This window comes from Acinetobacter sp. BWR-L5, from assembly GCF_039655985.1.
Lineage (GTDB): Bacteria > Pseudomonadota > Gammaproteobacteria > Pseudomonadales > Moraxellaceae > Acinetobacter > Acinetobacter johnsonii.
The window spans coordinates 57,672-115,342 of record NZ_JAGFEV010000009.1 but is presented as its reverse complement, the minus strand read 5'-3'; the positions used below and the strand labels follow the sequence as shown (position 1 = coordinate 115,342).

The 57,671-nt window shown below is 40.3% G+C and carries 50 protein-coding genes, 1 tRNA gene and 1 riboswitch (2 of these 52 cut by a window edge); of the genes, 24 read left to right on the top strand and 27 right to left on the bottom strand.

Annotated elements, in window-relative coordinates:
* On the bottom strand, nt 1-489 hold the 5' end (the start) of the coding sequence (locus JZ787_RS15290) for an AraC family transcriptional regulator ligand-binding domain-containing protein (protein ID WP_346312753.1). Its footprint begins 534 nt before the window's first position; only the first 489 of its 1,023 coding nucleotides appear in the window; it begins with the start codon at nt 487-489; the stop codon falls past the left edge of the window.
* Nucleotides 490-624: 135 nt separating this feature from the next.
* On the opposite strand from JZ787_RS15290, the gene JZ787_RS15285 reads away from it, so the two are divergent.
* Nucleotides 625-1,500, top strand: coding sequence for a metal-dependent hydrolase (locus JZ787_RS15285; protein ID WP_346312752.1), 876 nt, complete (start codon nt 625-627; stop codon nt 1,498-1,500).
* 113 nt (nt 1,501-1,613) lie between these two features.
* The gene (locus JZ787_RS15280; protein WP_346312751.1) at nt 1,614-3,446 is read left to right on the top strand and encodes a DUF3413 domain-containing protein; all 1,833 of its coding nucleotides are present in this window, start codon (nt 1,614-1,616) and stop codon (nt 3,444-3,446) included.
* A gap of 50 nt (nt 3,447-3,496) precedes the next feature.
* Here JZ787_RS15280 and JZ787_RS15275 read toward each other — a convergent pair whose 3' ends face one another.
* From JZ787_RS15275 to JZ787_RS15260, 4 genes are all read right to left on the bottom strand, one after another.
* Entirely contained in the window at nt 3,497-4,489 is a 993-nt protein-coding gene (locus JZ787_RS15275; RefSeq protein WP_159153230.1) for a DUF2804 domain-containing protein, read from the bottom strand.
* 156 nt (nt 4,490-4,645) lie between these two features.
* Nucleotides 4,646-5,164: a DUF1543 domain-containing protein gene (locus tag JZ787_RS15270; RefSeq protein ID WP_346312750.1), complete on the bottom strand. Its 519-nt coding sequence runs from the start codon at nt 5,162-5,164 to the stop codon at nt 4,646-4,648.
* A gap of 513 nt (nt 5,165-5,677) precedes the next feature.
* The gene (gene trpB / locus JZ787_RS15265; RefSeq protein ID WP_346312749.1) at nt 5,678-6,907 is read right to left on the bottom strand and encodes a tryptophan synthase subunit beta; all 1,230 of its coding nucleotides are present in this window, start codon (nt 6,905-6,907) and stop codon (nt 5,678-5,680) included.
* Nucleotides 6,891-7,532: a phosphoribosylanthranilate isomerase gene (locus tag JZ787_RS15260; protein WP_346312748.1), complete on the bottom strand. Its 642-nt coding sequence runs from the start codon at nt 7,530-7,532 to the stop codon at nt 6,891-6,893. Before JZ787_RS15260 ends, trpB begins: the two co-directional genes overlap by 17 nt.
* Nucleotides 7,533-7,675: 143 nt before the next feature.
* A riboswitch (cobalamin riboswitch) is annotated at nt 7,676-7,883 on the top strand.
* A 34-nt stretch (nt 7,884-7,917) separates the two neighbouring features.
* Between JZ787_RS15260 and JZ787_RS15255 the strand changes: the two genes are divergently transcribed.
* The 7 genes from JZ787_RS15255 (at nt 7,918) to JZ787_RS15225 (ending at nt 15,297) form a co-directional block, all read left to right on the top strand.
* Nucleotides 7,918-9,783, top strand: coding sequence for a TonB-dependent receptor (locus JZ787_RS15255; RefSeq protein ID WP_151836105.1), 1,866 nt, complete (start codon nt 7,918-7,920; stop codon nt 9,781-9,783).
* 100 nt (nt 9,784-9,883) lie between these two features.
* Nucleotides 9,884-10,462 (top strand): cob(I)yrinic acid a,c-diamide adenosyltransferase, encoded by a 579-nt coding sequence (locus tag JZ787_RS15250; protein WP_346312747.1) that lies wholly within the window; start codon nt 9,884-9,886, stop codon nt 10,460-10,462.
* 298 nt (nt 10,463-10,760) lie between these two features.
* On the top strand, nt 10,761-11,483 hold the full coding sequence (locus JZ787_RS15245) for a glycerophosphodiester phosphodiesterase (RefSeq protein WP_346312746.1): 723 nt from the start codon (nt 10,761-10,763) through the stop codon (nt 11,481-11,483).
* A 278-nt stretch (nt 11,484-11,761) separates the two neighbouring features.
* Complete coding sequence (locus tag JZ787_RS15240; protein ID WP_058951655.1) at nt 11,762-12,928, top strand: acyl-CoA desaturase; 1,167 nt, start codon at nt 11,762-11,764, stop codon at nt 12,926-12,928.
* Between the two features lie 74 nt (nt 12,929-13,002).
* Nucleotides 13,003-13,332 (top strand): DHCW motif cupin fold protein, encoded by a 330-nt coding sequence (locus tag JZ787_RS15235; RefSeq protein ID WP_346312745.1) that lies wholly within the window; start codon nt 13,003-13,005, stop codon nt 13,330-13,332.
* A gap of 78 nt (nt 13,333-13,410) precedes the next feature.
* Nucleotides 13,411-14,856, top strand: a complete 1,446-nt coding sequence (locus JZ787_RS15230; protein ID WP_346312763.1) for a protein adenylyltransferase SelO family protein — start codon at nt 13,411-13,413, stop codon at nt 14,854-14,856.
* A gap of 69 nt (nt 14,857-14,925) precedes the next feature.
* Complete coding sequence (locus tag JZ787_RS15225) at nt 14,926-15,297, top strand: MmcQ/YjbR family DNA-binding protein (RefSeq protein ID WP_346312744.1); 372 nt, start codon at nt 14,926-14,928, stop codon at nt 15,295-15,297.
* 985 nt (nt 15,298-16,282) lie between these two features.
* Here the strand turns inward: JZ787_RS15225 and JZ787_RS15220 are convergent.
* The 3 genes from JZ787_RS15220 to baeS all read right to left on the bottom strand — a co-directional run bounded on the left by JZ787_RS15220 (nt 16,283) and on the right by baeS (nt 20,227).
* Entirely contained in the window at nt 16,283-17,638 is a 1,356-nt protein-coding gene (locus JZ787_RS15220; protein WP_148825511.1) for an amino acid permease, read from the bottom strand.
* 212 nt (nt 17,639-17,850) lie between these two features.
* Nucleotides 17,851-18,537 carry a response regulator gene (locus JZ787_RS15215; protein WP_004983596.1) on the bottom strand — a complete coding sequence of 229 codons (687 nt, stop codon included), beginning with the start codon at nt 18,535-18,537 and terminating at the stop codon, nt 17,851-17,853.
* Nucleotides 18,538-18,556: 19 nt separating this feature from the next.
* Nucleotides 18,557-20,227: a sensor histidine kinase efflux regulator BaeS gene (gene baeS, locus JZ787_RS15210; protein ID WP_078388470.1), complete on the bottom strand. Its 1,671-nt coding sequence runs from the start codon at nt 20,225-20,227 to the stop codon at nt 18,557-18,559.
* A gap of 119 nt (nt 20,228-20,346) precedes the next feature.
* Here baeS and JZ787_RS15205 point away from each other — a divergent pair, with 119 nt between their 5' ends.
* From JZ787_RS15205 to JZ787_RS15190, 4 genes are all read left to right on the top strand, one after another.
* The gene (locus JZ787_RS15205) at nt 20,347-20,964 is read left to right on the top strand and encodes a hypothetical protein (protein WP_346312743.1); all 618 of its coding nucleotides are present in this window, start codon (nt 20,347-20,349) and stop codon (nt 20,962-20,964) included.
* A gap of 305 nt (nt 20,965-21,269) precedes the next feature.
* The gene (locus JZ787_RS15200; protein WP_078425693.1) at nt 21,270-23,072 is read left to right on the top strand and encodes an acyl-CoA dehydrogenase C-terminal domain-containing protein; all 1,803 of its coding nucleotides are present in this window, start codon (nt 21,270-21,272) and stop codon (nt 23,070-23,072) included.
* A gap of 197 nt (nt 23,073-23,269) precedes the next feature.
* Nucleotides 23,270-25,051: an acyl-CoA dehydrogenase C-terminal domain-containing protein gene (locus JZ787_RS15195; protein ID WP_346312742.1), complete on the top strand. Its 1,782-nt coding sequence runs from the start codon at nt 23,270-23,272 to the stop codon at nt 25,049-25,051.
* A gap of 139 nt (nt 25,052-25,190) precedes the next feature.
* Nucleotides 25,191-25,688: a phosphate-starvation-inducible PsiE family protein gene (locus JZ787_RS15190; protein WP_004983586.1), complete on the top strand. Its 498-nt coding sequence runs from the start codon at nt 25,191-25,193 to the stop codon at nt 25,686-25,688.
* Nucleotides 25,689-25,758: 70 nt separating this feature from the next.
* Here the strand turns inward: JZ787_RS15190 and JZ787_RS15185 are convergent, their stop codons facing one another.
* On the bottom strand, nt 25,759-26,214 hold the full coding sequence (locus tag JZ787_RS15185; protein ID WP_346312741.1) for an RcnB family protein: 456 nt from the start codon (nt 26,212-26,214) through the stop codon (nt 25,759-25,761).
* Between the two features lie 194 nt (nt 26,215-26,408).
* Here JZ787_RS15185 and JZ787_RS15180 point away from each other — a divergent pair, with 194 nt between their 5' ends.
* A complete protein-coding gene (locus JZ787_RS15180; protein ID WP_333640540.1) occupies nt 26,409-26,861 on the top strand; it encodes a hypothetical protein in 453 nt (150 codons plus the stop codon).
* Nucleotides 26,862-26,969: 108 nt separating this feature from the next.
* On the opposite strand, the gene JZ787_RS15175 is transcribed toward JZ787_RS15180, so the two are convergent.
* Together JZ787_RS15175 and znuD are read right to left on the bottom strand one after the other, a co-directional pair.
* Nucleotides 26,970-28,433, bottom strand: a complete 1,464-nt coding sequence (locus JZ787_RS15175; RefSeq protein WP_346312740.1) for a phospholipase D family protein — start codon at nt 28,431-28,433, stop codon at nt 26,970-26,972.
* A 139-nt stretch (nt 28,434-28,572) separates the two neighbouring features.
* The gene (znuD, locus tag JZ787_RS15170; RefSeq protein WP_346312739.1) at nt 28,573-30,648 is read right to left on the bottom strand and encodes a zinc piracy TonB-dependent receptor ZnuD; all 2,076 of its coding nucleotides are present in this window, start codon (nt 30,646-30,648) and stop codon (nt 28,573-28,575) included.
* A 138-nt stretch (nt 30,649-30,786) separates the two neighbouring features.
* Here znuD and JZ787_RS15165 point away from each other — a divergent pair, with 138 nt between their 5' ends.
* From JZ787_RS15165 to JZ787_RS15145, 5 genes are all read left to right on the top strand, one after another.
* Nucleotides 30,787-31,551, top strand: coding sequence for a DUF4184 family protein (locus JZ787_RS15165; RefSeq protein WP_346312738.1), 765 nt, complete (start codon nt 30,787-30,789; stop codon nt 31,549-31,551).
* A gap of 151 nt (nt 31,552-31,702) precedes the next feature.
* Nucleotides 31,703-33,487 (top strand): aspartate--tRNA ligase, encoded by a 1,785-nt coding sequence (gene aspS, locus JZ787_RS15160; RefSeq protein ID WP_004697728.1) that lies wholly within the window; start codon nt 31,703-31,705, stop codon nt 33,485-33,487.
* 319 nt (nt 33,488-33,806) lie between these two features.
* A complete protein-coding gene (locus JZ787_RS15155; RefSeq protein WP_346312737.1) occupies nt 33,807-34,691 on the top strand; it encodes a lysophospholipid acyltransferase family protein in 885 nt (294 codons plus the stop codon).
* A 152-nt stretch (nt 34,692-34,843) separates the two neighbouring features.
* The gene (locus JZ787_RS15150) at nt 34,844-35,062 is read left to right on the top strand and encodes a hypothetical protein (RefSeq protein WP_004983573.1); all 219 of its coding nucleotides are present in this window, start codon (nt 34,844-34,846) and stop codon (nt 35,060-35,062) included.
* A gap of 11 nt (nt 35,063-35,073) precedes the next feature.
* The gene (locus tag JZ787_RS15145; RefSeq protein ID WP_346312736.1) at nt 35,074-35,994 is read left to right on the top strand and encodes a capsular polysaccharide synthesis protein; all 921 of its coding nucleotides are present in this window, start codon (nt 35,074-35,076) and stop codon (nt 35,992-35,994) included.
* Between the two features lie 22 nt (nt 35,995-36,016).
* On the opposite strand, the gene JZ787_RS15140 is transcribed toward JZ787_RS15145, so the two are convergent.
* From JZ787_RS15140 to JZ787_RS15090, 11 genes are all read right to left on the bottom strand, one after another.
* Nucleotides 36,017-36,847 carry a glycosyltransferase gene (locus JZ787_RS15140; protein WP_218289226.1) on the bottom strand — a complete coding sequence of 277 codons (831 nt, stop codon included), beginning with the start codon at nt 36,845-36,847 and terminating at the stop codon, nt 36,017-36,019.
* A complete protein-coding gene (rffA, locus tag JZ787_RS15135; RefSeq protein ID WP_308469529.1) occupies nt 36,844-37,995 on the bottom strand; it encodes a dTDP-4-amino-4,6-dideoxygalactose transaminase in 1,152 nt (383 codons plus the stop codon). Before rffA ends, JZ787_RS15140 begins: the two co-directional genes overlap by 4 nt.
* Nucleotides 37,996-38,024: 29 nt before the next feature.
* Nucleotides 38,025-38,465 carry a MaoC family dehydratase gene (locus JZ787_RS15130; RefSeq protein WP_218289227.1) on the bottom strand — a complete coding sequence of 147 codons (441 nt, stop codon included), beginning with the start codon at nt 38,463-38,465 and terminating at the stop codon, nt 38,025-38,027.
* 17 nt (nt 38,466-38,482) lie between these two features.
* Entirely contained in the window at nt 38,483-39,049 is a 567-nt protein-coding gene (locus JZ787_RS15125; RefSeq protein ID WP_218289228.1) for an acyltransferase, read from the bottom strand.
* A gap of 3 nt (nt 39,050-39,052) precedes the next feature.
* Nucleotides 39,053-40,075, bottom strand: a complete 1,023-nt coding sequence (locus JZ787_RS15120; protein WP_346312735.1) for a TDP-N-acetylfucosamine:lipid II N-acetylfucosaminyltransferase — start codon at nt 40,073-40,075, stop codon at nt 39,053-39,055.
* Between the two features lie 8 nt (nt 40,076-40,083).
* Nucleotides 40,084-40,953: a glucose-1-phosphate thymidylyltransferase RfbA gene (rfbA, locus tag JZ787_RS15115; RefSeq protein ID WP_218289230.1), complete on the bottom strand. Its 870-nt coding sequence runs from the start codon at nt 40,951-40,953 to the stop codon at nt 40,084-40,086.
* Nucleotides 40,950-42,011 carry a dTDP-glucose 4,6-dehydratase gene (rfbB, locus tag JZ787_RS15110; RefSeq protein WP_160362233.1) on the bottom strand — a complete coding sequence of 354 codons (1,062 nt, stop codon included), beginning with the start codon at nt 42,009-42,011 and terminating at the stop codon, nt 40,950-40,952. Before rfbB ends, rfbA begins: the two co-directional genes overlap by 4 nt.
* Nucleotides 42,012-42,100: 89 nt before the next feature.
* A complete protein-coding gene (locus tag JZ787_RS15105; RefSeq protein WP_238893491.1) occupies nt 42,101-42,871 on the bottom strand; it encodes a glycosyltransferase family 25 protein in 771 nt (256 codons plus the stop codon).
* A gap of 11 nt (nt 42,872-42,882) precedes the next feature.
* On the bottom strand, nt 42,883-43,647 hold the full coding sequence (locus JZ787_RS15100) for a glycosyltransferase family 25 protein (RefSeq protein ID WP_346312762.1): 765 nt from the start codon (nt 43,645-43,647) through the stop codon (nt 42,883-42,885).
* Between the two features lie 9 nt (nt 43,648-43,656).
* Nucleotides 43,657-44,628: a stealth family protein gene (locus tag JZ787_RS15095; RefSeq protein WP_346312734.1), complete on the bottom strand. Its 972-nt coding sequence runs from the start codon at nt 44,626-44,628 to the stop codon at nt 43,657-43,659.
* Nucleotides 44,629-44,665: 37 nt separating this feature from the next.
* A complete protein-coding gene (locus tag JZ787_RS15090; RefSeq protein ID WP_148825491.1) occupies nt 44,666-45,439 on the bottom strand; it encodes a glycosyltransferase in 774 nt (257 codons plus the stop codon).
* Between the two features lie 182 nt (nt 45,440-45,621).
* Here JZ787_RS15090 and JZ787_RS15085 point away from each other — a divergent pair, with 182 nt between their 5' ends.
* Together JZ787_RS15085 and JZ787_RS15080 are read left to right on the top strand one after the other, a co-directional pair.
* The gene (locus JZ787_RS15085; protein WP_148825490.1) at nt 45,622-46,791 is read left to right on the top strand and encodes a nucleotide sugar dehydrogenase; all 1,170 of its coding nucleotides are present in this window, start codon (nt 45,622-45,624) and stop codon (nt 46,789-46,791) included.
* A complete protein-coding gene (locus JZ787_RS15080) occupies nt 46,788-47,810 on the top strand; it encodes an NAD-dependent epimerase (protein WP_346312733.1) in 1,023 nt (340 codons plus the stop codon). Before JZ787_RS15085 ends, JZ787_RS15080 begins: the two co-directional genes overlap by 4 nt.
* Before the next feature lie 478 nt (nt 47,811-48,288).
* Here the strand turns inward: JZ787_RS15080 and JZ787_RS15075 are convergent, their stop codons facing one another.
* The 5 genes from JZ787_RS15075 to JZ787_RS15055 form a co-directional block, all read right to left on the bottom strand.
* On the bottom strand, nt 48,289-49,164 hold the full coding sequence (locus JZ787_RS15075) for an ATP-grasp fold amidoligase family protein (protein ID WP_346312761.1): 876 nt from the start codon (nt 49,162-49,164) through the stop codon (nt 48,289-48,291).
* 210 nt (nt 49,165-49,374) lie between these two features.
* Nucleotides 49,375-50,301: a branched-chain amino acid transaminase gene (locus tag JZ787_RS15070; protein ID WP_087528050.1), complete on the bottom strand. Its 927-nt coding sequence runs from the start codon at nt 50,299-50,301 to the stop codon at nt 49,375-49,377.
* A 33-nt stretch (nt 50,302-50,334) separates the two neighbouring features.
* Nucleotides 50,335-53,079 (bottom strand): bifunctional [glutamate--ammonia ligase]-adenylyl-L-tyrosine phosphorylase/[glutamate--ammonia-ligase] adenylyltransferase, encoded by a 2,745-nt coding sequence (gene glnE / locus JZ787_RS15065; RefSeq protein WP_346312732.1) that lies wholly within the window; start codon nt 53,077-53,079, stop codon nt 50,335-50,337.
* Between the two features lie 81 nt (nt 53,080-53,160).
* The gene (locus JZ787_RS15060; RefSeq protein WP_346312731.1) at nt 53,161-54,429 is read right to left on the bottom strand and encodes a HAMP domain-containing sensor histidine kinase; all 1,269 of its coding nucleotides are present in this window, start codon (nt 54,427-54,429) and stop codon (nt 53,161-53,163) included.
* Between the two features lie 359 nt (nt 54,430-54,788).
* Nucleotides 54,789-54,875 (bottom strand) — tRNA-Leu (locus tag JZ787_RS15055).
* A gap of 184 nt (nt 54,876-55,059) precedes the next feature.
* Here JZ787_RS15055 and queA point away from each other — a divergent pair.
* The 3 genes in view from queA to JZ787_RS15040 are tightly spaced (at most 25 nt apart) and all read left to right on the top strand, a layout consistent with a single transcriptional unit that may run on beyond the window.
* Nucleotides 55,060-56,100: a tRNA preQ1(34) S-adenosylmethionine ribosyltransferase-isomerase QueA gene (gene queA, locus JZ787_RS15050; protein WP_346312730.1), complete on the top strand. Its 1,041-nt coding sequence runs from the start codon at nt 55,060-55,062 to the stop codon at nt 56,098-56,100.
* Nucleotides 56,101-56,109: 9 nt separating this feature from the next.
* Entirely contained in the window at nt 56,110-57,138 is a 1,029-nt protein-coding gene (locus JZ787_RS15045; RefSeq protein ID WP_346312729.1) for a hypothetical protein, read from the top strand.
* 25 nt (nt 57,139-57,163) lie between these two features.
* Nucleotides 57,164-57,671: the 5' portion of a LemA family protein gene (locus tag JZ787_RS15040; protein WP_168159464.1), read on the top strand. It continues 62 nt past the right edge of the window; 508 of the gene's 570 nt are visible here — the first part of the coding sequence; the start codon lies at nt 57,164-57,166; its stop codon lies beyond the right edge, outside the window.

Here is a 57,671-nt window from a genome sequence, read left to right as displayed (position 1 = left end):
TAATTGATCGGGGAAAATTTTCTTGGCCAAATGCACAATGGATGCCATGGTCATTTCATTCAGTGAAGCATATTTCTCATTGAGAAAAGGCCAAGTCAGCCAAATTTCATTGCCCCATTGCTGCATCTGCATGGGACTAACTTCTGCCCCATCAATCACCAAACGACTAAAGCGCATCACATAACTCAGTGCTTCAGCCACGCTATTACTGCGTGTGGCCATATAACCTAAAACACCAAAATGCTCAGGTTGAATAAATTTTGCCATCTCCATAATCAACTGAGGGCAATCCAACTGTTCTCGCGTCAGTTGTAAAATCGTTTGAAAGAATGAAAATGGCGATTGGGTATCGATTGGCAGTTGTAATACATGCTCCAGTTCATACTGATATTGCGCTAAAAAACCGAGTTGATGAAAATCAATTCCTTGCTCTATAAGATACATATTCCAGAGCTGAAAATAACCATTGGGGATTTGTAATTCTTGCATGACGGCCCACCCGCTATTTGACATGCGATATTTTCACATTGGCGTAAAATGTATAAAAAATGGCAATATCTGTCAAAACAAACTGCATTTTCTCCGACATACTGCAATCATCCAAGGCAAATGAAGTAAAACAAAATGAATGCCATTATTACAGCCCCTATTGAACCGATTGTGCGAACCCAACTTAATTTTAAGCTCGATGAAGTGCCCCGTTTTTGGTTTGGCGGTGACCCATTTCGGACGCGCATGTTCGATGCACTCAGCCTCACTTTCCCCGATGGAGAACGCTATTTTATTCAAAGCGTGCGTTTGTTTCGGGACCAAATTACAGACCCAAGCTTAGCTGCACGTGTAAGCGATTTTATTAAGCAGGAAGCACAGCATGGCATTGCCCATGACAAAATGAATCAAGTCATGCGAGAACAAGGCATGCCAGTCGATCAGTTTATTCAGCGTTTAAATAAAATTTTTAAATTTGAACTGAGTAAACGCTCACCTCAGTACAACATTGCCATGACGGCTGCGGCAGAGCATTTAACTGCACTGATGGCCGAGACTTTTTATAGCCATAAAGCCACGTTGGCTGAGGCTCATCCTTATGTGCGTGCTTTATTTGCATGGCATGCCATTGAAGAAATGGAACACCGTGATGTGGCGTTTGATGTGATGAAACAAGTCGGACATGTACCCGAAACAACGCGTCTATTTGCATTGGCCTTTACCACGGTGATGATGTTTGGTTTCACTACCTATCGTGCAGATGTCATGCTCAAGCATGATGGCTTTAGCCGTATTCAACGCTTGCAAATGATGCGTAAAGGACTGCCCTGGTTCTTTGGGAAAAAAGGGATACTGTCTCGGATGCGTGGTCAATATCTCGATTGGTTTAAGAAAGACTTTCATCCCAATCAACATCCTGTGATTGCACAGTACGATGTTTGGATGGACACCCTAGCAGAAAGTCATGACCCAATTTTAGCAGGTGAAGCTTTTTGGCAAGCTGGGAAATAATTCAGTAAGCGCAACAAATATACACTTTGGATGAGTTTAGGTATCATACGCCCATCTTAAAACATGGGCATATGAAGTTGAATTTGTATGTCCAATTACATCCGAAGTTAAAAATGTCGTTTAAATTCAAACTCCGCGTTCTTGGTTATCTGATCATGGTCAATGCAGTGATTTCGATGCTCATTGCTTGCAGATATTTCCTGTATTTATCTGAGTTTCCAACAGATTTACTGGGATTCAGTTTCTTATTTACTGGAACATTCTCGCACATGACTGTGCTTGCGTCCCTGATTGGCTTGATCTTGATTCCGAGCTTATTTCTACCCAATACGCTACGTCATATTACGCAAGCAAGTATTGCTAGCTTGGCACTCATTGCACTGATCATAGATACCTTTGTTTATGCACAGTACCGTTTCCACATCAATACTGTCATGTTGGAACTGGTGATGTCAGGTCAGGTTGTGAGTTTCTCACTCTCAACATGGCTGATGGTCATTGCTGCGATTACCTGTATTTTTGCGGCACAATTTTACTTCATTCGATTCTTAGAGAAAAAATTACCCACGTTTTCATGGAGCATTGGTAAAAAGTTTACAGGCTTAGTGTTTGTCACGTTACTTTTAAGTAATGGTATCCATGTTTGGGCAGCGGCACATGTGTATCAGCCTGTGACCATGACACAACGCTATTTACCAATGTTTTATCCGATGACCTCGAATAAAACCATGAAAAAATACGGCTGGATTGATGAAGAAGCCTTAGAAAAACAAAAGGCTATGTCTTTAGAACGTAAAAGTGACCTAAATTATCCGCTGACGCCGATTGTTGGAGAAGCTCCAAAGCAACCTACCAATATTATGTTTATCGTGATTGATTCTTGGCGTGCAGACACATTTAATGCAGACAACTCACCAAACCTGTGGAGTTATGCGCAGAACGGAAAGATTTTTAATCAACACTATTCAACAGGAAATGCCACACGCACAGGTATTTTCGGGATGTTCTATGGTATTCCTGGTACTTACTGGCACGGCATGATTGTGAACCGCCAAAGTCCAGTATTTATTGATCGTTTGCAAGCGCTAGATTATCAACTCGGTTTATTTGCTGCAGCCAAATTAACCAACCCTGAATTCCACGAAACCGCGTTTTCAAAAGTGCCTAATTTACGTATTGGTTCTTCTGGCAAAGTGGCGGGGGGTATAGATGAGGAATTAACGCAAGATTGGTTAAAGTGGTATGAAAAAAGAGATCGAAACAAACCGACCTTTTCATTTTTATTTTACGACTCCCCACACGGATACAGCTTCCCTAAAGACTATCCACACCAGTACAAACCTATGCTGGATGAAGTTAATTATCTCAAGTTAAGTAATGATTCTGATCGTTCATTAATGATGAATCGTTATAAAACCAGTGTGCACTACGTCGACAGCATTGTGAAACAGGTTTTAGATAAACTAAAAGAAACGGGTGATGCAGAAAACACATTGGTCATCATTACTGGCGACCACGGACAAGAGGTGAATGATAATCTTCAAAACTTCTGGGGACATAATGGTAACTTTACCGACCCTCAAGTCAAAGTTCCCTTTGCAATCATTGGTCCGAAGATTCAAGCTGATAAACTATGGAATAACCAAGTTTTAACTAGTCATCAAGATATTATTCCAACCCTCATGAAGAACTATTTGGGTGTGACCACAAAAATTCACGACTATTCAGTGGGTGAAGATTTGTTGGGACCACAAATTCAACGTGATTGGATTTTAACCTCAAGCTATAGTAAATATGGCATTGTTACCCCTAAAAACATCTTAGAAGTAGGGGCTGTTGGGCAGTTCGAAATCTTAGACAAAAAGAATCAGCCAATGTCAGATCAAGAGCCAAACTATGCTCATGTTCAAGCAGCATTGGAGCAAATTAGTCGCTTTAATAAATAAAGGCAAAAGAAAAACCGGCATGATGCCGGTTTTTTTTATCACAGGTCTTTTTACCACTTTGCATAGTGCTGTTCGAGCAGTCCATATTCATTTAGCAATACAATCTCTTGATCACCCTGCTGAATCGTACCGCTAATTTTGGCTTGCCACTGACTAAACTGACTGCCCACGAGACGCAAATTTAGATTTTCAAAACGGCGCCACCCCGTGGTCACTGTTAAATTTAAGCGTTCATCTAGCGAGCGAATGCTCCAACGCCCTTCTTCTTCCATTTGGAACAGAACATCACTCACGGTATAGAGCTTTCCATTCACCCACAGACAGTTTTCATTACCAAAACTTTCATTCACACCAGAGGCTAAATTCAGACCAATACGCTTACCCTGTGCATCCCAAAAACTGCAAGAAAGCCAAAACCAAGCTGTTTCTGGTCGGAGGAAACCACAGGTATCATCTAGCGCAGCCAAGGTCCGCTCATTAAACTGAATGATCTGCCCCGCTTTATTGGTAAAAAAACCCTCACACGCTAAGGTGGTCAGTTTCTGGGTATAAGTCCAACCATTAATCCCTGTTGGACTACACATACTCAATGGATCAGTACCTGCGCAGAAAATACGGGCGCTCAGCTTAATTTCACCATACTTGGTGACTTGAACATAGCGCACACCATTGGCATGCTGAATTTCAATTTGAAACGGTGAATTTGCAAACACACTCTGGTTATACAAAGGCTGTTCATCTAAAACGGTTTTACGCGCCAGAAAATTCACGGCGTTCCATTCAAGCACTTCATTTTTGAGATGATCATAAATATAAACGAAACCATGCCCAGCCCAAGCAATATCAGCAATCGCTAAACCAATGGTGTAGTGTTCATGTTGAATGCTACAAAACTTAAATTTCTTATATTTCAGCTTTTTCCGCCATCCCGTAAGTACTTCACCATATGGGGTTTTATACTGATACTTATTTAAATCAATGGTTTTTGGAAGTTCGCTAAACCGACCATAATGTGGTTGTCCGTTGGACTGAATCAAATCCATTGATGCTTTATCCTTAAGCAAAAGTTAATTAATATCCATAAGCATATTATGCCTATAATTTTAAAGGTGAAAAGTATTTAGTTTGTTTTTTCATCAAATTATTCACTAAACCTGCTTTTTCTTTTTAATACATCACTTAAAAAAATTAGGAATGATTCAAACTGAATTTAACATGAGATATGTATTTTCCCACGTGTTTGCATCAAACTCAGCTTCAACCAAAGCCACATAACGCCCATGTACACAATCAATCGCAATACAGTCATCGACGTCTAAAACACGGTCAGTATGTTGCTTTTGCCACTTTTGATCAAAGTATTGTTTGCCAAGTTGCTTGGCTTCTGCTGCATGCGAGGCAACGACCAGCACATAGCGATGTAACTCACCAAATTCACGTGTGTCATAGCCACCTAAATTTATTAACCACAGTTTTTCATCCTCTGCTTGGGGTTGGGCATCACTAAACTGTATTTGGTATTTTTTCCCTCGACATTCAATACCATTCACTTGCATCCAAGCATCAATATGTAAGCCTTTTTGTTCACCAAACCATGCATTTTTAAGTTGCGGGTAACTCTCTTCTAAACTGTCAGCGACTGCAAATACAACATCATGGACTTCGGTATTGGCGCGGGCATGACGACCACCAAGCATGACCATAAATAGGCTGGGCATTCTATTTCCTTTCTTTTGATACATTTTTTACAGCTAACATGCGACTCACTGAAACGTCATTCGCAATTGTTCGAGCTAGACCATCCTTCGAGAGAAATGTTTTTGCAACGATATTAATCACATGAAAGTATAGGACGAGTTTTGCGAATGACAATGCCTTTGGTTACTTTGGGCTTATCCAAAGTAACATTATGAACTCCTTACATTTGAGGTGTAAGCAGCCAAGACTCCGTCAAAATGCAGCTAACGTGACATGACCAGTAAGATAGATTTGACCAGAGTTTTCATTAGGAGGAAATATCTTACTTTTGTTTCGGCAAAAGTAACAAAACCATCTTGTTGAGCGGACATTACATCCCTGTAAAGCTACTCAACGGGCAACATCCATGTCGCCTTCACTTATTCATGTTTTTGATAAACGTCTATTTCAAAAAAATCGTGCTGAATTACTTCAGCACGATTTTCATATTGTATAACCTTCTCCACAGAGAGAAGCTTCACACCAGAGGAAAATTACATCTCAACCATTTCCACGCCATCAATACGTGCCACAGTCATCAAATCTTTATCACCACGACCTGAAACAGTCGCAATAATAATTTGGTCTTTAGACATCGTTGGCGCAAGTTTAGTCACATAGGCCATGGCATGAGAGCTTTCCAGTGCTGGAATAATCCCTTCAATCTGGGTTAAATCACGGAAACCTTGTAAAGCTTCGTTGTCATTGATCGGCACATATTCAACACGATGCATATCTTTTAAGAAACTATGCTCAGGGCCTACACCTGGATAATCTAAACCTGCTGAAATCGAATGGGTTTCAATGATTTGACCTTGTTCATCCGACATTAAATACGTACGGTTACCGTGTAAAACACCAACATGACCTGCATTTAACGGTGCAGAATGTTTACCTGTTTCAATACCATATCCCGCCGCTTCAACACCATACATTTTCACATCTGGGTCATTTAAGAATGGATAGAACAAGCCCATTGCATTTGAACCACCACCTACACATGCTACCAAGGCATCAGGTAAACGCCCTGCTTGTTCCTGAATTTGTTTGCGAGCTTCACGACCAATAATTGACTGGAAATCACGAACCAATTGAGGATATGGGTGCGGGCCTGCAACTGTACCAATCACATAGTAAGTTGAATCAACATTGGTCACCCAATCACGCATTGCTTCGTTCATGGCATCTTTCAATGTTTTAGAGCCACTTTCCACAGGCACAACGGTCGCACCGAGTAAACGCATACGATAGACATTCATGGCTTGACGTTTCACGTCTTCTGCACCCATGAATACCACACATTCAAGCCCTAAACGCGCTGCAATTGTCGCTGTTGCTACACCATGCTGACCTGCACCTGTTTCAGCAATAATTCGTTTTTTACCCGAAAGTTTAGCCAGTAAAGCCTGACCAATCGTGTTATTCACTTTATGCGAGCCTGTATGATTGAGGTCTTCACGTTTTAAGTAAATTTGCGCACCACCCAATTCTTTCGACCATCGCTCAGCATAATATAAAGGACTAGGACGACCTACATAATAGGCGAGGTCACGGTCGAATTCTGCCAGAAACTGCTCATCATCCTTCATACGGAAATAGAGCTTTTCTAAGTCTTCTAATGCTGCCATTAGAGTTTCTGACACAAAACGTCCGCCATGGATACCAAAATGCCCACGTTCATCTGGGTATTGGGTATAGTCAATCACATTACTTTGCTGATCCACGATGGACTCCTTGCATGAAGTTTTCTATAAGTTGTTGGTCTTTTATACCTTTAGCGGATTCGACGCCTCCGCTGACATCTACAGCATAAGCCCCAGTCGTCTTTATAGCGTCTTCAACATTAGTTGGGGTTAAACCACCAGCTAAAATTAAAGGAATATCGAGCTTGGGGAATTGTGACCAGTCAAAACTGTGTCCTGTTCCCCCTTTCAGTTCAGGATGCCATGCATCTAACAGTACTGCGCTTGCCCCTGCCTGTTGAAAGCGTTGAACTTCTGCAACCACATCCAGTTCAGGTTTCACTTGAATGGCTTTATACCAACGACGTCCTACTTGTGCCGCAATCGCCTGACAGTCTTCTGGTGTTTCATCACCATGAAACTGAATGATATCGAGTGCCACTTGTTTTAACACATCGGCAATGTCATCCGCAGTGGCATTCACAAAAAGCCCAACAGTTTGCACATAGGCAGGCACATGTCGAATCAATTCTTTAGCTTGAGCGGCACTGACATGGCGTGGACTAGGCGGGAAAAATACAAAACCAATTGCATCAGCCCCGGCATTGACCACAGCTTGAATATCTTGGCTACGGGTAATTCCACAAATTTTGGCACGGGTTCGCATAGGTTATGACTCTGGCTCAACCCTATTTATAGCTGATCTATAAATAACAGGGCGAATCATTGTAATGCAATTTTTTCACCTTGCGTAAAGTTCATCCTGAAAAATCTTTACATAGATTGTTTAATTCACATACAAACCTTATACTTCGCCCAAATGCAATAAGTCTAAGCACTATGCTTTAGGGAAGTTGGTGAGAGTCCAACACTGCCCCCGCAACGGTAAAACGAAACGTATATCTTTATAAGTGTTTGCACTTACATCACTGCACTCGTGTGGGAAGATGGATATACCAATATTGTTCGCAATATTTATATTTAAGTCCGGAGACCTGCTTATTGCGCCATTTAACTCAATCATTCACGGGGGGTGAATGTATGGAGCCAGCATGCCAAATTTATTTCAGCCTACAGCTTTAGTGGGCGCAATCGCTATTGCGATGGGTTTCTCCGCAACAGCATCTGCACAAGACAGTGTTAATGCATCTTTAGACACATTGGTTGTAACAGCAACACGTTCTGAAGAAAAGGTTAAAGACGTACCAGCACGTATTACTGTGATTTCAAAAAGTGAAATCGAAAAAAATCCAGCTCTTAACTTATCAGATTTAATTCAACGTGATCCTTCTGTTTTTGTCAAACAAAGTGGTGGAATAGGTCAGATCACGGAAATTTCAATTCGTGGAACTAGACCAAATCACACTCTCATATTAAAAGATGGCGCTCGTCTAAATAGCCAAAACCACCTTGCTGCAATTTATCCATCATTTCTTGATTCATCCGATCTTGAACAGATAGAAATTCTTAAAGGTCCAGCCTCTGTACAATATGGAACAGATGCAATTGGCGGAGTGGTTCAAATGATAACCTCAACTCCAACAAAAAATAGCGGTTTTATTACAGGTATCTATGGGGAAAACAATACCTATAAAGCTATTGCAGGAGCTGACCTGACTCAAGATAGTTTTTATGCACAAATTAGAGGACAGCGCTTAGAAAGTGATGGAACACGAGTTCTAGATAATCAAAGCAAAGATCAAAAAGCTGCTTATGATCAGAAAGGTTATAGTGCGAAAGTAGGTTACGACAATAAAAAGAATATTAAAACTGACCTATCAATCAGTCAAAATGAAGGGCTAAGTCAATTCTACAATTACATGACTAGCAAAAATAATGCAGAGCGTATATTTGAGAACCGCCTGATTAATTCAAGCATTCAATATGGTTTTGCTGAAAATCTTACATTATCTGCACGTTATTCAAACTTCATTGATAGTCAACAAGTGAAAGATAATGATCCAGACCACTTTGATACGGAAAACAATGAAGGTGATCTGAACTTAAACTGGAATGTAAACTCTAAGAATAATTTACTTGCAGGTGTAACTTATCTAAAATCAGACTTTAAAAGTAATGATGTAAAAGATAAAAAGCAAAGTATCGATTCTACAGGTTATTATGTTCAGCATCAGTATCAGACAGATAAGCTGAATACTCAGCTTGGTATTCGTACTGAAGATAATGAACAATTTGGTACACATACCGTTGGTCAGGGCGCTGTTCGTTATCAAATATTATCTGAAACAAGTGTTTATGCCAATATTGGATCAGCATTTAAAGCACCATCCCTAACAGAACTCTACTACTTCTCCGAAGGTCCATACGGAAATACCTATGGTAATCCTGATCTAAAACCAGAAGAAAGTATTTCCTATGAAATAGGTGTAGATCAAAGAATTGGGCAAAACCTAAATGCCTTTTTATCTGCTTACCATACTGAAGTAAAAAATTTAATCAGCTATAAATACTCAAGCCCTAACTCAACGTATATCAACATCGATAAAGCTGAAATTAATGGCGGTGAGCTTGGTCTTAAATGGGAAAAAGATGACTTATTTCTGACCACAGAATATGCCTATGCTGATTCAAAAGATAAAAAGACTGATCTGAGAATCGCATATAAGCCCAAACAGACTCTCACTTTAACGACTGGACTTGAAAATTCGATTTATGGAATCAGTGCCTCACTTATTGCACGTTCTGATATTTATGCAGATACTGCCAATAAAGTTAAAGCTCCTGGTTATGCAACCGTTGATTTAAACATGTACTGGAATATCAATCCTAATATTAAAGTGTTTAGCAACATTGAAAATATGGGCGATGTAGAATATAGAACCGCTGATAACTTTGGCGATGGTTGGTATGTCAACGGGGGACGTCAAGCCTCTGTAGGAGTCACTTTCCGTTATTAATTTAATGTAAATACTCAAAAAACAATTTAAAACAGCGCAGTTTATGGATAATGTTTTGACCGACATTATCCTTTTTTTCATTCTTTAGGCAGGACAAATTATGGGCCACCGTTTAAGTAAAATTTATACTCGTACTGGCGACTCAGGCACCACAGGTTTGGGTGATGGATCACGTGTGACTAAAGATGATCTAAGAATTACCGCACTTGGTGATGTGGATGAACTTAATTCAACAATTGGCGTACTTCGTGCTCAAATTACTGAAAGTCAAATCACGGACAAAGCCACATGGGATAAAAGCTTAAGCCTCATCCAGCACTGGCTTTTCGACTTAGGCGGTGAAGTGTGTATTCCAAATTATCATTTGCTCCAGCCTGTTTGTATTGAGTTTCTTGAACAAGAAATTGACCGTATGAATGAAAACTTACCGATGCTGAAAGAGTTTATTCTCCCTTCAGGTTCTTTAGCATGTAGCTATGCACATCAAGCACGAGCGGTATGTCGCCGAGCTGAACGTAGTTTAATGTCGGTGCACACTCGTGATCAAAATATTCAAAGCACCGCACTACAGTTACTCAACCGCCTATCGGATTGGCTTTTTGTTGCATCGCGTGCTTTACAGCGTGCTGAAGGTGGATCGGAAGTACTTTGGCAAAAAAATATTAATGAAACCATTTAAACCATTCTAAGTATTTAAAACGAAATAGATTTTCAGAGTCTTGCAGTGATCAATTCACTGCAAGACTTTTTGATGTTCTTTTTCTTTTGGGAAAAGCAATCAAAACCATTTTCCAATCGTAAAACTCTTCAAATATCATCACTTATCGTGAATATAAACATTTCATTCAAATTCAGTTCTATCTCAAACCATTACGAATCACATTTACGCATATCTGATATCTCCACCTTAGAATCTATCCCCAATCCGATGTTTTTAGCGCTACAATCACGCAAAAGACGTATAGATTAGGTTCAATATGAGAATCATCGGACATCGTGGTGCACGTGGTGAAGCCCCAGAAAATACACTCGGCGGTTTTCAATATATTCATGATCTAGGCATACGTGCAGTCGAATTTGATGTTCGTCAGCTCAAAGACTATGAGCTGATCATTATGCATGATGACAACATGCTCCGAACCACCGGTATCGACCAAGCGCTCTACCCATTAAACAGCACACAACTCGATACCTATAATCAAGCGCATATTTGGTTAGACTGGGAAAAGCAAAATACGCCAACATTGCGACAAGCCCTCCAGATCATGCAGGACTTCGAACATCTTGAAGTTGAAGTCAAAGCCGTGCAAACACAAGCTGAAGCGGAGCGACTGACACAACATCTCACACATCAACTTAAAGGCTTTGAACACAGTGCGGTCATCACCAGTTTTGATCTTAAAATCCTACAAGCACTCCAAGATCAACACTCAGCATTTAAACGTGGCTTATTAATTGAAGACGATATTCAACATCTTGCGATTGAACAAGCGCTCAAATACGACTGTTGCCAAATCGGCTGGATGAACCAACTCGCAACCGATGACTTGTTAAAAGCCACACAACAAGCAAATTTAGCCATTAGTGTTTGGACAGTGAACGATATAGAACGCGCCAAACATTTACGTGACTGCGGCATCGATGGATTAATTACCGATTTTCCTAAAATGATGCTACAACATTTGACAGATGTGCATTGAACAAGCGCCAAAGATTGACTTGATTTTTACATGAGCAGTGGCACTGAAAATATTGATTTTTCATATTGATCGCTCTGCTACGATAAAGCCTAGAAATGCTTCGATAATTTCGATATCTAAACATTCGTATTCTGTTACTGTTTAGTACAATACATCTGTACAATAATGCTAGTGAACCAAGGTTCGCTCATGCTAATATGCTGTAGTTTAATCCATGCAAAAAGTAATGGATTGACCTTCCATTTATACCTCCCAAGGTTTCAGGAGTGCTGTTGGAGATGAATGCTCCCCTACCCAAAGCCCCATTTAACTGGGTTGCAATTTTTGCATTGGTTTTTCTTCCAATTGTGGCTGTGATTGCAATTCCATTATATGCCTTTCAGCATGATTTCAGCTTAGCCGCTTGGATCAGTATGTTTGTATTACTGGGTGTTAGTAGCTTAGGTATTACCGCTGGCTATCACCGCTTATGGGCACACCGTGCTTATGAAGCAAGCTTACCTTTAAAAATCATTTTGATGATTATGGGTACCTTTGCCGTGCAAAACAGTATTTTATTTTGGAGTTCAGGTCACCGTACCCACCACCGCCATGTCGATGATATCGAGAAAGATCCGTACTCGATTAACAATGGTTTTTGGTATGCGCACATGGGGTGGATGCTTCGTGATTATCCATCAGCAGAACCTGATTTTAAAAATGCACCCGATTTACTGAATGACAAATTGGTGATGTTCCAACACAAATACTATGTTCCTTTAGTGATCATCGTCCACACTGGTATTTTATTACCGATTGGTTGGGCTGTAGGCGACTTATGGGGCGTGTTATTGTTGGGCGGATTAATGCGTTTAATTCTCAGCCACCACGTCACGTTCTTCATTAACTCTTTATGCCACATGTGGGGCAAACGTCCATATACAGACGAAAATACCGCACGTGACAACTTCTGGTTAGCTATTGCCACTTGGGGTGAGGGTTATCATAACTACCACCACATTTTCCAATACGACTATCGTAACGGGGTGAAATGGTGGCAGTATGACCCAACTAAATGGTTGATTTGGTCATGCTCAAAACTTGGTTTAGCTAAAAACTTACGTCGTATTCCGAGCTTTAATATTAAAAAAGCTGAACTTGCGATGAAGTTTAAATACGCTGAACAAGACTTAGAAGTTCATGGTCTGAATGTCAGTGATGACATTAGTTCCGCGAAAGCTCGTATTGCACAAGAGTATGATGCTTTTACCCAAACCTTAAATGACTGGGCAAAATTGAAAGAACAAGAAATTCAAGCCAAGAAAACGGCTGTGGCAGAAAAAATCCATCAAATGGATGAGAAGCTCAAAATTGAATTTCAATTGGTTGAACAGCGCTTAGGTCATCACCGTCAAACCTTGACCACACTGATGCGTAGCATCAAAAAAGCCCCTGTTTCACAATAACTAATATCTGAATTCACCATTCCAAAAAAAGCTCCGCAAGGGGCTTTTTTTAGCAGTTCATAAAGGATAACAACATGGATATTAACAACATTCCTTTCGGTATCACCAACTGGGCCGAGATACCAACCACCCGCCATACAGGTGATCAAGGTTATGCCCTATGGCGTACTCAGCAATTTGATGCGATTCGCGTGCGTATGGTGGAGTATTCTGAGAACTATTTGGCCGACCACTGGTGTTTTAAAGGACATATTCTGTTGTGCTTAGAAGGTGAACTACACACCGAACTAGATGATGGTCGTAGCTTTACCCTCACGACTGGCATGAGTTACCAAGTTGCGGATCAAGCCGAAGCCCATCGCTCGTCCACCTCAAAAGGTGCCAAACTGTTTATAGTTGACTAAAACAGTTGGATATATGTCTTAACACTAAAACTTTGCTATATTGATAGGGTCATGGCTTATCCCTTGTGGTCCTTCACTATGCAGTTCAATTCACGCTATTCTCTCCTTCCGTCAAAACTTTATCACCATCAACAGCCCCTGCCACTAAAAGGCGCAAAAGCAGGTCACTTCAATGCAGCCTTGGCAGAACAGTTGCAATGGTCTGAAGCCGACAAACAGTCTTGGGTAGAGATTTGTAGCGGACAAAAAACCTTTAGTGAATTTGAACCATTGGCAATGGTCTATGCAGGACATCAATTTGGTCAGTGGGCAGGACAGCTCGGTGATGGTCGGGGTTTATTGATCGCACAAATCCTCGATCAACATGGGCAAACCATTGACCTGCATTTAAAGGGTGCAGGTTCTACTCCTTATTCTCGAATGGGAGATGGTCGTGCGGTACTTCGCTCCGTCATTCGTGAGTATTTGGCTGGACATGCGCTGAATAGTTTAGGTGTCGCATCAAGTAATGCTGTTGGCTTTACCTCATCGGCTCAAGGCGTGCAGCGAGAAAAATTGGAACTCGGTGCCATGATGTTACGTACATCAGACTGTCATATTCGCTTGGGACATTTTGAGTGGATCAACCAGTACCAACCTGATTTACTCGACGAATTTACCCAAAAATGCATCGAATGGCATTACCCTGAGTGTTTAGAGGCAGAGCAACCCATTTTGGCATTTGCAAGCCAAGTGATTCAACGGACTGCGATAATGATTGCCAAATGGCAACTGGTCGGTTTCGCACATGGAGTAATGAATACCGATAATTTAAACATTACAGGTTCAACCCTCGATTTTGGCCCTTATGGCTTTATGGAACGCTTCCGTCCGAATTGGATTAACAATCATTCCGACTACCAAGGCCGCTATACCTATCAGCAGCAGCCGAGCATTGGACACTGGAACTTATGGACATGGTTGAATAACCTCATTCCGCTTTGTCCTCAAGACTATGACAAAGAACAATGGAAGCAAGACCTTGCCGATTGCCTAGAGCACTATGAACCCACGTTCTTGGAGCACTACAAACTGGGTTTAAGTCAGAAAATGGGCTTACCTCATTTCCACACGGACAGTTTTGACTGTGCCATGACCTTCTTACGGATTCTACAAACTGAACAGCTCGACTACACACAAAGCTTTACGCGTTTGCAAGAGCAGCAATATGAAATGATTAAAGATGACTGCCTTGACCGTCGTCAATTTGAAAGTTTCCTCGCGCAATATGAACAGATTCGTGCAAATCAAGACACAACAGCACTCGATGCAGCCATGCAACAAGCCAACCCTGTTTATATCCTACGCAATCACATGGCACAAAAAGCGATTGAACTGGCTGAGCGGAATGATTTCTCAGAAGTCGAACGCTTATTTGACCTGCTTAACCACCCATTTGAGCGAAATGTAGCACTAGAGAAAGCGGAAGATTTAGCACCTTTGCCAACGGATGTTCCTGAGGTAATGGTGAGTTGTTCATCTTAAGCGTTTGGCTTAAACTGTGGATAAATTAAACAATATCCACAGGGCTTCGCCCACTGAGTGATGATCACCATGTCCTTACACCTTATTGCTGCAAAAGCTGCACTTGCCCTGCCAGAAGTGACGTGTAGTCAGCCCTTTGGTGAAGGCTGTGATGTCTATAAAGTCATGGATAAAATGTTTTTGCTCAATTCATCTTTAAGTGGGGCAGCTTTAAGTAACTTAAAAGTTACGCCTGACCACGGCGCGATGTTACGTGATATTTATCCGTATATTCATGCAGGTTGGCATATGAATAAAAAGCATTGGATTTCAATTTATGAGCATGAAAACTTAGATTCGGATTTAGTCATTGATCTAGTACATAGCTCTTATGAACTCGTGGTATCCAAGCTGAATAAACGACAAAGACAGCGAATCGCTGCGCTTAAAGCCATCACCTAAATATGTATTGAATGAAAAAGATTTTTAATTACGCCTATTACATGTTCTAAAGCGCAACCCTATCACTGCATCAAACAGGTCATGGATTTGAAGGTATATTGTCTCGGCTAAACAGTTTTTCAACGTTTTCTACGTATTGCCCATTTGGAACCCAAATTTTGAAAAGAAAAGCGAAATGAGGCATTCATAGATGATAAAAAAAGCCCGACATCCTGTCGGGCTTTTTCGTATTGGTTAGCTAGGTATAACTCCTGTTGTACCTCACATCCTAGTGTTGAACTTATCATTTTTGTTTTATGTTTTGGAACTTCCTGTTCTCTATGACTGCATCATATAAAAAATCTTGGGACTGACCTAGACGCAATCGACTTGAATAGTTGTAAGCCAAAACGTACATGGAAAAATAAGCTTAATTAGACTTACCCCCAAAATTATCCGCAGAAATTGTGGATAGTTTTCAGGATAACCGAAGCTAAACCTGACTCCTTAAAATAAATTTTTGCGTGATTTAAAACCAACTTTATAGCCCACTGCTTCAATCTGTCGGAAATACAAGCACTCTTTTCTCAATTTTGCCTATTTAATTATCTACACAGACCAATCTGAAAAGATGGAGTATGCAAGTCGCTCACTCTCCACTCAAGTTAATCAGAAAGTCAGGGTGAACTCGTACAAAGACAGGCTGAGAATCAGTAAAGTCTTAGTCATTTTCATATTCAGTTGCTTATTTAAATGTATTGTCGAAAAGTTTGGACACTATCTTATAGTCCAACCCTAAGTAACATGCTCATGACTAGCAGAATGCTTCGCTGATATGAATATCGGCTCATCGACTTTATCTAAAACAAAACGTAAAAGTAAAAAGACAAACTAAAACATTATTTAAAATGCTTATAACTTCCCCATGAACCAGAACCCGAAATGATCAAAAGCCCAATAAAAAAAGGACTCCATATGAGTCCTTTTCAACATCATCACCTGCGCTTTAGCTCTTCTTCGCCTTCAATGTTTTAAATAAAACAAATAACACGAGGATCCACACAGGAAGCATCAACACGGAAAGCATAAAACCTTGATTCCACATGATATATAAAATCATCAGCATAAATACTAAAACAAAATAATTGCTAAACGGTGCAAATAACGCTGGAAACTTGGTTTGAATACCCTGTTTTTTCATACTCTGTCTAAATTTAAGATGGATCAAACTGATCATCATCCAATTCAACACCGCAGCACTGACCACAATATAAATCAGATAACTGAGCGCTTTTTCAGGCAAGAAGTAATTTAGCAGCACACACCCAAAAATCAGTAAGGCTGAAAATAAAACCGCCGCAATCGGTGTCCCTTGTCGATTAACCTGCTTAAAAACTTGCGGGGCATTGCCCTGTTCGGCCAGACCTAATAGCATGCGACTATTGGCATACATCCCACTATTACAAACAGAAACCGATGCCGTCAGAATAATAAAATTGAGTAAATGCGCTGCCCAATCAATGCCTATTTGCTTAAAAATCAGTACGAATGGGCTTTTATCTAAGCCCCCCAAATCCAATTGATTCCAAGGCACCAGAGACAAAAGAATCGCCAGCGAGCAAATATAGAATAGGAAAACCCGAATCACCGTTTGATTGACGGCTTTTGGAATGTTCTTTTCAGGATCTTCGGTTTCCGCAGCCGCCATACTGATCAACTCAATACCGCCAAAGGCAAACATCATAAAGGCCAGCATATAAAACAAGCCTTCAAAGCCATGTGGGAAAAACCCACCATGTACCCATAAGTTCGTGACAGATGCAGTTGAACCGACATCAGCCGTCAACAACAGATAAATCCCGAAGATGATCATGGCGATAATCGCCACAACTTTAATCATCGACAGCCAAAACTCAGACTCCGCATACAGTTTGACATTGGCAAGATTGGCCAGTGTGATCACCACAAAAAACACCAGCACCGAGACCCACGCAGGAATATGTGGCCACCAGTAATTCACATATTTACCAATCGCGGTCAGCTCAGTCATCACCACTAAGATGTACAGCACCCAGTAGTTCCAGCCCGTTAAAAAGCCTGAAAACCGCCCCCAATATTTAAAGGCAAAGTAGCTGAATGAACCCGTCACTGGCTCATGCACAATCATTTCACCGAGCTGACGCATAATTAAAAATGCAATCAAACCGCCAATCATATAACCCAAAATAATCGAAGGGCCAGCAGATTCAATAATATGTGCTGAACCTAAGAACAGCCCTGTGCCAATTGCACCCCCCATGGCGATCAATTGAATATGGCGGTTCTTTAAACGGCGCTGAAGTTTAGGCGTCTCGCTGCTCAAAACACATGCTCATCTGATAAAAAAATGAATTGTACCGCTTGCACAGACGATCAACCAGTCTTGTCCTTTTAAATTGCAGATTGCTCGGTTTCATTTCACCAGTTGGAGATTTAAGCAAACTGCTGATTTTGATTGCTGCCTTTGCTTTAATTCCATAAAAAAAGCGGATAGCCCAAGGCTGATCCGCTTCTTCTATCGTTCAGTAAACTGCATTAATCTTCAGGATATTCAAAACGGTAGCCTACACCATATACCGCCTGAACCCATTCATGACGGTTGCCTGTTTCAGCTGCATCCGAAATCTTACGACGTAAGTTCTTAATATGGCTATCAATCACACGGTCAGCTACTTCAAAACTGTCTGGGTTGATATGATCTAGTAACTGTGCACGTGAATACACTTGCCCCACATGCTCTAAAAACAACTCCAGTAAACGAAACTCGGTCGGCGTTAGGTTTAAAGGCTTTTGTTGATACCAAATGCGTTGCTGCGCCTTATCCATACGGAACAAAGACTGATCTTCGGGCTCAGCCTTACGCTCTAAACGACGTAACACGGCTTGCACACGTGCCACCAATTCTTTCGGGCTAAAGGGTTTACACACATAGTCATCTGCCCCCATGTTCAAGCCAAGCACGCGGTCAATTTCTTCCGTACGTGCAGTGACCATAATGATCGGCAAATCCGACTGTTCACGGACTTTACGGCAAATGGTCAAGCCATCCATACGCGGCACCATCAAGTCTAAAATCATCAGACTCGGCTTACGCTGCGTAAAGCTATCAAATGCATCCTGACCATCGTGAAACATACTGACTTCAAAGCCCGCTGCTTCAAGATAATCGCGGACCAATTGTGCAAGTTCTACTTCATCTTCAACCAGCATAATATGTTTCATACATACTTCCTTTTGTGTTTCATTTTTTTGGGAACGTTAACTTGCAACGTAAACCACCCAAAGGCGAATGATCAAAACTCAATTCGCCGCCTAAAGCCTGCGCCAGTTTAGCCGATAAAGCCAAACCTAAACCTGTACCACCTGTGCTACGGGTACGCGAATCATCGACTCGGTAGAAACGCTCACCGAGTCGTGCCAGTTGCTCATCACTTAAACCATATGGACTGTCATCAACATACACCGTCCAATCAGTTGCGGACTGTTCCGTATGGACTCGAACCTGACCACCCGCTTCGGTATAACGAATGCTATTGCCCAACAAATTGACCATGATTTGCTTAAAGCGGTCAATATCAAGTTGTAACTCGGCGCCCTCACCTTCGACACTGATGCTTAAATGGGCCTGTTCAAATTTAGGCTTAAAGTTTTCCACTTCTTGCTCAATCACCGCCCACGGGTTCACGGTTGCAAAGTAACAGTTTAATTGCTGTGCTTCCGCTTGTGCCAAATCGGCCAAGTCATGCGTGAGTTTTTTCAAACTGGTGACTTGGCGTAACATCGATTCAAAATGCTCAGGGGTTGGTTTTCGAATACCGTCTTGCATTGCTTCGATCTGCGCTTGTAATACCGCCAACGGCGTTTTCAACTCATGTGAAGTATCTGACACCCATTGACGACGTGAAATTTCATGCTGATCTAAAATCACCGCCAGTTGGTTCAGTTCATTGGATAAATCACCTAGCTCATCGTTTCGATTCACTTTAACTTGATGCTGAAAATTACCCTTGGTTAATTCACGCGTACCATTCAATAAACGTTGAATTGGCGTCTTAAAATAAGTCGCAAGTAACAGTGCAGCAATTAAACTAGCAAAAACGGTTAAACCATAGACCAGCAATAAATAACGTTTTTGGTTACTAAAGAAGTTGATACTCAACGCATCATCTTGATCGAGAACTGGTTTCAGCCCCAAGTAGCCCACCACTTGGTTATTCACTACAATAGGACGGAAAGAAACTTGATCATCCGAAGGTTCACCGACCACGAACTGACGCTGCGTATCGTATAAAGACAAACGCGAGCTAAGACCCAAACGGTCAGGCGTGGAAATAAACTGTTTTTTGCCTGTGTTTTGTTTGCTCTCTTGTTCAATCTCTTCTTTTTTACGATCTGGGCGGAACACATTTTGATTGGCGCTGAGCGGGAACTTTAAACCTTCAAAGGGTTGAAACTCAGAAGGTAAGTTTTCCTCCAAAGCTTGCAGTTCTTGTTCGGTTAAAATCTGCTTTTCATGTTTGACTTCAGTGGTAGAAACATCACTGAGTAAGGTTTTGGTATTTTCTTTAAAATAACGCTGTTGCAGAGCAATATCGTACTGGCGGCGCAACCACCAACGAGAGAGACGGTCATAATCATCTGGCGCGGCATGTCCTTCAATCTGCAAAATTTGCGCTTGAATAGCATTGCCCCAGTCATGATAAGTGCTATAAACGCCAGCCAAGTTATCAATCAGATGATCGAGCTTTTGCATTTCCACGTCCGCCACATATTTGGCAAAATTCTTTTGCATCGTCCAATGCAACACACCTAAACTCACCGTGGTAATCACCAAAGTGGTTAGCAATACAGTGAGGAATAAGCGTAAAGCAATCGGTACGCGGCGAATCTTCAAAAGCAATCTCTCGGTCATTCTTTTGCCTTGTTATTGTATAGAACACTGCACCAAAAAACTCTCCATTGTTTCTACATCTTTATTATTTAATCTTTAATCATCCAAAATCACATGCTCTTGTATGGGGGAGTTGTAGAATGAATAAGATGACAAAATTGGCTTTAGCCACTGCCAGCGTTTTATCTGTAGGTGCGTTGACAGCCTGTCAATCTACCCAAGCACCGAAAGATATGGAGCAGTCGCAACATATGCATGGTCATTATCAAAAAGACCGTCACATGACACCTGAACAACGCGAACAATTTGAAAAAATGCGTACTGAACGCAAGCAAGTCATGCAAGACATTAAAAAAGCCTGCGATGGCAAAGCGGTGGGGTCAGCAGTCCAAGTCAAAGCAGGTGAACAAACGCTAGATGGCACATGTGCGATTTCGTTTAAACCGAACCGTGATGAAATGAAACGTGGTGAACATCGCCCAATGCGTGGCGATCAAGCCGATCGTGGTGAGTTCCGTGGCATGCATATGCAACGCGGCGAACCGCTAACCGATGCGAAACGTGCTGAGTTAACTCAGCAATACGATCAACGTTTAGCTGAACGTCAAGCGCGCCAACAAGCTGCGACCAAAGCCTGCCAAGGTCAAACCGATGGTAAAGTCGTGCAGTTAAAAGTTGGCACACAAACAGTAGATGGCAAATGTATCGTTCACTTCCAGCCTAAAGCCCCTGTTTCAGCACCGAATAAGGCTGCTTAAGCCACTTTAAAAAGCATAAATATATAAAAAAGGCGCAAATTGCGCCTTTTTTATTGGACATAACTTTTTACGCTTTTTGACTATTTATGTCATGCCAAAAGTAGCAAAACTGTTTACACTCAGTGCACTTAGCGATTTTGAATAATATTTATTTGACTTTACAGTCACCAAGAAAAGCACCTGAACCGCTTGTACCAAATTAGAAGATGTTGCACGATTAAGTTATTCCAATCCGTGTCAAAGAAGACACGTTTTTATGTTTATTAGGATTATAAGCTGGTTAAACCAGTATTGAGGAAACCGATATGCCACAATACAAAGCGCCCTTACGTGATATGCAATTCGTACTGCATGAGCTATTGAATGCAGAAGAACACTATTCTAAATTGCCTGCATTTCAGGAAACCGTAAGCCGTGAATTGGTTGACCAATATTTAGAAGCTGCTGCAGATTTCTGTGAAAACGAATTGTCTCCAATCAACCAAAGCGGCGACCGCGAAGGTTGTACTTGGAATGATGGCGTTGTTACAACTCCAACTGGCTTTAAAGAAGCGTATCAAAAATATATCGAACTTGGCTTCCCGTCTCTTTCTGCTGAAGAACAATACGGCGGTCAAGCATTACCTGTTTCTTTGGGTAACGTGATTTCAGAAATGGTCGGTACTGCAAACTGGGCATGGGGCATGTACCCAGGTCTTTCTCATGGTGCAGTTCGTACTTTAGAACATCACGGTTCAGCTGAACAAAAAGATGCTTACTTACCAAACCTTGTTTCAGGTGTTTGGACAGGTACGATGTGCTTAACAGAATCACACGCTGGTTCTGACTTGGGTATTATCCGTACTAAAGCTGAGCCACAAGCTGACGGTAGCTATGCAATCACTGGTGAGAAAATCTTTATCTCAGCGGGTGAACATGACATGGCTGAGAACATTGTTCACATTGTACTTGCTCGTCTTCCTGGCGCACCTAAAGGCACCAAAGGTATTTCTTTATTCATCGTACCGAAGTTTAACTTAAACGCAGACGGTAGTGTGGGTGAGCGTAACGCGGTGCGTTGTGGTTCTATCGAACACAAAATGGGTATCCATGGTAACTCAACTTGCGTAATCAACTTTGACAATGCAAAAGGTTTCTTGATTGGCCCTGAAAACCGTGGCTTAAACTGCATGTTCACTTTCATGAACACCGCACGTATTGGTACTGCTGTTCAAGGTCTTGCTGCATCTGAAGGTGCATTCCAAGGTGCATTAACCTATGCGAAAGACCGCTTGGCAATGCGTTCTTTAACAGGTCCTAAAGCACCAGAAAAAGAAGCCGATCCAATTATTGTTCACCCTGCTGTTCGTAACATGCTGTTAACTCAAAAAGCATTTGCTGAAGGTGGTCGTGCACTTGTTTACTTATTGTCTCTACATGCGGACGTGGTTGAGCAAGGTGCAACGGAAGAAGAGCGTAAATCTTCTGACAACATCTTGTCACTCCTTACCCCAATTGCAAAAGCATTCTTGACTGAAACAGGTTCTGAATCTGCAAAACACGGCGTTCAAGTGTTTGGTGGTCACGGCTTTATTTCAGAGCATGGTATGGAACAAATCGTTCGTGATACACGTATTGCGTGTCTATACGAAGGGACAACTGAAATCCAAGCGCTTGACTTGTTAGGTCGTAAAGTTTTGGGTACTCAAGGTGCAATGTTGAAAGACTTCACTAAGATTATTCACAAATTTGTTGAAGCAAACAAAGACAATGCGGCAATGAAAGAGTTTGTTGAACCTCTTGCTGCTCTAAACAAAGAGTGGGGCGACTTAACCATGCAAATTGGTATGAAAGCAATGCAAAACCCAGATGAAGTGGGTGCTGCTGCGGTCGATTACCTCTACTTCTCTGGTTATGTAACGCTTGCTTACCTATGGGCACGTATGGCACTTGTTGCACAAGAAACATTGGCTGCAGGTACAACTGACGTTGACTTCTATAATGCGAAAGTCACTACAGCTCGTTTCTACTTCAAGAAGATTCTTCCACGTGTTCGCTCACACGTTGATGTGATTGCTGGTGGCGTAGAACCATTACTCGCATTAGATGCAGAGCACTTTGCATTCTAAGTAATTAATAACTAATTCGATATTCGAAATAGTTGTACTCTTGAGTACAGAAATGAAAAAGGACAGTCATAGCTTTGGCGGTCCTTTTTCTTTATAAATAGAGCGTTATTTCGCTTGGGTCATTTAACAACACTCTCCGTTGTTAATTAAGCTGTCCTAAGTCTACAGAGATTCAAACAATAAACAGGTGAACGAACATGCCAATTTATAATGCCCCACTTGCGGATATGAAATTTATCCTCAATGACGTTTTCAATGCAGATCAGTTCTGGCAGTCTAATGAAAATCTAGCTCATGTAGACAGTGCGACGGCTGAAGCGATCCTCGAGGAAATGGCTAAATTTGCGCAGAACGTAACCCTGCCTTTAAACCGTACAGGTGATGAAGAAGGCGCAACTTTTAGCAATGGCGCAGTGACTACGCCTGCTGGTTTTAAAGAAGCGTTTAAGCAATATGCTGAAGGCGGCTGGATTGGCTTAGCGGCTGATGAAGAATGGGGCGGTCAAGGCATGCCAAAAATGCTGACGGTTCTGGCAGATGAAATGCTGTTCGCAACTAACCCATCATTCATGCTCTACCCGCTTCTTTCTGTCGGTGCTGGCATGGCTCTGAACAGCTACGCATCGCAAGAACAAAAAGAAACCTATTTACCTAAAATTTACTCAGGCGAATGGTCTGGGACCATGTGTTTAACTGAGCCTCATGCAGGTACAGATTTAGGCATTATCAAAACTAAAGCTGAACGCAACGAAGACGGTACCTATAACATTACAGGGACTAAAATCTTTATTACTGGCGGTGACCACGACTTAGCTGAAAACATCATTCACTTAGTTTTGGCAAAAACTCCTGATGCACCTGCGGGTTCACGTGGTATTTCATTATTCATCGTGCCTAAATTCCTAGTGAATGCAGATGGTTCTGTAGGCGAGCGTAATGCGGCAGGTCCAGGTTCAATTGAACACAAAATGGGGATCAAAGCGTCTGCGACTTGTGTAATGAACTTTGATGGTGCCAAAGGTTACTTGGTCGGTAAAGAAAATGAAGGCCTTGCGGCAATGTTCGTGATGATGAACTACGAACGTTTGTCAATGGGTATTCAAGGTTTAGGCGCATCTGAATTTGCCTACCAAAATGCGGCACAGTACGCAACAGATCGTCTACAGGGTCGTAGCGCTTCTGGTGTTCAATCGCCTGCTAAACCTGCAGACAGCATTTTAGTTCATGGTGATGTACGTCGTATGTTGCTGAATGCACGTGCGAACAATGAAGCATCTCGTGCATTTGCAGTTTACGTGGGTCAGCAATTGGATATCACTAAGTTCTCAACAGACACTGAAGCGGTGAAAGCAGCCAATGACCGTGTTGCATTGTTAACCCCTATTGCAAAAGCGTATTTAACCGATACTGCATTTAACGCAGTAATTGATTCACAAATGGTCTTCGGTGGTCATGGCTATATTCGTGAATGGGGCATGGAGCAATGTGTACGTGACTTACGTATTGCACAAATCTATGAAGGCACCAACGGCGTTCAGTCTCAAGATTTAATCGGTCGTAAAACCATTAAATGTGGTGGTGCATTCATCGCAGACTACATTACTGAAATCCGTGACTTTGCTAACGGCTTAGATGCAGACCTAAACTTCATTAAAGATGCAACACTCGATGCAGCAACTGAAGTGGAAGAAGTGACCAAGTATGTTCTTGAACGTGCTGCTGAAAGTGCAGAGTTCCCGAATGCTGCGGCAGTAGATTACTTACATGCAGTCGGCCTACTCAGCTTTGCCTATATGTTTGCAAGAATTGCCAATGCTGCAAAAGCCAAAGATGGTGACTTCTATCAAAATAAACTGGCGCTCGCAGCTTATTTCGCTCAACGCATTTTGCCTGAAATCGACTTACGTATTGCAAAAGTAAAAGCAGGTGCAGAAGTCATCATGAACTTCTCTGAAGACTACTTCACCAGCCAAGCTTAATCGCTTAAACACTGAATAAAAAACGCCTGCTTCGTCAGGCGTTTTTTTATGGCTCAGCTTTATTTTTGCTTTTATACGTCATGTGCATGAAATTTGCTTATGATGCAATAAACCACCATCAACATATCAGGAGGCAGCCATGACTAACCGTGACCCCAAAATAGAGAAAATAGAAACCCTCCTCGATAAACTGGGCAATACTGCAGTAGAAAGCTTTCACTATGTGGCTTTATTTATTATTGGCTGTATGGTGATTTGGTCGGCAGGACATACCGTTTATGAGATCCTGACCATTAAACAATATGCCTCAATTGATGATATTTTATTGTTATTCATCTACTTAGAACTGGGTGCAATGGTTGGTATCTATTTTAAAACCAACCACATGCCTGTCCGCTTTTTAATTTATATCGCCATCACCGCCCTCACCCGTCTTTTAATTTCCGATATCCAGCATGACCACAAAGCTGATATGGATTTGGTGATTATTACGGGTTCAATTTTAATTATGGCAATTGCAATTTTGGTGGTGCGTTATGCATCGTGGAATTATCCTTCAGTAATTCGGGATAAACATGCCGACAAGCCTTTACCTGAAGGGAAAACACCACGCCCACAAGATGATGAACTCGCTTAATTCTTTATTGACCACTAAAAAACCCTCCATCTAAACAACGGAGGGTTTTCTATATCGATCAAAGATTCATTTATTTTGAATCTGGTTCTAAGGCGTAGCGTCCATTTTCATAGATCCAGTGCATGCCTTCAGGTGGGTCTGGCAATCCCAAACGTCGCCAATCCGTAATCAACACATAATCACGGCTTTCAATACTGGAGTCGCCATCCCCATACACATAGCTATTGGTTTCCTGACTATAGGTTGAATAGCTGGGTGCTCGGTAAATAATACTCACACCCGGTCGCATCGGATATCCGCCATGTGGTGGATGGTGTGGAGGTGGTCTGTGATGAGGGGGCTCAATTTGAGGCGGTGATGTAGGTCTGGGCATTGCTCCTTGATACGGCCCAGCATAGGTTGGGAAACGCTGCGTTTGCGAAGTCAGCGGTTTTCCATAATAACGCGTCGCTGGTTGAGCAAAACTCAGTACAGGACATAAGCTGAGTAAACTTATTCCATAGATTATTTTTAAATATTTCATCATCTTCCTCCACTGAGGTGAATATTATTATTTTAAACCTATTTTATGGATAAAAAATGTACAAGTTATCAATTTTAGATCACTGGCCGTTATCACCACTATAAGGTTTGAAGCAGGATTTCTTTGAAAAGCAAAAAATCGTATATGTTTTCAGTTTATACTTAATCTTTGTTTATAAATGTATTGGATGAACAATCGTGGCTGAATTAAGTTTTGATCGACTCTATGAATATTTTGCAAAAGTGCCCAGTATTCAAAAAAATCTGATTGATGCTTATGGCACAGATGGAAAAAGTGCATGGTGGTTTAAGTTTCAAATTGATGTAGATCATCCTTTGGCATGGCAAACGGTACAAGAGTTGGGACATGTACTGAACTATATTTCTAAAAATGAGCGCCTACCGACGCAGTTTTTACCTGTGTCACCGCCGCCGTATATGAATGGTGAAGCCAAGCAATTCTTGGCATGGGTCATTCAGTGTAACCATCCTGATTTTCCACCTGATGTCATTTGTGACTGGTTAGAAGCACGCCTACCAAGCCCTGTAGAAGATATTGAAAAATGGAAAATCAAAACTGATCTGCATGAACTCGATAAGATGACCGATAAAGATTTGGATGAGATCATCCCGCCAAATCCTGAACAGTAAAATCTTAAAAATTAAATCTCCCTAAATCCCTCTTTAAAAAGAGGGACTTTTCATCTTGCACAATAGAGGGAGTGCCGCTTTTCATGAAACGGCAAAAGGAATTCGAAATTAAAATGTCGATAAACCACTCCACTCCATAAAGCGGTATAGCCCATATTTGAGTTTCGACTCATCTTTATATTGCTCGTAGCCCACACTCATTTGACGACCATTTAAGTTCAACCATGCCCCATCAAAATATTGCTGTGCATCTGTAAACACCGCTGCATTAGACTGGCCAATCACACGCAAATTGGTCTCTAAGTTATAATTCTTCAAATTCCGTGCGGTAAAATTTGCAGAACCTAAAATAAGCTCTGCTTCTTGCACATGGCGTTTTAAAATCATTTTGCTATGACACTGCTCTCCTTGTGTATTACACCACCGCACTGTAATACCAGCATCGTTAAGCTCAGATGCAACTTGACGGTTCGGAATTCCATTCTTTTGACGACCAAATGCATCTTTATTTGGGTCAAGTAAAATCCGAAGTTTAACGCCGCGATTCTGTGCATCTTTTAAAGCATTGATAATTTGACGCTCAGATAAATAGAACATCGCCAAATCAATCTGATCATTGGCTTTTGCTGTATTCAACAAGTTGAGTGTTGCATCTAGGATTGCTTTTTCAGTCAGCACCTGTACCTGCGGCTGCGATGGAATTCCTGCAATTTCGCCCAAAATCACCATCGGTACATCGCCCTGAGACATGTGAGCCACGGTTTGCTCTGTTTTCAAGACATCAATTGCGGTATTGCCTGTCACCAACAGCGCCACATTGGAATGTCGCGAACTGCCATCATGCGGATTCGCAGATGTGACCAAGGTTTTCCAACCTTCCGCGGTATCGACCACCAATGTTTTGCGATGATTGGCTTTAAAGTTAAATAAGTTTAAATAACTACGTAGGGTAATTTTTTCATCCCCAAACGGGTTTCTTAACCAACCGCCGTCGGGATTATTGCCTGCATTTTGACAACAGATATACCAAAAACCTGACCAAATAGGGTTAGAAGCACGTAGCGGACGTAAATCGGTTTCAATCACATCCACGCCTGCCTGACGCAATTTACGGTAATGCTCAGGTAATAGCCCGCCATACACTGAGTTAATCGGGTCAGTGATGACTCTGATTTCAATATTCGGATGTAAGCTGCGCTTGACAATCAACGCATCGGTCAGCTGCCGAGTCAACGCCCGTTGTGATGCTTGAGATGTCCCCACTTCATTATTAAACAAGAACATATCCAACACAATCGTGGTTTGCGCATCTTCAATCAGTTGAAACACTGTGTTGAAAATATGATGATCTTGTTGCTGTTTGCCTTGTACATCGATGTAGGTTTGATCTGCAATAAATTTGACATCGGCATGACGTAACTTGCCAGTATAGTCCAGCCCATCAGGCAGTGGTTTAACGCTATGGTAAACTGCAGACGTTAAATAAGTCAGAGCCAATAAACCCACCACGACACCGACATAACGGGTCGATGTCCAGTTGAGCTTTTGATGTAATTTTCGAAAGATACGCATAACAAAAAACCTAATCCAATATACTCAGACTAGGTTTTATTGTTTTATTTTTCAAGAGGATTTCTGTTGTCAATGTTTTGGCAACCTCTCCCTAAACTCTCATTTAAGGAGAGGTTGGGTTGAAGCTTGAAATAGCACCTTAGAAACTAAAGTCGAGTCCGACCGTGAAGTTACGCCCCACTTGTGGAATGGTCGATAAGAACGAAGTATGCGAATAAACCGTCTCATCTAAGAGGTTATTGGCTTTGAAATACACGCGATAGTCATTGCCCTGCATATACTGACCATTATACGCCAAGCCGAGATTCACCATGTTATAGCCCTGTGTTTCCGTCTCATAGCTTGCAATTCGATCTTGCTCAAACACATGGTAGTACTCTGCCGTTCCTGACCACGTGTCACTAAAGTTCGCATTCACTTTTGTTCCTAAACGGCCAGCAGGCACCCGTGGAGCATTTTCATTGTCAATTTTGCCACGTACATAGTCACCAAAGACACTCATTTTATAAACATCATTGATAGCATAAGAGGCTTCTGCTTCAGTCCCATAAAAACGCGCTTTGTCTTGGGTGTAGTCTACCAAGCGGAAGTTTTTGTAACGATAAGTTGTTTGAGCATAAATGTAGTTGTCATACCAATTGTGGTAAACATGAACATGATAATCAATTTTATCCGTATCGTAATGGAAACCTAACTCTAGGTTATTGGACTTTTCGACATCCAGATTTTCATTGCCGCGCTCATAGGTATTGGTTGCAAGATGCTTACCATCAGCATAAAGCTCTTGTGCCAAAGGTAAACGCTCTTGATGTGACCCGACCAAAGACAGTTTATAGTTCGGTGCAAACATCCAATTCACAGCACCCGAATAGGACACGGCATAATCATCATAGTCTTTTCGATCTGACTCAATATCAATCGTCTGCTGATCGACACGCGCCCCTAACTCAAAATGGAAGTCATTCCACTGCTTGTGTTCTACACCAAACACGCTCCACTTTTGCGTCTTGGTCGGTTCTAAAATAGACTCTTCACCCGTGATATCTAGTTTTTGTTGATTGTACTGTACGCCAACCACACCTTCCCAATCCGCAATCGGCTGATGCACCAGTTCTAGACGCGCATCATAACCTTTACTTTTAAAAGTGGTTGCAACGCTATCACCTTCAATTTCATCATGTCGGTAGTCGGTATAACTGGCATGGGCACGCAACTTCTCAAACCCTGCAATCGGATTTAAAATTTCTGTACGGAAGTCATAACGCTCCGACTTTAAGTCAACCCAAGGGCCTGCCTCATGTTCGTCATGCGCATGGTCCTGTCCTGAGTGATCATGTTCGTCCGTATGTCCATGATTATCGCTTCCGTCACAGTGCAAATGATCATCATGCGGATGACAGCTCTCATATTCATGGCTATGCCCAGGTAAACCGTATTGATCTTGACGGTTGGTATAGGCAATACCCGCAAAACCACGCTCACCAATCCATGAACCACCAACACTGACAGTTTCACCTTTGGCAAAGGTATTTCCGACACGACGTTCTTTTTCGAGTTCCCCCTCATGCTCATGGAAATAGTTCGGCGCAATATAGTCATTCGCTTCACGTTTTGAACCTTCAACCCGCAAAGCAAACTGACTGCCCAAAGCAACCGTCGCCCCAGCACTGGCCAACTTTTCATCACTGCCAGAGTTGTAGCGTAATCCCGCCGTACCTTCTAGACCTTTTTCAGGCATGCTGGTTGGAATTTTTTGATCGGTGACATTGACCAACCCACCCACGGTGCCTGCACTGTATAACAGGGTTGAAGGGCCACGGATGATTTCAATTTGCTTGGCCAAAATCGGATCGACCGTCACGGCATGGTCTGGCGATAAACTCGAAACATCGGCTGTTTCTGAAGCATGTTGTAAAACTTTCACGCGTGGGCCATCTTGACCTCGAATCACGGGTCGACTTGAACCTGAACCATACTGATTTGAATATACCCCCAACTCATCGGCCAAAGCATCCCCAATGGTCGGTGCGCGTTCTTTTAAACTTTTTTGCCCGATGACCTGATCGGCGACTGCAAAATCAGCAGCGGTCTGAACGAGTGGATGTGCTTGGCTGGTCAACGTTTCAAGTTGTTGTGTTGTTGTGTCATCTGCAAAAACGGCAGGTGCGACCACCGCCAAAATAGAGAGCGTTATCAAATTTTTATGGAAAGCCATGGAACTCACTCAAGCGTACAATTTTTGAATATTGTTATAATATAACATTTCAAATTCATTGCAATAAAAAACATTCCAATCGCAGAAAAAAGATAAACTGCCCTATCCATCTAAGTCGATGCCAACGCCAACAGATCAATGCCCTTTACCATTTCACATGCCGTTCTCGCGCCTCCTCTAGCCAAACTCAGTGGTGCCCGTTTACCGATTGCTGCCATTGCTATTGGCAGCATGACCCCTGATCTTTATCGACTGTTTACACAAGCCAATTCAAATACTACCCACTACTGGACTTCACTGATCCATCCCGATCTTTGGATTGGACTCAGTTTTTGTGTCTTGTGGTACGCGCTATTACGGCCCTGTTTTTATCGTTTTTTAGGCATTCAGCATGAATTAAGGCTGAGCAGTATGCTGCGTTTTTTTAAATTTTCTGTGGCCGTTATTCTCGCGATCCTGCTGGGTACAGCAACGCATCTGTTATGGGACGGACTCACCCATGCTGACTTCCGCACCTTGTTTGGACATGCATTTTTAAGCCAAAAGATCTCTTTGTTAGGGCACTACTATCCGCTACACCGCATTTTACAAATTGGCACATCGGCACTGGCCCTCCCCTTGTTGGCGTGGATGTGTTGGCGTTATTACCAAAGCTATCAGCAACATTTTCCTGTGAGTTTAAAAATCAAACGCTTTGCGATGGGACTGTTCATACTCAGTCTTTTAGGCGGCTTAGTCAGTGTTTGGGACTATGCACGTTATATTCCCACGCATGTTTGGCAGTCAGACCTGTATTATTTTACTGGGCGAAGTATTAATGAATTTAGCCAAGTCGCTTTGCTAATTCTAATCTTTGGCTGCATTCTGTTTTTATTTTTAGATCGAGACTATCGTTTAGGCTGAATTTAGACCAACGCTTAAATGCTATTTCATGCCTTTTTTAAGCTATGCCTTGAGAGTCAATGCCCAAAGAGGCATAATCCTACCTTTATTTCTGGCGGTACGCTGTTTACGTATTCGCTACCTTTAGCCATATAGTTGGATTTTTAACGCCATGATGCGAACTCATTACTGCGGTTCTTTAACCGAAACTCAAATTGATGAAACAGTAACCCTCTGCGGTTGGGTACACCGTCGCCGTGACCACGGTGGTGTCATCTTCCTTGATATGCGTGACCGTGATGGTCTTGTGCAAGTGGTTATTGACCCAGACACTCCTGAAGCATTCGCAACTGCAGACAAAGTACGTTCAGAATTCGTATTAAAAATTACAGGTCGTGTACGTCGCCGCTACGCAGGCACAGAAAATGCCAATATGGTGAGCGGTCAAATCGAAGTTTTAGGTAAAGAAATCGAAGTTCTTGCTGCATCAGAAACTCCGCCGTTCCCATTGAATGACGACAACACCAATATTTCTGAAGAAATTCGTTTGAAATACCGTTTCTTGGACATCCGTCGTCCTGAAATGTTAGATCGTTTACGTTTCCGTTCTAAGCTAACCAACCTCATTCGTAACTATTTCGAAGACAATGGTTTCTTAGACGTTGAAACTCCAATTTTAACCCGTGCAACGCCTGAAGGTGCGCGTGACTACTTAGTGCCAAGCCGTGTTTCAAATGGTAGCTTCTATGCACTTCCACAATCACCACAATTATTCAAACAATTGTTGATGGTGGGTGGTATCGATCGTTACTACCAAATCGCAAAATGTTTCCGTGATGAAGACTTACGTGCAGACCGTCAGCCTGAATTCACCCAAATCGACGTTGAAACATCGTTCATGAGTGACGATGACATCATGGATTTAATGGAAACCTTGACCGTTAAGATGTTCAAAGAACTTCTTGATGTTCAATTCGATAAATTCCCACGCATGACGTATACAGATGCTATGCGTGACTATGCATCGGACAAACCAGACTTACGTATTCCTTTGAAATTGGTTGACGTTGCAGACCTGATGCAAGAAGTTGAATTCAAGGTATTCGCAGGTCCAGCTAAAGATCCTAAGGGTCGTATCGTTGCATTACGTGTTCCTGGTGCAGGCTCTTTACCACGTAGCCAAATTGATGAATACACGAAATTTGTCGGCATCTACGGTGCAAAAGGTTTAGCGTACATCAAAGTAAACGAGCTTGAAAAAGGTATCGAAGGTTTACAATCTCCAATCGTGAAATTCATCGAGCCAATCGTGCTTGATCTCTTGAAACGTGTTGGCGCAGAAAATGGCGATATCGTGTTCTTTGGTGCAGACAAAGCTAAAGTTGTGAACGATGCCATGGGTGCTTTACGTATTAAAGTCGGTCATGACTTGAAAATGTCGACTTGCGAATGGGCACCGCTTTGGGTGGTTGACTTCCCAATGTTTGAAGAAACAGATGATGGCAAATGGACTTCTGTTCACCACCCATTCACACTGCCTAAATCAAGCGTTGAAGATGTGAAAAATAACCCAGGTGCTGCGCTTTCTGTGGCTTATGACATGGTGTTAAACGGTACTGAAATTGGTGGTGGTTCACTGCGTATTCATAACCTAGAAATGCAAAAAGCAATTTTTGAAGCTTTAGGTATTGGTGAAGAAGAAGCAGAAGAGAAATTTAGCTTCTTACTCAATGCATTACGTTACGGTGCTCCTCCGCATGGTGGTTTAGCATTCGGTCTAGACCGTTTAGTCATGCTCATGACGGGTGGTGCGTCTATTCGTGATGTGATTGCATTCCCGAAAACCAAAACTGCTGAATGTCCATTAACGCAAGCGCCTGCACCAGTTGAATCAAATCAACTACGTGATTTAGGTATTCGCTTACGTGAAAAACCAAAAGCTGAAGAAACCAAATAATCTTTAGATTTTGATTAAAGAAACCCTGCCATACGCAGGGTTTTTTCATTCAAGACCAGACCATCCATTCCATAGATATTATTTTCGCTTCAAATTTTCCAAAATTTCTTTTGAACTTTTGATCTATCCCCCTTACAGTGATTCACGATAGTCTATATTTTATTGCAGCAGTTCTGGCACTGAATCACTCTATTGATTTATTCATTTATTTTGTTCTTAAGACGCTCATCTTTTTTTGATTCTATCTATCTTAGATTTTTAAGTCTCTTTGCAAAATTTTCTCTCATCTCATCTTTTCAAAAGATTTCTGAGTCAAAATATGGCTATTTATTATCTGCTTAAAATCATCTCACTTTTTCCATTGTCCTTTTTACAATACATCGCACGCGGAATTGCACACCTGCTTTACTATAGTGACTCTTCAATCAAGCGTATCACCACTATTAATCTGCAGTTGGCCTACCCTGAGCTCGACCCAATAGCACTCCAGAAACGTGTTCATCTCAGCATTCAAAGCCAGTGCCAGACCTATATTGAATTTTTAAAATGTTGGGGAATGCCACCACAATACAACCTAGATTTATTAAAAAATATTCAGGGGGAATCTGTTCTAACAGAGGCTTTAGCCAATAAAAAAGGCGTGATTGTGGTCATTCCTCATTTTGGTTGTTGGGAGCTGTTAAATGCATGGTTAAATCTCTATACGCAACCCATGATTATGTACAAACCCTATAAAATTAAAGGTGTTAATCGCTATATTTTAGCTGCACGGCAAAAGTTTAATGCAACCCTTGTTCCTACTGATGAAACAGGGATTCGTCAGATTTTTAAACACCTCAAGCAAGGTGGGTTAACTGTTGTTTTACCAGATCATCTGCCAAAACCGAGTGGAGGTATTTATTCATATTTTTTCCAGCAAAATACTTTGTCCACGACACTGGTCTCTAAAATGGCAGCTAAAACGCAATGCAATGTGATTGGATTAAGTTGTATTCGTAATGCTGACGCAACAGGTTTTGATGTGTACTGTACTGAGCTATCTCAAGATATTTTATCGACAGATCTACAGCTGTCGGTGGACAGTTTAAATCTTGCCATGCAAGACATAATTAACCAAGCACCTGAACAGTATATTTGGTCCTATAAACGTTTTAGAAATTGTTATGGCAATATCAATGCTTATCAGATACAGCCACCAATGTAGGCTCCACAAACTCGCACATGATCTCAAGCAGTTCGAAAGCAATAATTTATGTTATTTGCTAAAGGCCTGAATAGAATACTTTTATTCATTTGAGATCAATTCTCAGCAGTGGCATAATAGCGCACTGTTTTAGATAAGTTGTGAGCAACCAAATGGCTATGCGCCCTGAAGTCCGTCGTCGTGGTATTGTGCTAATTGTGTTTGCAATCGTACAATGGTTTTTCATGCGCTATATTCTAGACAATCAATTATTTAATTTAACCACCTATGACCGTATTGTCTTTTTCTGTGTAAGTAGCCTTGCGGGTGCTTTTGTCATTTTTGTCGGTTTAATTTATATGGTCTTAAAGGGAAATGCGGATAAGGAATAGGGTCTAAATATATGCAAACAATTTCGCCAAAAATATTTAGACAAGTTCAATTGATCAATAAATTGTTTAAAATTTCAAAAAAGCATTATTTTTTAAGAAGATTTTCAAACTTTTTATTCCAGAAAAAAACAGATTTAATTGTTCAGGAATTACAAAAATTACATCTCGATACATTAGAAACGTACAAAGAGAAACTATTAATAAATAATAACCCAAGCATCACTAATATTATTTGGGTATGCTGGTTTCAGGGAGAAGATCACGCTCCGGCTCTGGTACAAAAGTGTATCTGGAATCTAAAGCAATTTAATCAAGATGAATACACGATTAAAATAGTAACATTAGATAATTATAAAGATTTTATTGATTTACCCTCTTACATTGAAGAAAAATTTAAAAAAGGTATCATCTCTTATACACAACTCTCGGATATATTAAGATTTACCTTGTTAGCAACGCATGGGGGGGTATGGATTGATTCAACATATTTAACCCTGTCACCACTTCCCAAATACGTAACAAATCATTCTTTTTTTAGCTTAACTAGCGCTATTTTTCCTACCTACTCAATATCAAAAGGTCGTTGGGCTGGTAATTTTATAAAATTTGGTAAAAATGATTTCATTGCTTTGCTATTTAAAGACTTATTTTTCGAATATTGGAAAAATAACGATCAACTTATAGATTACTTTTTAATCGACTATTATTTCGAACTTTTATATCGAAATATACAATCTTTCCAAGAGAATCTTAAAAAACTACCTCAATATGGTGACAATCGCCATCTTTTAAATAGCATTTTATTTAAAGAGATTAATCAAATTGATAGTTCCAAGTTAGAAAAGGATATCTATAAAATATATAAATTAACCTATAAATTTAAGGCCGAAAAAGCAAATAAGCAAAAAACTTATTTCAGAGAGTATTTCTAAATACTCTCTGAAATAAGCCCATTTATTTAAAAAAGTTTCTCATAATAATACTTAACTTCAAAATTTCTTTAATAAAATTTGCGAAACGATCTTTATGTATCACTTTATAGTTGTATAAGTGATTATTTAACATTCTTTTTTTAAAATTATTTAACTGATTTTTTTCGGAAAACTGCTCAACTGTTTTAAATATTTTTTCTGATTTAGCTTCGCTAATTCTCCCATACAAATGACTTGTATCAAAAAAATATGTAGGCTTATCAACGTGCTCAAAATTACCCAAGTCACCAACTCGATACCAAAGCTCTAAGTCTTGCCACATGCAGAAACTCTCATCAAAACCAGAAACTTGTCGTAACGTTTTTGTTTCTGTAAAAATTTGATTACCAACATAGTTTGCAAAAAGGAGATCATCTTTCTTAAAGTATTTTTTAGAAAATAAACTATGCTCTTTTGCTTGATTACTTTTTTCACTTTTAATATTTGAAGTAAATAAAGCGATTGAGTCTTCTCTCTTTTTATTTACCCAATAATCTAGAAAGAACTCAAGGCGATGTGGTAAAAAATAATCATCATCATCTAAGCCTGTGATTAACTCACCTTGTGCTAAATTAATTGCAATATTTCGGCTGACGCATGCACCGCTATTTTTATCCTTAAAAAAATAGCGAATACGTGAATCTACTTTGGTCAATCCAACTAAAAAATCTTGTGTACCATCTGATGAGTTATCATCGACAATAATGATTTCAAAATTTTTATATGTTTGATTCTGTACAGACTGAACAGCCCTTTTTAAAAGCTCCAACCTATTATAGGTTGGTATATATACAGAAATTAGTGGTTCCATCATTCATCTGCACTAATTATAGTTTCAAAAAATGTATAAATCATTTTCACGACAGTTTCCTGTTGTTGATTAGAAATACCATACCATAAAGGCAACCTTAGCAATCTCTCGCTCTCTTTAGTCGTGAATTCATCAAGACCACAAAACTCAGAGTATTTTTCACCTGCGGGAGAGCTATGCAAGGGAACATAATGAAATGTAGCCTGAACACCGTTGTCTTTCAAATATTGGAGTAAACTACTTCTTCGTTTTATATCTTTAACTTTCACATAAAACATATGAGCATTATGCTTACAGTTTTCAGGAATTTGTGATAATTCTATTTTTGAGCTATATGTTAAGGGAACCAATTTTTCATAATAATAGTTCCATGCCTTTAAGCGCTCTTGATTAATATGTTCAGCACTATCCAACTGAGCAAATAAATAAGCAGCCTGAAGCTCACTTGGCAACAAACTACTACCAATATCACTCCAAGTATATTTATCCACCATACCTCTAAAAAACTGGCTACGATTAGTGCCTTTTTCCCTAATAACTTCTGCTCTTTCTATAAACCGTTGATCATTTATGAGTAATAACCCGCCCTCACCGCCACTCGTATAATTTTTTGTTTCATGAAAACTAAAAGCAGCTAAATGTCCAATAGTCCCCAATGCCTTTCCTTTATAGGTAGACATGACACCTTGCGCAGCATCTTCAACGACATACAAATGATATTTATGGGCTAAATCCATAATTACATCCATTTCACATGCAACACCTGCATAATGCACTGGAACAATCACTTTTGTTTTTGATGTAATTGCTGCTTCTATTTTTGTTTCATCGATATTCATTGTATCCGGACGAATATCTACAAAAATAATTTTTGCACCTCGTAAAACAAATGCATTTGCCGTACTTACAAAAGTATAGCTTGGCATAATGACTTCATCCCCCTCACAAATATCTAGCAATAATGCTGCTAGCTCAAGTGCATGTGTACAAGAAGGGGTTAATAAAGTTTTTTTACAAGTAAACGAGTCTTCAAACCATTTTTGACATAACTTCGAATACTTACCATCACCTGAGAGCTTTTTAGACTGGATGGCGTCTACAATCAATTTAGTTTCAGAACCTAATACTGGCGCATTATTAAAAGGAATCATCAATCTACCAATTCATTTATTATTTAGACTTATACACAAAATAGTGAGTGTTTTAATGTTGCTTCACCTATCAAAACTTTTCTACCAGACTCATCAGAAACAGTTGTTGCAAGTTTAACATTTCCTTTATCTTCATCGATTTGATTCACTACAATCTGAGCATAATATGTTTGATCCATAAATACTGGTGCTTTAAAATTCATAGACTGGTTTAAATAAATTGTACCAATACCAGGATAATCAGTGCCAAAGATCCTAGAAAATACACTCCCGACAAAAAAACCATGAACTATTGGGCTCTTAAAAAACGTCGTTTTTGCATATTCTTCATCTAAATGAATAGGATTAACATCGCCCGTTATTTCAGCAAACTTTTCCACATCATTTTTTGAAAACCTAAATTTATATACCCTTTCATAATTAAGAGCATTATGCATACATTGATTCGAACTAATAAATTCAAAAAACATGCTTAAATCCATTCATCCTAGTTTGTAATACTATTATTTAAATATTTAAGTTCTAGATCTAATAAATCTTTTTTCCGATCTTTAACTCTTTTTGCAGGATTACCAACATAAATCCCCCATTCCTGAGTGCTTTTATTCACTAGACTTAAAGCACCAATTGAACATCCATCAGCGATACAAACCCCAGGAAATACTATCGTACCTGCCCCTACAATTACATGCTTGCCTAAAGTGACTTCTCTTTTAGTTTCATTTTTATATTCCTTAGGTATCGTTGGGTTAGTCAAAGATGCTCCACTATAATCATCAGATTGTGTAAAAACTTGTACATGATAGGCTAACCCTGAAAAATCGCTAAAAATAATTCCCTTCTCACCACCAGCAACTAGACACATTGGTGCAATATGCACATTTCGACCTATGGTTACCTTCCCAGAAATAACACAAAAATCATCAATCCGCGAATGATCACCAATCGTTATTTGTTCGCAATTATAAATTGAAGCTTTATCACTAATTTTTACGTTTATGCCTAAATTCTTAAAACCCATTGCATTGAGTTGTTCTTCAGATAAATATGCCACTTTTTATGACTCCAACAAACTTTTCCATTTATCTTCAAAGTTTTCTTTTGAAAAGTAATTCTTTATATTGATTTCATTTTTAACTAATTTTTCATTATTAGTTAAACTAAATTCTTCAATATCAAAAATATCAACACCCATTTCTTTCAATAGTTTCCACTGCGACGTTCCAGGCCTCAAGTACACTACTTTCCCCATCCCTAAGAGACTAATAGTATTACCCATAGCCTGCTGTCGTTTGTGATTAAAAATAGCAATATCTATATTTTTAAGAAAACACTGATATTTTTCATAGGTCATGAATTCAGTCAAGGGGACAAACTTATGCTCAAATATAGTCTTACCATATTCGATCACCTGTTCTGCATAAGCTTGATTTCCATAAGATAAAGGTACATAAATCTTAATATTTGACTCTTTAAATTTTTCGAGTTGAGCTAAAGCTTCAATGTGCTCATTTGCAGGGTCAGCAGAATTACCCAATAGAATATGGATAACTTCATTATGCTTTTGATCAGAACCGTGACTTAAACTAAAAATATTGCTTAAATAGCCAAGGTTTTCAACATACTTTCCTTTGGCTCCAAATCTTTTTCTCGCATATTCAACATCGCCTGGTAGATATGTGAGCAAATACCCCATATTCTTTATGACATATTTTTTATAATAAGCAGATAGGCCAGAATTTATATGAGTCTCATATAAATCCCCCCCCCACATGAGCCAATAGCATTTCTTTAATAGCCACGGGTTATAAAAAAGAAGTTTTATAACTTTTGAACTAAATAATCCATGTAGTATCACTTTATCAGCGCTATACATTTCTGATAAGAGCTGAAAATAGCTGGTGTTATTAGCTTTTTTTCCTAAAAAAAACACCCCTCTATCTTTTAAAAAACCATAAACACTCTCATCTCCATAAAGATAAAAAACATTACCTTCATGTGAAAATTTTTCCTGTATAAAGTCAATCAAAGGAGGTAAAAACTTATCAGCCATACCGACGTGAATTATTTTTTTTTGCACAGTTTTACCTAATCAACCAATGAGATCAAATACTGACCATAACTATTTTTACTCATAGTATGACCAATTTTTAAAATCTGCTCTTTACTTAACCAACCTTGATTAAATGCAATTTCTTCCAAGCATGCCACTTTATAGCCTTGACGCTTTTCTAAAGTTTCTACAAATTGTGCAGCTTCAAGTAAACTACTATGTGTACCTGTGTCGAGCCATGCAAAGCCACGTCCAAGTAGTTCCACATTTAAATCCCCACGTTCCAAATACATTTGGTTCACGGTGGTAATTTCTAATTCGCCACGCTCTGATGGTTTAACTTGTTTGGCAATTTGAATCACATCATTGTCATAGAAATACAGTCCCGTTACTGCAAAATGAGACTTTGGATGTTGAGGTTTTTCTTCTAGTGAAATTGCGCGTTTCTGATCATCAAACTCAACGACACCAAAGCGTTCTGGGTCTTTTACTTGATACCCAAAAACTGTTGCACCTTTTTCACGCGCAACAGCCTGTTTTAGCATTGGTGTAAAACCTTGACCATAGAAAATATTATCGCCTAGTACTAAACACACATTACTATCACCAATAAACTCTTCACCAATAATAAATGCTTGTGCTAAACCATCTGGACTTGGCTGAATGGCATACTCTAATCGAATACCGAACTGAGCCCCATTGCCTAGTAAGCGTTTAAAACTATCTAAGTCTTCAGGAGTTGTAATGATCAGAACATCCTGAATTCCTGCCAACATCAGTACTGACAATGGATAATAAATCATTGGTTTATCGTAAATAGGCAGTAGCTGTTTCGATACACCTTGGGTAATCGGATACAGTCGTGTACCAGAGCCACCTGCTAAAATAATGCCTTTTGTGTTCATTGAGCATTTACACCTAATCTTTCTCGTTGGTAACTACCATCTTGAACTCGACGGGACCAATCTAAATTATTCAGATACCATTCAACCGTCTTTCGAATTCCAGTTTCAAAGGTTTCTAGAGGTTTCCAGCCTAAATCTTTTTCAATTTTTCCCGCATCTATGGCATAACGCAAATCATGCCCAGGACGATCTTCGACAAATTTAATAAGAGACTCATACTTTTGACCATTGGCTTGAGGCTTTAATTCATCCAAGATATTACAAATCGTTTTTACGACTTCAATATTTTGTTTTTCGTTATGTCCACCAATATTATAGGTTTGCCCTACAGCGCCTGTAGTAACAACTTGATACAGCGCACGTGCATGATCCTCAACAAAAAGCCAATCCCGAATCTGATCACCCTTACCATAAATAGGTAAAGGTTTCATATCTAGAGCATTGAGAATAACTAAAGGGATTAGTTTCTCTGGAAAATGATATGGCCCATAATTATTTGAACAATTGGTCACAATTGTTGGCAAACCATAGGTTCTGTGCCATGCGCGAACCAAATGATCTGAACTTGCCTTACTTGCCGAATATGGTGAACTTGGTGCATATGGTGTTGTTTCTTTAAAAAGGTCCGTCGTTCCCTCTAAATCACCATACACTTCATCGGTTGAAATATGATGAAAGCGAAAAGATTCTTTTACTTCTGCGGTTAGACTTAGCCAATATTTTCGTGCAGCTTCTAATAAACTATAAGTTCCCACAATATTGGTTTGGATAAATGTAGCAGGACCATCAATTGAGCGGTCGACATGCGATTCAGCAGCCAAATGCATCACTACATTCGGTTGAAAGTTTTCAAAGATTTTTTCTAATTCAACCTGATCACAAATATCGGTTTGGAAAAATTGATAGCGTTCACTTTTTTCAATGGATTGAAGTGACTCCAGATTACCTGCATAAGTCAACTTATCGACATTTAAAACATGATGATGGGTGTTTTCAATAATATGACGTATTACTGCTGAACCAATAAATCCAGCGCCGCCAGTTACTAGAATGCGCATTTCAAGCTGTTCCTATCATTTCATCACATTTATATTTTGATTTTTTAAATAAGGTATCAACGTATTCAGTTTAAGTATCAAATCAACTTTTATTTAAACTCAACCCGCTTAGCCACTAACGCATATTTTATTTGTTTCAATATACGTAAAATCTCCAGTCGAACTTTAGCCAAGCCCTTCTTCTTTTGCTTTTTCATTCGAGCTTTACGCTCTGCAAGCAAGTCGCTTGAAAGTGTCGTTTTCTTTTCAGGAAATAACATCATTTCCTGTATACATAAAGCAGGCGTCATCTGATATACGGGATGAAATGTATGACGTATAAATTCATCAAACATCACTTGGTCCAGTGGGATCAATTGAATTTTTTTCACATATTCCAAATATTTTTGAGCACCTTCAAGACTCAGGATATAACCTGCGGTGCCTAAGTTTTTTCCCGTGAGTTGAACAATATGACGCGTGCCATTTGCTATTTCCGACTGGGCATTTCCGAGAAAAACTTGATCTGCAAATGCTTCCGTCTTAATAATGTCCCAATTTGGGTTGATCCAGCCTGCGTTATTTAATAATTCAGCAGCAGCATTACCTAAATACACATCATCTTCAAAAATAGCCAAATGAGGAATGTGCTCATCTACCATTTTTTGCCAAATCGAGACATGACTCATAAAACAAGCCAACTCACCAGGACTTAAAAACTCATCCCGAATATTGAGCTGCATTTTTTCTGCTAAAGGACGTGCTAAATCAGGCGTCAGCGCATCAAAAAACTCAAACCCAACATTCTGTTTGCCGAATTCTCGCACGATATGCTCACGACGCGCAGCCGCTGTTTTTAAGCTAATGACTATATTTTTCATATCGATACTACTTATTTCGATGCAACCAAATGCTTTACAGCATAAAACTTATCACGCCACATCCGCTTTTGTTTTTTGATGCCGTGAGAAAGACTCCGCCCTTCTTTTTCTTTACGAGAAATACCTTGTGCTGCCACGGTGCCCAAGATATCACTATCCAAGCCAGCAGGTTTCACTAAAGCAGGCCACACGCCTAAACCCTTCCCATTTTTACTGAGCCATGTTTGAAAGAAAATATCGACAGGCATGGTCATTTTTCTCCCAGCTTGCATAAATGCTTCTGCACCTTGACGTGACCACACCAAACCTAAACCACGAATAGGAAAATAAAAAGCATGCCACAAACTCATACCATCAACATTCGTAATATCTTTAGCTAGCTTTTTCTTTTTGGTTGCAATGTTAATCAAGTACCAATCCAGCTCTTTATGCTGATCTAGATACTCAATCACGCCATCAAGCTTGTTTTTAAAGTCTTGGTTGATTTTCATATCGTCTTCAAGCACCACCAAATAATCAGCATCTGTACTTAAAAATTTTTCCGCGCAGCCATAATGACTTAAATAGCAGCCCAATTCCGAATTCATCAGTTTACGGCCAAGTACGTCGTTCGCCCCTTGATCATCGTAGTTTGCAAATTCAGTTAACTCTTTACCACGACCATCGACTGCAGAAAAGCGTTCAAAAGGCCAGTTGACTTGATTCAGCTGCTGAGTTGCTCTTTCAAGTCGTTCCTGACTGCCGTCCAAATTAATCAAATAAGTAACAACTTTCATCATGAACCTTTAAACTAAAACTGAATGGGGCAAATAGCCTGCTAATTTTTCCTGCATAGCCATACTGATTTTCTTTGCAGCATCACTATCAAGCTGATCCAAACTCTGTATGCAGCCATACTTAATCTCAGGATTATGTAGGGCTTGTATAAAACTATTCAAACTGTCCTGATTTTTAAGATAGGCCAACTCGAGATCAGGCTTTAACTCAGCCTGCTGTTTTTGAATCTTAATGTGGTTCATTAATGAAATCGGATTCAACTGCTCTACACTACGAAATTTAAACTTGATCTGTGTTTCTAAAAGCTGTGGATGCTCAAGCAAATACTCTTTTAATGCATGACGATCTACAATATGTGGATAATGATGGATTTCAAAAAATTTATTGAATCCCAAAACATCCGCACCAAGCATCTGCGCAATCATATGTTTCGGCTGAATTGGCTTTCCAAATTGGCGACTCATCAGCTGACGATATTTGAGCTTTACCTTGAGTGCAAAACTATTCTGCCAATGGCCATAGATCACCAAGTTTTCCGCTTTTAAAAAGTCTTCGACTTGTGCAGGCACATTAAAAAAGAAATCATCATTTAGATAAATAAAATAATCTGATAAGCCTTCAATATTCCAAAGCATACTTTCAATGGAACGGGTATTGAAGGTCGGTAAATGCTCTTCAAAACCTCTAAAAATTTCTCGGTGATCAACCACACGAATTTTATCGGCAGCACACAAACCTTGCGCTGCAAATTCATCGATAAACTCAGGACGCTGACTATCTGCCACCACATAGATATGTCGACAGAACGGTACATATTTCAAAATGGAAGCGATGTTATAATAAATTTCGTTATTACTGGCAAAGCGCGTCGCACTGACTGCGTCAGATGCATCTTCACCAGTCAGATATTTATGACGTTTCTTTTTTAATTCAAGATCATTGCCATCTACCCAGGCAATCACGATATCAATATTTTGCATTCACTTGATCACTTCAAAATCTGAGTCTAATAGGCATTTATTGCCAAGCATCCTTAATCCACTGTGATGGCAATACATAACGATACCATTTTCCACCACCACCATTAATAGCATCAGGTGGATTGATTTCACCATGGAAAATAATGACCTTAACCCCTTCAGGTTTTACAGGGGGTTTAAAGTATGCCAACGGAATTTTTTGCAAACAGTGATATTTGTAACTCTTACACCAACTATCAGGCCAGTAAGAAAGTTTTTTCTCTTGATCGACATACCAAGACAAATAAGCTTGCTCATTGCGGAATTTTTGACGAATTTCATCAAAATGCTCCCGAAAATAAGGCATCAGTCCAGGGAAAGCACCCAGTTTAAAACGGTAAACCGAGCTGTTGCCTGTAATCCGCCAAGGACGTTTCCAGTCATGAATAATTAGGAAGTCCCCAGGATGGGTAAAGAAACTGTCAATATTGTCAACAATCACCACATCCAAATCTAAAAAGAGCGCATTACCTTGTAAACCGTACAAGTCTGGCTCGAATGTAGACAATTTATTCCAACCTCGTTCAGGACTTCCCTCTGGAAGCGCTAAAGGTGGAATGGGAAAACAATCAACTGCAGGATCGATCCCTTCGGTGCGGTCTGTTAGACAAACCATTTTAAAATCAACCGTGGTGTGACGCTTCACCATGTTATATAAACGATTGACGTACTCGGCCCCATATTTGGTGCCCCATTTCATGCATAACACAATATTTTGATCTGTCTGTGTTTCAGCCTGTTTTGACAACGAGTCGTTTACGTTTTCCAGCATGTTCTATCATCCACCAGCATTCTGCGTTGTATCATAACATTTCTTGCAATAAGTTAGTGTATGGCTTTTTCAAAGCCCTCATAATACTCAAAAATAGTTTGTGCTATGATACGGAGTCGCTTAGATAAATCCTTTACAGGGTTCACTTAGCTCTCATATGAAGAATATATAATCAGGTTGATATGAAAATAGCAGTTGCAGGCACAGGTTACGTCGGCCTTTCTAATGCCATGATCTTCTCACAACACCATGAAGTGATTGCACTAGACATCATCGACACGAAAGTTGACATGTTGAATCAAAAAATCTCCCCGATTCAAGACACAGATATATCAACATTTTTAAGCGAGAAACCGCTCAATTTTCGTGCCACAACTGACAAATATGAAGCCTATCGAGGCGCTGATTTTGTCATCATTGCAACACCCACCGACTATGATGTGCAAACTAATTATTTCAACACGCAGAGTGTGGAAAGTGTTATTCGAGATGTCGTCGAGATTAATCCTCAGGCAACGATGATTATCAAATCAACCGTGCCAGTGGGCTTTACGCAAAAAGTCAAAAGCCAGTACAACACTGACAATGTGATCTTCTCCCCAGAGTTTTTACGTGAAGGCAAGGCTCTGCATGACAACCTTTATCCCTCTCGGATTATTGTTGGTGAAAAGTCAGAACGTGCTCAATTGTTTGCAGATATGCTGATCGAAGGTGCAATCAAAAAAGACAGTCCTGTATTGTTTACTGACTCAACTGAAGCCGAAGCGATCAAGTTATTTGCCAACACCTATCTCGCGATGCGTGTCGCTTACTTTAATGAACTTGATACTTATGCCCAGTCTTTCGGTCTAGACACTCGTCAAATTATTGAAGGCGTATGTTTAGATCAACGCATTGGCAATCATTATAACAACCCATCGTTTGGCTATGGTGGCTATTGTCTACCAAAGGATACAAAACAACTTCTTGCCAACTACAATCAAGTGCCAAGTAACCTGATTCAGGCTATTGTAGATTCTAACAGTACCCGTAAAGACTTTATTGCAGACTCTATCATTGCAAAAAATCCCAATACTGTCGGTATTTATCGTTTAGTAATGAAAAGCGGCTCCGATAACTTCCGTGCCTCCGCAATTCAAGGCGTCATGAAACGCATCAAAGCAAAAGGCATTGATGTGATTGTTTATGAACCAACCTTAAATGAAGATGAATTTTTCAAATCCAAAGTCATTAATGATTTAGAACAATTTAAACAACAAAGTGATGTCATCATCGCCAATCGCAAGTCGCAAGATTTAAGTGATGTTGAGGATAAAATCTATACCCGGGATATTTTTGGAGGCGATGAATGAACGTTTTAGTAACAGGCGCAGCAGGCTTTATCGGCTTTCATGTCTCTAAAAAACTACTCGAGCGTGGTGATACTGTTGTCGGTTTTGACAATATGAATGATTATTATGATCCTGCTTTAAAGCAAGCACGTATCGACTTATTACATCAAACTGCTCAGCAAAGTGCTGGCCAATTTGACTTCATTCAAGCCAATCTTGCCGATAAAACAGCAGTTGATCAATGCTTTCAACAACACCAGTTTGACCGTGTGATTCACTTGGCTGCACAAGCAGGCGTGCGCTACTCACTTGAGAATCCAATGAGTTATGTAGAAAGTAATATTATTGGCTTTACCAATATTATTGAAGCTTGCCGCTATGCGAAAACACCACATCTGACCTATGCCAGCACCAGCAGCGTATACGGTGCAAATACCACCATGCCTTTTAGTGAGCAGCATGGTGTCAATCATCCTGTCCAATTTTACGCAGCAACAAAACGTGCGAATGAATTAATGGCCCACAGCTATAGTCACTTATTTCAATTGCCAACCACAGGCTTACGCTTCTTTACGGTTTATGGACCTTGGGGGCGCCCTGACATGGCTCCCTTCAAATTCACTAAAAATATTATTGAAGGTAAAACAATCCAAGTATTCAATCATGGCAACCATAGCCGAGACTTTACTTTTATTTCAGATATTGTCGAAGGTGTGATTCGTTCAAGCGATCAAATTGTACAAGCCAACCCAAATTGGGACAGCAATCACCCAGATCCATCGACCAGCAATGCGCCCTTCCGTATTTTTAATATTGGTAATAATAACCCTGTTAAGCTAATAGACTTTATAAGTGCAATTGAAAAATCTACTGGTAAAAAGGCCATCACGGAATTACTCCCTCTTCAGGCAGGCGACGTGGCTGATACTTTGGCAGATAGCAGTGCTTTAGAAAAAAGTGTGGGGTATAAACCATCTGTTTCAGTTGAAGATGGTGTGAAACAATTTGTAGATTGGTATCGCGACTTTTATCAGGTTTAAATAAAAGCCACTCGCTAATTAAACTAATCTAAAATAAAAACCCTAATTACTGTGTAATTAGGGTTTTTAAATACAGATGTATTTAAATTAAATTGTAGATCGTTACACCATAAAATTTTTCTTACTAAATCACCATCCACCACAAATCTGTCTCCTATACCTATACAAATTCTTTGAGGTAGAAAAAACCTATCCTTCGCTTGAATATCCTCAACTAAATAAACGAAGCTTATTTTTAAATAGCAACATCTTAGCAATAGGATAACTTTTACTTATACTCGCTGAGGTTAATGAAAATGGCTTTTATTAAAAATTACAGTATCAAAAAACCATTAAGCTTATACAAAATATTGGCTTAAATTACTCAAGAGAAATACCAAATTAAACACCACCAGAGCCATCATAAATAATCCCATGATGACTCTACCTTTATAAAAATAATTTATTTTTCTTTTTACATATATTTATCAATATATGATTAAGAACGCCATAATTCTCCAAGTTTTACATCCCACTCAACAGGAGAAATAACCATACGTCCTGCATTTGGGGTCAATGTAATTTCACTAAACAGCACTTCATCTTGTGACAGTAGGAAGTCAATTCGGCTATAACCATATTCCAGACATAACTGCTCAGACAGCTCAACCATTTTATACATCTTGCACGGTTCTATCACCGCTTCTGGCGTATTCTCTTTGCAATCTACGGTAAAAGGCTGTAGCACCCAAGAGGTATCATAAATATTTGAATACTCTGTACCATCACTCCCTTGGACATCGACTTCAATATACTTAGGCTGCCCTTCAAAACAGTGAACACGACATGTTGTAATGGTGGCATTCGTGTTAGCATCACGATATAAGTCAACATAATGCTCTGCCAAGATGAGCGGCGAAATATTTTTATAGTGCCACTCTCGCTTGCGGTAGTACATATTCATTTTTAAACTGTTATTTAGTTTACTTTCCGCTCTATTAACATCAAATGTACCTTTATCGCGACAAACAATAGCGCTTCCACTGTCGTGGGTACATTTCAAAACAAACTGGCTTGGAAATTGATCAAAATCAATATTCTTAAAGTCACAATATGTGCCTATAAGTGGGACCAGATGTTTTTCTCCAATCCGATCTATAATCAACTCTCTTACTGCCGATTTATCAGCTAATTTGGTATGTAATGCACTCCTTTCAAAAATCATTCGTGCAGTAACTTTCTCATTAAAACTTTCAGGTTGATTAAAATTTGGCATATACCCTAATTTATTAATGAACCTCTTTTTTAAATATCTCTCATCAGAAACAAACAATGTTCTAAATACTTTTGCTTTATATATAAGACTGTTAATCATGGGTAAAATTTTTAAATACATCTCATTTTTACCAAATAATAACAAATTAAATTATATTATGTATGCTTTAAGAATATTATTTTTACTAAAAGTTCAAAAATCTTCGATCCCTTATAAACAATTAAATGCTATAAAATATAATCCATATATCTTTTTAAATAATGAAAAACAAAAAAGGGCTCCAAAGAGCCCTTTTTTTCATCGAACCACTTATTTTACATAAGTTAGCCAGTGTGCATATTTCGGGTCTTTACCCTGTACTGCATTAAAGAATGTGGTTTGAATTTGTTCAGTGATTGGACCACGCGTGCCGGAACCGATTTCACGGTCATCATATTCACGAATAGGCGTCACTTCAGCAGCAGTACCTGTAAAGAATGCTTCATCTGCAATGTAGAATTCATCACGCGTAATACGACGCTCAACCACGTCATATCCTAGGTCTTTTGCAATCGTAATAATGGTTTGACGCGTAATACCATCAAGCGCACCACCCGCGATATCTGGCGTATGTAATACACCATCTTTCACCAAGAATACGTTTTCGCCAGAACCTTGGCATACATAACCTTGAGGGTCGAGCAACATTGCTTCGTCATAACCTGAGTGCGCTACTTCTTGGTGAGCCAAAATCGACAAAGTATAGTTACCTGATGCTTTCGCTTTACACATCGTCACGTTTGGATGGTGATGGGTAAATGATGAAGTTTTCACACGAATACCTTTCGCCATTGCTTCATCACCAAGGTACGCACCCCAGCTCCACGCAGCAACCACCGCATGAATCGTATTGTCCGTTGCAGCAATACCTAATTTTTCAGAACCAATAAAAATAATTGGACGTAAGTAGCAAGACGCTAATTTATTTTCACGAACCACATCAATTTGAGCTTGCTCTAGTGTTGCTTGATCAAACGGGACTTTCATTTGATAAATTTTTGCAGAGTTCAATAAACGCTTAGTGTGTTCTTTTAGACGGAAAATAGCCGTGCCATTCGGTGTTTCATAGGCACGGACACCTTCAAACACACCCATGCTGTAGTGCAAGGTATGTGTTAATACGTGAGTTTTTGCCTCACGCCAGTCAACCAATTGTCCATCTTGCCAAATAAAACCATCACGATCAGCCAAATTCATGACACACACTCCAAATTTATATACACAGTCATGTTACCCAATGCTCACGATTGAGCTTGGATCAATTAATCTTTGCCATAATTTGCAAACGATCACTCGGGTATCGCGCCAGTCCGCAGCATTTACTTGCATGGATTGATTCGCAAGGGCTAAACGGTGGCTCTCGGCTCGTTCACTGAGATAAGCTTGAATCAATGCAGTCGCATCGTCACTGGATAAGCAACTGGCTTTTGCGGCGTCTTCAAGGATTCGTACATTGTCGGAATAATGGGCAAGATCTGGATGAGATCCGCTCCATGCCAACACAGCATACTGTGCCATAAATTCGATATCGACGATACCACCTGCGTCTTGTTTTAAATGAAAAATTCCATCTTTTTGTTGTTCTTTAGAAGAACCCAAATGGTCTTTCATTTTTTGACGCATCTTCAGCACTTCTGCGCGTACATTTTCTTCATCACGTGGCTGCGTCAAAATCCGACAGCGCAATGCTTCAAACTTATCACGCAAACTTGGCTCACCCGCAATCGAACGAGCACGTACCAATGCTTGATGCTCCCAGACCCATGCATTTTTCAACTGATATTGTTCAAAGGCTTTTAAACTGGTAACCAAGACCCCTGCTTCACCCGATGGGCGTAAGCGCGTATCAATTTCATAAACCCGTCCATCAAGGGTCTGTGTGGTCATCAACGACATAAATTTCTGTGCCACACGCATTGCAAACTCAAATCCACTGATCGACTTCAGTCCATCGGTATCGGCTTGCTCATCCATATAATGAATAAAGACCAGATCTAAGTCCGAGCCATAACCCAGCTCAATCCCACCAACCTTGCCATAACCCACCACAGCAAATGCCAAATGATCGATCGAACAGCGCTGTCCTTCAACATCGAGCGGATAACCATGTTTCTTTGCCGTCATTTGATAGGCTAAATTTAAAGTTGTACTGACCGAAACTTCTGCAATATCGGTCAAAGCATCGGATACTTTCATCAACGGACTTTCAGCCAAGACATCACTGGCTGCAACCGCCAATACATTGGATTTTTTAAATAGGCGCAGCACACGCATCAAATCTTCAACGTCATCAAGCTCAATGCGAAGCAACTGTTGACGCAACGAATCTTCCAAGTCTTGACGGCGTGGCAACTCAAAGTCCATGGACAAAAATTCATCCAAGAGTACTGGATAATGGGTTAATTCTTCACAAATCCATGGACTTACGGTTGCCATTTTCACTAAGCGCTGTAAAGCCCCTTTACTCTCAATCAACATGACCAAATATACGGTGCGTCGCATCACCGACTCAACCAAGGGCATGAGGCGAAGCAGCGCGGCTTGCGGCTTATCTGACTGTAAAATCGCTTCAATCAAATGCGGCCAAAACATTTTTAAACGCTGCACCGCTTTTGCAGGCAGCTTTTTTAGCGCATGACCATTCCAAAATTCATGAATGAGGTTTTTTGCATTCGCATCCAACACCTCATTTAACCGCGCTTCTAACTGACTAAAACTTTCTACGAAAGGGTCATGCTCTTTTTCTTTAATTAAATGCTCAAACTGGTAAATAACTTTGGCGCGCTTTTGGTTTAAGTACTCAATAAATGCATCCCAACTGACAAAACCCAAGGTGTCAATCATCCTTTGTCTGAGTTCTGGTTCTGTTGGCAAAGACTGGGTTTGTTGATCATTTAGAGCTTGAATGGCATGTTCTACACGGCGCAGAAATAAGTAGGCATCTTCCAGCTCACTGACCGCTTGACCATCCAGTAAACCCACTTCACCCAAATGATGTAAGCTCACTAAACATTGACGGTCTTGTAATTCTAATTTTGCCCCACCATAAATCAGCTGAAAAACTTGCACAATAAATTCGACTTCACGAATACCGCCCGCACCCAGCTTAATATCATCTTCGATATTGCGGCGTAATACCTCACGCTCAATCATGGCTTTCATTTCGCGCATGGCTTCAAAAGCGGTGTAATCGACATACTTACGGAACACGAAAGGACGAGTCATGTCCAACAACTCATCCCCCTCTTTGCCCCCTGTCAGAATCCGCGCCTTAATCCACGCATAGCGCTCCCACTCGCGCCCATGCTGGCTTAAATACTTCTCCAGCGCCGCATGACTAATAGCCAATGCAGAACCATCACCCCAAGGACGTAAGCGCATATCCACACGGAAGACAAAACCATCAGCCGTGATATGGTCCAACAAGTAAATGAGCTTCTGACCCCACAAAATGCAAAACTGTTGTACATCAATGCATTTACGACCATTGGTTTCACCTTGCTCATCAAAAGCAAAAATCAAGTCGATATCACTGGACAGGTTCAACTCTTGTGCACCGAGCTTCCCCATCGCAACCACAATTAAATCTTGAATTTTATGGTTATAGCCCACAGGCTGACCATGTTTAGCCACCAATGGCGCCAAGGCAAATGCTTTTGCCACACAAATGGCCGCATCGGCAAAATCAGATAGCTCCCGCGTTAGCGTCATCACATCGATCAGTTGATTGGCATCCTGCCAAATCCAGCGAAACATTAAACGCGCACGTAAAATTCGGATGGTGCGCATCCATGTGGTTTCATCACTGATTTCTTTTAAACTGTTTTGAACGACATCGAAAATTTGTTCGGTGGTCAATGGCTGAGAAAATTGATCAATTGCATAATCTTGTTCAAGATAAACCTGATGTATAGATAGGACTTGTTCCGCATATTGACTTGCGCGCAATGTCTTTTGCAATTGCTCAGCATTCATGATCGACTCTTTCGGATTGTTTTGGTTATTTATAACAGCAGATCATGAGATTAGGCGAATTATTTTATAAGAAAAGTATGATTATTCACTAAATTCTTGCTGGGATGTCTCGAGTGACAATGCTTGATGTGCGCTGTTCGAACGTGGCAGGCTGACGATAAAAGTTGAACCGACGCCTTCTTTCGATGTGACTGAAATTTCACCTTTATTTAAGTCAACAAAACGCTTACACAACACCAGACCTAGACCCGTACCTTTCTCCCCTGCTGTCCCCTTAAAACTAACGGTTAGTTTCGGTTCAAACAACGATTCGATTTGCCCCAATGTCATACCTAGACCCGTATCTTGAATGTAGATATCGATAAAATCATCACGTTGTTTGGCATCAATCGTCACAACACCTTCGCCATGCATATGGGTAAATTTCAGCGCATTTGAGACCAAGTTTTGGATCACCGAGGTCACCATATTGATATCTGCAAAAATTTTTAAATCATCGGGTACACGGTCAATCAGTTGAATATTTTTATTGATAGCCAACGCATGCAACACATCAAAAACAATTTGAGAGGACTGCTTAAGCTTGTAATGGATGGGGTGATAAACAAAGCGCCCGCCTTCTGCCATCGCCCAATTCAATAAACTCTCTAACAAGCTATAAGTCGATTGTGCAGTATCATGCAAATAATCTGCAATGCTTTGCACACCAGACTCATCCAAACTTTTGCGCTCTTCAGCCAACACTTCTGAGAAACCAATTAAGCCATGAAAAGGGGCTCTTAAATCATGTGCAATAATTTGGAAAAATTTGGTTTTACTGACATTCATGGCCACCTGTTGTTCATACAACTCTTTGAGCTCCGCATTTTCCATGCGCAAATGCAGCAGATTAAGAAATCCGGATGCTAGTTCATAGACATTTTCTACAGCATCCTGCGTAAAAGCGTCCAACTGTTCATCAAAGAAAATCACTTGCCCTACAGATTTATCCGATGCCTTTAAATCCAATGCGATGATCCGCTGATGTTTAAACCCTAAAGCACTCACCTGCTGAGAAAGATGATGATAATGGCGATGCAGGGCATCAATCGTGCTATCACCTTCAAAATGAGTAGCAAAATTGGCTTCAGCGGGTAACTGAAAAGCATTGAATGCATGTTTTCCCGCATACCAACTATAAGGTTCATTGCTAAACGTTAAAATTGCGGCATGTGCACCTAAAATTTTTCGCGAAAATTTGAGAAAACTCTTAATTTTATTGTCATTACTGTTCACGCCCAATAACAAAGCTAAGTGACAAGCACTTAACTGTTCTGTATCAGACCCGACATCTAGCAATTGAATACCCATTTCTGCCTCATCTTTTGTGATTTTTTCGGCACAAACCTATTATTTACTTCTATTTATTAGCAAATTTTCAACATTAAAACAATATAAAAATACAACAATACAAGCGTGGCATTTAACAAAAAAATCAATTACGTCAGACTTTTATTTTGTGACTGCTTTTGCTTTTTGAAAAATCTTTATTTATCAGAAGGATTAAAACAAAATTTTGAGTCCATCATATGAGGAAACAATCAATCAAACCCACACCAAACATTCAATTGCTTTAAGCCATCTGTAATGTTTTACAGTGATTTAATTCAAATCTTAAATTCCAGGCAATAAAAAACCCAAGACTGAATATGCTTGGGTTTTTAATATCTTGGTCCCGAGGGTCGGACTCGAACCGACACGTCATCTCTGACAGCGGATTTTGAGTCCGCCGCGTCTACCAATTTCACCACCTCGGGAAGGTGTTGATGCGTATATTAAACTTTTTGAAAAACTTGTCAACGCAAGTTGGTAATGATTGGCTATTTTTAAGTCATATTTGATTTTTTAGCTTTATATTTGTGCAATTTCAGCGTTTTTCTGCAAAAACGCATATACTAAGCACAATTTTGACCTCCCTTATTTTGACGCTGTTTTCCCATCATGCAACTTTCTGATTTTAATTTCGACCTCCCCGATGAACTCATTGCCCGTTATCCTTTAGACACGCGCAGTGCTTCTCGACTGTTACACCTCGATGCTCAAGGTCAGCATCATGACTTTCAATTCACCGACATTTTAGATTTGCTCGATGCAGGTGATTTACTGGTCTTAAATGACACCAAAGTGATGAAAGCACGTCTCAAAGGCAAACGTGCCAGCGGTGGAGCTGTCGAGGTTCTGGTAGAACGCATGCAAGATACATTTATTGCACACTGCCACATCAAAGCCAGTAACACACCCAAAGCGGGTGCTGAGCTCTTTATTGGCCCAGATGCCGTTAAAGTCACGGTGTTAGGTCGTCATGAAAATTTATTTATTGTGGAGTTTTCCCAGCCAATTTTAACGGTGCTGGATTTATACGGACAACTTCCGATCCCTCCTTACTTCAACCGTGAAGCTGAAGCCATTGATACCGAGCGTTATCAAACAGTATTTAATGATCCAACCAAGTTAGCCAGTGTCGCTGCACCTACCGCAAGCTTACACTTCGACCAAAAGCTGTTGGATCAACTCGAAGCCAAAGGTATTCAAAAAACCTTTGTCACTTTACATGTGGGTGCTGGTACCTTTCTGCCTGTACGTACCGATGACATTGCCAATCACATTATGCACAGTGAATGGTGTGATGTTCCAGAGCACGCCGTTGAGCTGATTCGCCAAACCAAAGCTCGTGGCAACAAAGTCATTTCTGTTGGAACAACCGCCACCCGTGCCGTAGAAAGTGCAGCGCAGGCACATGATGGTGAACTCAAAGCATGGACGGGAGATACTCAAATTTTTATCTATCCAGGTTATGAGTTCAAAGTGGTGGATCGTCTTATCACCAACTTCCATCTGCCTGAATCGACCCTCTTGATGTTGGTTTCAGCGTTGTCAAATCGTGATAATATTTTGGCAGCTTATCAACATGCGGTAGCCAACCAGTATCGTTTCTTTAGTTATGGCGATGCCATGTTAGTCGACCAACTTCAACCCAAATAAGAACCTCACATGCCTATCGATACGATTAAACATTCCATTCATATTCGACGTAAAAAGAATAAAGTTGTATTTGATAATATCGACAGGCTTTGGGACATCGGCCGAGGGGCCGATTCGGCACAAGACATTCTTGACCGACTGCATCCTTGGAATGCCCCGATTACCCTGAAATTTGAAAATGTGCTGCCTATTCTACTTGGAATCGTCGGCATTTTTTTTATTGTACCTGTGTTCTTTGTCGGAGAGCACATTTGGACCTTATTCAGCTTTTTATTCGGCTTAGGCTGTCTACTTTGGGCCTATTTAAGTTATGAGCAAGATGATCCTCTTGAAGAGGTCACCGACTATCTCGAAAAACAAATTATTCATAAAAAATACCAGCTCAACGAGTTTAGCCCTCCGCAGCATATGGGCGTGGCCCTACAACCTGCATTTTTTATTGCCCATTTAAAGCTGCTGTTTCCAATTTTTAATCAAGGCACCATCAGCAACGATATTCCTTACTACGCCAGTACCACTTGGCAGGATGAAGCAGGACAACAACATCAGGTTTTGTTGTTTCAATATCATTTTGTTGATGAAATTCGCCTACGTGATAAAGATGGCAATGAGCTAAAAGTGAAAGAAGTGGATAAAGACTTATGGGGATGTTTTGTCTTTGAGGTACCCACGCAAGGACTCGCGATTACCGCACACAATAAAAAATTTTATTATCCTTATAGTTTTCCATGGCATAGCAGTGATATTCAGATTAACCAGAAACTCAAATTTTTTGGTACTGACCAGATGCAGATGGCCAAACTTCTCTCCCCTGCATTTGTGCTGCGTACTGCCGATTTTTTCCGTTCTCGTGAAGGAGATTTACTTTTTCATCCTGAAAAAAATATCTTGTGCTATATCAGCCCACAAAACCTGTTTGAAATATCCAGCAAAGCAAAAAAAATCAATGACATTTCGACATTGCGTGGACACTTACGCACTTTTAAATTACCTTATCTAGAGCGCTTAGAATCTGATCTAACGCAATTTTTAAAATAATGACATTTTGCCGTTTGAGGACTGTATGGGGCTATTGATTTTCTTATTGATTATTATTGCAATCGTGTTTGGCGTGATCGTCATTCGCAATAATATTGTGCGACACCACAATGCAACCATTCGCGCATGGTCAGATGTAGCAACCTATGAGCGTCAGAAAATAAAAATTCTAGATGGCTTAGAACCTTTGGTCGAACAATACTCTAGCTTTGAAAAAGGCACCTTGGAAAAAGTCACTGAGCTCCGTCAAAACATTCTAAACCTGAACTTAAACAATACAGATGTCAATCAGTTGCAGCGTATCGAAGCATTAAACCAAGAGCTAATGCGCAGCCTCAATGTTGTGGTCGAAAACTACCCTGAGCTCAAGGCCAATGAGATTTATCTAAAGATGATGAATGAAATTGAAGAGCAAAATGAAAATGTCGGTGCTGCGATCAGCATCTTTAACCGCAATGTCGAACTGTTTAACAACCACATTCAAGTTTTTCCAAACAACATTGTCAACACCATGACCGTGGGTAAAAAAGCGG

Excerpts from the sequence above, each read along its gene's own strand:
- JZ787_RS15285 (WP_346312752.1), top strand. The coding sequence starts at position 625 with ATGAATGCCATTATTACAGCCCCTATTGAACCGATTGTGCGAACCCAA.
- JZ787_RS15280 (WP_346312751.1), top strand. The coding sequence starts at position 1,614 with ATGTCGTTTAAATTCAAACTCCGCGTTCTTGGTTATCTGATCATGGTC.
- JZ787_RS15275 (WP_159153230.1), bottom strand. The coding sequence starts at position 4,489 with ATGGATTTGATTCAGTCCAACGGACAACCACATTATGGTCGGTTTAGC.
- JZ787_RS15270 (WP_346312750.1), bottom strand. The coding sequence starts at position 5,164 with ATGCCCAGCCTATTTATGGTCATGCTTGGTGGTCGTCATGCCCGCGCC.
- JZ787_RS15260 (WP_346312748.1), bottom strand. The coding sequence starts at position 7,532 with ATGCGAACCCGTGCCAAAATTTGTGGAATTACCCGTAGCCAAGATATT.
- JZ787_RS15255 (WP_151836105.1), top strand. The coding sequence starts at position 7,918 with ATGCCAAATTTATTTCAGCCTACAGCTTTAGTGGGCGCAATCGCTATT.
- JZ787_RS15250 (WP_346312747.1), top strand. The coding sequence starts at position 9,884 with ATGGGCCACCGTTTAAGTAAAATTTATACTCGTACTGGCGACTCAGGC.
- JZ787_RS15245 (WP_346312746.1), top strand. The coding sequence starts at position 10,761 with ATGAGAATCATCGGACATCGTGGTGCACGTGGTGAAGCCCCAGAAAAT.
- JZ787_RS15240 (WP_058951655.1), top strand. The coding sequence starts at position 11,762 with ATGAATGCTCCCCTACCCAAAGCCCCATTTAACTGGGTTGCAATTTTT.
- JZ787_RS15235 (WP_346312745.1), top strand. The coding sequence starts at position 13,003 with ATGGATATTAACAACATTCCTTTCGGTATCACCAACTGGGCCGAGATA.
- JZ787_RS15230 (WP_346312763.1), top strand. The coding sequence starts at position 13,411 with ATGCAGTTCAATTCACGCTATTCTCTCCTTCCGTCAAAACTTTATCAC.
- JZ787_RS15225 (WP_346312744.1), top strand. The coding sequence starts at position 14,926 with ATGTCCTTACACCTTATTGCTGCAAAAGCTGCACTTGCCCTGCCAGAA.
- JZ787_RS15215 (WP_004983596.1), bottom strand. The coding sequence starts at position 18,537 with ATGAAACATATTATGCTGGTTGAAGATGAAGTAGAACTTGCACAATTG.
- baeS (WP_078388470.1), bottom strand. The coding sequence starts at position 20,227 with ATGACCGAGAGATTGCTTTTGAAGATTCGCCGCGTACCGATTGCTTTA.
- JZ787_RS15205 (WP_346312743.1), top strand. The coding sequence starts at position 20,347 with ATGAATAAGATGACAAAATTGGCTTTAGCCACTGCCAGCGTTTTATCT.
- JZ787_RS15200 (WP_078425693.1), top strand. The coding sequence starts at position 21,270 with ATGCCACAATACAAAGCGCCCTTACGTGATATGCAATTCGTACTGCAT.
- JZ787_RS15195 (WP_346312742.1), top strand. The coding sequence starts at position 23,270 with ATGCCAATTTATAATGCCCCACTTGCGGATATGAAATTTATCCTCAAT.
- JZ787_RS15190 (WP_004983586.1), top strand. The coding sequence starts at position 25,191 with ATGACTAACCGTGACCCCAAAATAGAGAAAATAGAAACCCTCCTCGAT.
- JZ787_RS15185 (WP_346312741.1), bottom strand. The coding sequence starts at position 26,214 with ATGATGAAATATTTAAAAATAATCTATGGAATAAGTTTACTCAGCTTA.
- JZ787_RS15175 (WP_346312740.1), bottom strand. The coding sequence starts at position 28,433 with ATGCGTATCTTTCGAAAATTACATCAAAAGCTCAACTGGACATCGACC.
- znuD (WP_346312739.1), bottom strand. The coding sequence starts at position 30,648 with ATGGCTTTCCATAAAAATTTGATAACGCTCTCTATTTTGGCGGTGGTC.
- JZ787_RS15165 (WP_346312738.1), top strand. The coding sequence starts at position 30,787 with ATGCCCTTTACCATTTCACATGCCGTTCTCGCGCCTCCTCTAGCCAAA.
- aspS (WP_004697728.1), top strand. The coding sequence starts at position 31,703 with ATGATGCGAACTCATTACTGCGGTTCTTTAACCGAAACTCAAATTGAT.
- JZ787_RS15155 (WP_346312737.1), top strand. The coding sequence starts at position 33,807 with ATGGCTATTTATTATCTGCTTAAAATCATCTCACTTTTTCCATTGTCC.
- JZ787_RS15150 (WP_004983573.1), top strand. The coding sequence starts at position 34,844 with ATGGCTATGCGCCCTGAAGTCCGTCGTCGTGGTATTGTGCTAATTGTG.
- JZ787_RS15145 (WP_346312736.1), top strand. The coding sequence starts at position 35,074 with ATGCAAACAATTTCGCCAAAAATATTTAGACAAGTTCAATTGATCAAT.
- JZ787_RS15140 (WP_218289226.1), bottom strand. The coding sequence starts at position 36,847 with ATGATGGAACCACTAATTTCTGTATATATACCAACCTATAATAGGTTG.
- rffA (WP_308469529.1), bottom strand. The coding sequence starts at position 37,995 with ATGATTCCTTTTAATAATGCGCCAGTATTAGGTTCTGAAACTAAATTG.
- JZ787_RS15130 (WP_218289227.1), bottom strand. The coding sequence starts at position 38,465 with ATGTTTTTTGAATTTATTAGTTCGAATCAATGTATGCATAATGCTCTT.
- rfbA (WP_218289230.1), bottom strand. The coding sequence starts at position 40,953 with ATGAACACAAAAGGCATTATTTTAGCAGGTGGCTCTGGTACACGACTG.
- rfbB (WP_160362233.1), bottom strand. The coding sequence starts at position 42,011 with ATGCGCATTCTAGTAACTGGCGGCGCTGGATTTATTGGTTCAGCAGTA.
- JZ787_RS15105 (WP_238893491.1), bottom strand. The coding sequence starts at position 42,871 with ATGAAAAATATAGTCATTAGCTTAAAAACAGCGGCTGCGCGTCGTGAG.
- JZ787_RS15100 (WP_346312762.1), bottom strand. The coding sequence starts at position 43,647 with ATGAAAGTTGTTACTTATTTGATTAATTTGGACGGCAGTCAGGAACGA.
- JZ787_RS15095 (WP_346312734.1), bottom strand. The coding sequence starts at position 44,628 with ATGCAAAATATTGATATCGTGATTGCCTGGGTAGATGGCAATGATCTT.
- JZ787_RS15090 (WP_148825491.1), bottom strand. The coding sequence starts at position 45,439 with ATGCTGGAAAACGTAAACGACTCGTTGTCAAAACAGGCTGAAACACAG.
- JZ787_RS15085 (WP_148825490.1), top strand. The coding sequence starts at position 45,622 with ATGAAAATAGCAGTTGCAGGCACAGGTTACGTCGGCCTTTCTAATGCC.
- JZ787_RS15080 (WP_346312733.1), top strand. The coding sequence starts at position 46,788 with ATGAACGTTTTAGTAACAGGCGCAGCAGGCTTTATCGGCTTTCATGTC.
- JZ787_RS15075 (WP_346312761.1), bottom strand. The coding sequence starts at position 49,164 with ATGATTAACAGTCTTATATATAAAGCAAAAGTATTTAGAACATTGTTT.
- JZ787_RS15070 (WP_087528050.1), bottom strand. The coding sequence starts at position 50,301 with ATGAATTTGGCTGATCGTGATGGTTTTATTTGGCAAGATGGACAATTG.
- glnE (WP_346312732.1), bottom strand. The coding sequence starts at position 53,079 with ATGAATGCTGAGCAATTGCAAAAGACATTGCGCGCAAGTCAATATGCG.
- JZ787_RS15060 (WP_346312731.1), bottom strand. The coding sequence starts at position 54,429 with ATGGGTATTCAATTGCTAGATGTCGGGTCTGATACAGAACAGTTAAGT.
- queA (WP_346312730.1), top strand. The coding sequence starts at position 55,060 with ATGCAACTTTCTGATTTTAATTTCGACCTCCCCGATGAACTCATTGCC.
- JZ787_RS15045 (WP_346312729.1), top strand. The coding sequence starts at position 56,110 with ATGCCTATCGATACGATTAAACATTCCATTCATATTCGACGTAAAAAG.